The 55,779-nt window shown below is 58.1% G+C and carries 52 protein-coding genes and 4 pseudogenes (1 of these 56 only partly in view); 23 read left to right on the top strand and 33 right to left on the bottom strand.

What is annotated here, in order from left to right:
- The 10 genes from AC07W0_RS22525 to AC07W0_RS22480 all read left to right on the top strand — a co-directional run.
- On the top strand, positions 1-327 hold the 3' portion of the coding sequence (locus tag AC07W0_RS22525) for a nuclear transport factor 2 family protein (protein ID WP_169885625.1). 207 nt of this gene lie to the left of the window's left edge; only the last 327 of its 534 coding nucleotides appear in the window; its start codon lies off the left edge, out of view; its stop codon occupies positions 325-327.
- A 56-nt stretch (positions 328-383) separates the two neighbouring features.
- Positions 384-1,649, top strand: a complete 1,266-nt coding sequence (locus AC07W0_RS22520) for an aromatic ring-hydroxylating oxygenase subunit alpha (RefSeq protein WP_226926277.1) — start codon at positions 384-386, stop codon at positions 1,647-1,649.
- 27 nt (positions 1,650-1,676) lie between these two features.
- Positions 1,677-2,153, top strand: coding sequence for an aromatic-ring-hydroxylating dioxygenase subunit beta (locus AC07W0_RS22515; RefSeq protein WP_017846869.1), 477 nt, complete (start codon positions 1,677-1,679; stop codon positions 2,151-2,153).
- Positions 2,154-2,163: 10 nt separating this feature from the next.
- Positions 2,164-2,904: an SDR family NAD(P)-dependent oxidoreductase gene (locus AC07W0_RS22510; protein ID WP_102618357.1), complete on the top strand. Its 741-nt coding sequence runs from the start codon at positions 2,164-2,166 to the stop codon at positions 2,902-2,904.
- A gap of 78 nt (positions 2,905-2,982) precedes the next feature.
- Positions 2,983-3,942 carry a PDR/VanB family oxidoreductase gene (locus tag AC07W0_RS22505; protein ID WP_017846871.1) on the top strand — a complete coding sequence of 320 codons (960 nt, stop codon included), beginning with the start codon at positions 2,983-2,985 and terminating at the stop codon, positions 3,940-3,942.
- A 12-nt stretch (positions 3,943-3,954) separates the two neighbouring features.
- On the top strand, positions 3,955-4,455 hold the full coding sequence (locus AC07W0_RS22500) for a flavin reductase (protein WP_026140007.1): 501 nt from the start codon (positions 3,955-3,957) through the stop codon (positions 4,453-4,455).
- 201 nt (positions 4,456-4,656) lie between these two features.
- A complete protein-coding gene (locus tag AC07W0_RS22495; protein WP_017846873.1) occupies positions 4,657-5,910 on the top strand; it encodes an OprD family outer membrane porin in 1,254 nt (417 codons plus the stop codon).
- 152 nt (positions 5,911-6,062) lie between these two features.
- Positions 6,063-7,364, top strand: coding sequence for an MFS transporter (locus AC07W0_RS22490; RefSeq protein ID WP_102618356.1), 1,302 nt, complete (start codon positions 6,063-6,065; stop codon positions 7,362-7,364).
- Positions 7,365-7,460: 96 nt separating this feature from the next.
- Positions 7,461-8,660, top strand: coding sequence for an alpha-hydroxy acid oxidase (locus AC07W0_RS22485; RefSeq protein WP_017846875.1), 1,200 nt, complete (start codon positions 7,461-7,463; stop codon positions 8,658-8,660).
- 15 nt (positions 8,661-8,675) lie between these two features.
- Positions 8,676-9,299 carry an NIPSNAP family protein gene (locus tag AC07W0_RS22480; RefSeq protein WP_017846876.1) on the top strand — a complete coding sequence of 208 codons (624 nt, stop codon included), beginning with the start codon at positions 8,676-8,678 and terminating at the stop codon, positions 9,297-9,299.
- A gap of 368 nt (positions 9,300-9,667) precedes the next feature.
- Here the strand turns inward: AC07W0_RS22480 and AC07W0_RS22475 are convergent, their stop codons facing one another.
- Positions 9,668-11,188, bottom strand: a complete 1,521-nt coding sequence (locus AC07W0_RS22475; RefSeq protein ID WP_102618355.1) for an MFS transporter — start codon at positions 11,186-11,188, stop codon at positions 9,668-9,670.
- Between the two features lie 105 nt (positions 11,189-11,293).
- Between AC07W0_RS22475 and AC07W0_RS22470 the strand changes: the two genes are divergently transcribed.
- Entirely contained in the window at positions 11,294-12,217 is a 924-nt protein-coding gene (locus AC07W0_RS22470) for a LysR family transcriptional regulator (protein WP_102618354.1), read from the top strand.
- On the opposite strand, the pseudogene AC07W0_RS22465 reads toward AC07W0_RS22470, so the two are convergent.
- The 4 genes and pseudogenes from AC07W0_RS22465 to AC07W0_RS22450 form a co-directional block, all read right to left on the bottom strand.
- Positions 12,177-12,425: pseudogene (locus AC07W0_RS22465) on the bottom strand (winged helix-turn-helix domain-containing protein); the annotation flags it as partial. The gene AC07W0_RS22470 and the pseudogene AC07W0_RS22465 sit on opposite strands and share 41 nt — an antisense overlap.
- 69 nt (positions 12,426-12,494) lie before the next feature.
- Complete coding sequence (kdpF, locus tag AC07W0_RS22460) at positions 12,495-12,593, bottom strand: K(+)-transporting ATPase subunit F (RefSeq protein WP_076964610.1); 99 nt, start codon at positions 12,591-12,593, stop codon at positions 12,495-12,497.
- Between the two features lie 522 nt (positions 12,594-13,115).
- Positions 13,116-14,246 (bottom strand): catalase family protein, encoded by a 1,131-nt coding sequence (locus AC07W0_RS22455; RefSeq protein ID WP_371918430.1) that lies wholly within the window; start codon positions 14,244-14,246, stop codon positions 13,116-13,118.
- Positions 14,247-14,275: 29 nt separating this feature from the next.
- Positions 14,276-16,087: a di-heme-cytochrome C peroxidase gene (locus AC07W0_RS22450; RefSeq protein WP_102618352.1), complete on the bottom strand. Its 1,812-nt coding sequence runs from the start codon at positions 16,085-16,087 to the stop codon at positions 14,276-14,278.
- A gap of 247 nt (positions 16,088-16,334) precedes the next feature.
- Between AC07W0_RS22450 and bamJ the strand changes: the two genes are divergently transcribed.
- The 4 genes from bamJ (at position 16,335) to AC07W0_RS22430 (ending at position 18,653) form a co-directional block, all read left to right on the top strand.
- Positions 16,335-17,066 carry a BamJ family beta-barrel-assembly machinery protein gene (bamJ, locus tag AC07W0_RS22445; protein WP_017846882.1) on the top strand — a complete coding sequence of 244 codons (732 nt, stop codon included), beginning with the start codon at positions 16,335-16,337 and terminating at the stop codon, positions 17,064-17,066.
- Between the two features lie 315 nt (positions 17,067-17,381).
- On the top strand, positions 17,382-17,840 hold the full coding sequence (locus AC07W0_RS22440; protein ID WP_017846883.1) for a YkvA family protein: 459 nt from the start codon (positions 17,382-17,384) through the stop codon (positions 17,838-17,840).
- A gap of 106 nt (positions 17,841-17,946) precedes the next feature.
- A complete protein-coding gene (locus tag AC07W0_RS22435; protein ID WP_102618362.1) occupies positions 17,947-18,285 on the top strand; it encodes a helix-turn-helix domain-containing protein in 339 nt (112 codons plus the stop codon).
- On the top strand, positions 18,282-18,653 hold the full coding sequence (locus AC07W0_RS22430) for a hypothetical protein (protein ID WP_017846885.1): 372 nt from the start codon (positions 18,282-18,284) through the stop codon (positions 18,651-18,653). The genes AC07W0_RS22435 and AC07W0_RS22430 overlap by 4 nt, the downstream gene beginning before the upstream one ends.
- Here AC07W0_RS22430 and AC07W0_RS22425 read toward each other — a convergent pair.
- The 3 genes and pseudogenes from AC07W0_RS22425 to AC07W0_RS22415 form a co-directional block, all read right to left on the bottom strand.
- Positions 18,650-19,096 (bottom strand): annotated as a pseudogene (locus AC07W0_RS22425) (diguanylate cyclase domain-containing protein); the annotation flags it as partial. The gene AC07W0_RS22430 and the pseudogene AC07W0_RS22425 sit on opposite strands and share 4 nt — an antisense overlap.
- Before the next feature lie 256 nt (positions 19,097-19,352).
- Positions 19,353-21,128, bottom strand: coding sequence for an ATP-binding protein (locus AC07W0_RS22420; protein WP_102618351.1), 1,776 nt, complete (start codon positions 21,126-21,128; stop codon positions 19,353-19,355).
- Entirely contained in the window at positions 21,115-22,326 is a 1,212-nt protein-coding gene (locus AC07W0_RS22415) for a hypothetical protein (RefSeq protein ID WP_102618350.1), read from the bottom strand. Before AC07W0_RS22415 ends, AC07W0_RS22420 begins: the two co-directional genes overlap by 14 nt.
- Positions 22,327-23,101: 775 nt before the next feature.
- Between AC07W0_RS22415 and AC07W0_RS22410 the strand changes: the two genes are divergently transcribed.
- Together AC07W0_RS22410 and AC07W0_RS22405 are read left to right on the top strand one after the other, a co-directional pair.
- Positions 23,102-23,917 carry a Hachiman antiphage defense system protein HamA gene (locus AC07W0_RS22410; RefSeq protein ID WP_102618361.1) on the top strand — a complete coding sequence of 272 codons (816 nt, stop codon included), beginning with the start codon at positions 23,102-23,104 and terminating at the stop codon, positions 23,915-23,917.
- On the top strand, positions 23,907-27,059 hold the full coding sequence (locus AC07W0_RS22405; protein ID WP_102618349.1) for a DEAD/DEAH box helicase: 3,153 nt from the start codon (positions 23,907-23,909) through the stop codon (positions 27,057-27,059). Before AC07W0_RS22410 ends, AC07W0_RS22405 begins: the two co-directional genes overlap by 11 nt.
- Before the next feature lie 266 nt (positions 27,060-27,325).
- Here AC07W0_RS22405 and AC07W0_RS22400 read toward each other — a convergent pair whose 3' ends face one another.
- From AC07W0_RS22400 to AC07W0_RS22390, 3 genes and pseudogenes are all read right to left on the bottom strand, one after another.
- Positions 27,326-27,562, bottom strand: coding sequence for a hypothetical protein (locus AC07W0_RS22400; protein WP_102618348.1), 237 nt, complete (start codon positions 27,560-27,562; stop codon positions 27,326-27,328).
- Between the two features lie 191 nt (positions 27,563-27,753).
- Positions 27,754-29,097: pseudogene (locus AC07W0_RS22395) on the bottom strand (EAL domain-containing protein); the annotation flags it as partial.
- A gap of 124 nt (positions 29,098-29,221) precedes the next feature.
- A complete protein-coding gene (locus tag AC07W0_RS22390; protein ID WP_169886158.1) occupies positions 29,222-31,303 on the bottom strand; it encodes a carboxy terminal-processing peptidase in 2,082 nt (693 codons plus the stop codon).
- A gap of 138 nt (positions 31,304-31,441) precedes the next feature.
- Here AC07W0_RS22390 and AC07W0_RS22385 point away from each other — a divergent pair, with 138 nt between their 5' ends.
- On the top strand, positions 31,442-32,404 hold the full coding sequence (locus AC07W0_RS22385; protein ID WP_026140008.1) for a zinc-binding dehydrogenase: 963 nt from the start codon (positions 31,442-31,444) through the stop codon (positions 32,402-32,404).
- Between the two features lie 67 nt (positions 32,405-32,471).
- Here AC07W0_RS22385 and AC07W0_RS22380 read toward each other — a convergent pair whose 3' ends face one another.
- The 6 genes from AC07W0_RS22380 to AC07W0_RS22355 form a co-directional block, all read right to left on the bottom strand.
- Positions 32,472-33,125, bottom strand: coding sequence for an HAD family hydrolase (locus AC07W0_RS22380; protein WP_017846889.1), 654 nt, complete (start codon positions 33,123-33,125; stop codon positions 32,472-32,474).
- A gap of 31 nt (positions 33,126-33,156) precedes the next feature.
- Complete coding sequence (locus tag AC07W0_RS22375) at positions 33,157-34,146, bottom strand: ABC transporter ATP-binding protein (RefSeq protein ID WP_046491057.1); 990 nt, start codon at positions 34,144-34,146, stop codon at positions 33,157-33,159.
- Entirely contained in the window at positions 34,143-34,943 is an 801-nt protein-coding gene (locus AC07W0_RS22370) for an ABC transporter permease (protein ID WP_017846891.1), read from the bottom strand. The genes AC07W0_RS22375 and AC07W0_RS22370 overlap by 4 nt, the downstream gene beginning before the upstream one ends.
- The gene (locus AC07W0_RS22365; protein WP_164887057.1) at positions 34,930-35,766 is read right to left on the bottom strand and encodes an ABC transporter permease; all 837 of its coding nucleotides are present in this window, start codon (positions 35,764-35,766) and stop codon (positions 34,930-34,932) included. Before AC07W0_RS22365 ends, AC07W0_RS22370 begins: the two co-directional genes overlap by 14 nt.
- A gap of 5 nt (positions 35,767-35,771) precedes the next feature.
- Positions 35,772-36,578, bottom strand: a complete 807-nt coding sequence (locus tag AC07W0_RS22360) for an alkaline phosphatase family protein (protein ID WP_017846893.1) — start codon at positions 36,576-36,578, stop codon at positions 35,772-35,774.
- Between the two features lie 113 nt (positions 36,579-36,691).
- A complete protein-coding gene (locus AC07W0_RS22355; protein ID WP_102618347.1) occupies positions 36,692-37,759 on the bottom strand; it encodes an ABC transporter substrate-binding protein in 1,068 nt (355 codons plus the stop codon).
- A 351-nt stretch (positions 37,760-38,110) separates the two neighbouring features.
- Here AC07W0_RS22355 and AC07W0_RS22350 point away from each other — a divergent pair, with 351 nt between their 5' ends.
- A complete protein-coding gene (locus AC07W0_RS22350; protein ID WP_017846895.1) occupies positions 38,111-38,836 on the top strand; it encodes a UTRA domain-containing protein in 726 nt (241 codons plus the stop codon).
- On the opposite strand, the gene AC07W0_RS22345 is transcribed toward AC07W0_RS22350, so the two are convergent.
- From AC07W0_RS22345 to soxR, 10 genes are all read right to left on the bottom strand, one after another.
- Entirely contained in the window at positions 38,817-39,770 is a 954-nt protein-coding gene (locus tag AC07W0_RS22345) for a metal ABC transporter solute-binding protein, Zn/Mn family (RefSeq protein ID WP_102618346.1), read from the bottom strand. The genes AC07W0_RS22350 and AC07W0_RS22345 overlap by 20 nt on opposite strands.
- Complete coding sequence (locus tag AC07W0_RS22340) at positions 39,770-40,669, bottom strand: metal ABC transporter permease (RefSeq protein ID WP_017846897.1); 900 nt, start codon at positions 40,667-40,669, stop codon at positions 39,770-39,772. Before AC07W0_RS22340 ends, AC07W0_RS22345 begins: the two co-directional genes overlap by 1 nt.
- The gene (locus tag AC07W0_RS22335; protein WP_017846898.1) at positions 40,666-41,412 is read right to left on the bottom strand and encodes a metal ABC transporter ATP-binding protein; all 747 of its coding nucleotides are present in this window, start codon (positions 41,410-41,412) and stop codon (positions 40,666-40,668) included. Before AC07W0_RS22335 ends, AC07W0_RS22340 begins: the two co-directional genes overlap by 4 nt.
- Positions 41,409-42,329 (bottom strand): metal ABC transporter substrate-binding protein, encoded by a 921-nt coding sequence (locus AC07W0_RS22330; protein WP_017846899.1) that lies wholly within the window; start codon positions 42,327-42,329, stop codon positions 41,409-41,411. Before AC07W0_RS22330 ends, AC07W0_RS22335 begins: the two co-directional genes overlap by 4 nt.
- A gap of 19 nt (positions 42,330-42,348) precedes the next feature.
- Positions 42,349-42,909, bottom strand: a complete 561-nt coding sequence (locus AC07W0_RS22325; protein ID WP_102618345.1) for a DUF6162 family protein — start codon at positions 42,907-42,909, stop codon at positions 42,349-42,351.
- The gene (locus AC07W0_RS22320) at positions 42,906-43,235 is read right to left on the bottom strand and encodes a hypothetical protein (protein ID WP_046491045.1); all 330 of its coding nucleotides are present in this window, start codon (positions 43,233-43,235) and stop codon (positions 42,906-42,908) included. The genes AC07W0_RS22325 and AC07W0_RS22320 overlap by 4 nt, the downstream gene beginning before the upstream one ends.
- A complete protein-coding gene (locus AC07W0_RS22315) occupies positions 43,232-43,768 on the bottom strand; it encodes a PA2404 family protein (RefSeq protein ID WP_017846902.1) in 537 nt (178 codons plus the stop codon). The genes AC07W0_RS22320 and AC07W0_RS22315 overlap by 4 nt, the downstream gene beginning before the upstream one ends.
- Positions 43,765-44,967, bottom strand: coding sequence for a PepSY-associated TM helix domain-containing protein (locus AC07W0_RS22310; protein ID WP_102618344.1), 1,203 nt, complete (start codon positions 44,965-44,967; stop codon positions 43,765-43,767). Before AC07W0_RS22310 ends, AC07W0_RS22315 begins: the two co-directional genes overlap by 4 nt.
- 263 nt (positions 44,968-45,230) lie before the next feature.
- Positions 45,231-45,692 (bottom strand): VOC family protein, encoded by a 462-nt coding sequence (locus AC07W0_RS22305; protein WP_046384136.1) that lies wholly within the window; start codon positions 45,690-45,692, stop codon positions 45,231-45,233.
- A 226-nt stretch (positions 45,693-45,918) separates the two neighbouring features.
- Positions 45,919-46,359, bottom strand: a complete 441-nt coding sequence (gene soxR / locus AC07W0_RS22300) for a redox-sensitive transcriptional activator SoxR (protein ID WP_017846905.1) — start codon at positions 46,357-46,359, stop codon at positions 45,919-45,921.
- Between the two features lie 100 nt (positions 46,360-46,459).
- Between soxR and AC07W0_RS22295 the strand changes: the two genes are divergently transcribed.
- Positions 46,460-46,825, top strand: a complete 366-nt coding sequence (locus AC07W0_RS22295) for an antibiotic biosynthesis monooxygenase (RefSeq protein WP_017846906.1) — start codon at positions 46,460-46,462, stop codon at positions 46,823-46,825.
- Here the strand turns inward: AC07W0_RS22295 and AC07W0_RS22290 are convergent.
- The 4 genes and pseudogenes from AC07W0_RS22290 to msuE form a co-directional block, all read right to left on the bottom strand.
- Positions 46,814-47,917 carry a sigma-54 interaction domain-containing protein gene (locus AC07W0_RS22290; protein WP_046491040.1) on the bottom strand — a complete coding sequence of 368 codons (1,104 nt, stop codon included), beginning with the start codon at positions 47,915-47,917 and terminating at the stop codon, positions 46,814-46,816. The two genes, AC07W0_RS22295 and AC07W0_RS22290, sit on opposite strands and share 12 nt — an antisense overlap.
- Positions 47,918-47,927: 10 nt before the next feature.
- Positions 47,928-48,962 carry an acyl-CoA dehydrogenase family protein gene (locus AC07W0_RS22285; protein WP_102618343.1) on the bottom strand — a complete coding sequence of 345 codons (1,035 nt, stop codon included), beginning with the start codon at positions 48,960-48,962 and terminating at the stop codon, positions 47,928-47,930.
- A pseudogene (locus AC07W0_RS22280) lies at positions 48,931-49,584 on the bottom strand (LLM class flavin-dependent oxidoreductase); the annotation flags it as partial. The gene AC07W0_RS22285 and the pseudogene AC07W0_RS22280, both read right to left, overlap by 32 nt.
- 9 nt (positions 49,585-49,593) lie before the next feature.
- Positions 49,594-50,157, bottom strand: a complete 564-nt coding sequence (gene msuE / locus AC07W0_RS22275; RefSeq protein ID WP_046385331.1) for an FMN reductase — start codon at positions 50,155-50,157, stop codon at positions 49,594-49,596.
- A 398-nt stretch (positions 50,158-50,555) separates the two neighbouring features.
- On the opposite strand from msuE, the gene AC07W0_RS22270 reads away from it, so the two are divergent.
- The 3 genes from AC07W0_RS22270 (at position 50,556) to AC07W0_RS22260 (ending at position 54,075) form a co-directional block, all read left to right on the top strand.
- The gene (locus AC07W0_RS22270) at positions 50,556-50,825 is read left to right on the top strand and encodes a hypothetical protein (RefSeq protein WP_026140011.1); all 270 of its coding nucleotides are present in this window, start codon (positions 50,556-50,558) and stop codon (positions 50,823-50,825) included.
- 231 nt (positions 50,826-51,056) lie between these two features.
- Positions 51,057-52,217 carry a cysteine desulfurase family protein gene (locus tag AC07W0_RS22265; RefSeq protein WP_102618342.1) on the top strand — a complete coding sequence of 387 codons (1,161 nt, stop codon included), beginning with the start codon at positions 51,057-51,059 and terminating at the stop codon, positions 52,215-52,217.
- A 49-nt stretch (positions 52,218-52,266) separates the two neighbouring features.
- Positions 52,267-54,075: an aminopeptidase P family protein gene (locus tag AC07W0_RS22260; RefSeq protein ID WP_017846913.1), complete on the top strand. Its 1,809-nt coding sequence runs from the start codon at positions 52,267-52,269 to the stop codon at positions 54,073-54,075.
- Between the two features lie 131 nt (positions 54,076-54,206).
- Here AC07W0_RS22260 and AC07W0_RS22255 read toward each other — a convergent pair whose 3' ends face one another.
- Together AC07W0_RS22255 and rhtA are read right to left on the bottom strand one after the other, a co-directional pair.
- Positions 54,207-54,488: a hypothetical protein gene (locus AC07W0_RS22255; protein WP_017846914.1), complete on the bottom strand. Its 282-nt coding sequence runs from the start codon at positions 54,486-54,488 to the stop codon at positions 54,207-54,209.
- A gap of 167 nt (positions 54,489-54,655) precedes the next feature.
- Positions 54,656-55,543: a threonine/homoserine exporter RhtA gene (gene rhtA, locus AC07W0_RS22250; RefSeq protein ID WP_017846915.1), complete on the bottom strand. Its 888-nt coding sequence runs from the start codon at positions 55,541-55,543 to the stop codon at positions 54,656-54,658.
- Between the last annotated feature and the right edge of the window lie 236 nt (positions 55,544-55,779).

Here is a 55,779-nt window from a genome sequence, read left to right as displayed (position 1 = left end):
TATCGTGGGCGTGAGGAGATCGGCGCGATGTTCTCCACCTACATGCAGACCCCGGCGCACTTCGCCCTCAACGTGCACTTCCTCACCAGCGAACTGATCGAGGTCGGCACCGACGGCGCATCGGGCAGTTGGGTGATGTTGCAGACCTCAACCTTCGCCAGTGGCGCTTCGCACCTCAATGCCGCGCGGCTGACCGTGCGTTTCGCCGAGGAAAACGGGCAATGGCGCATGGCACATTTCCAGACCGAGAACCTGTTCAGTCGTCCGGTGGATGCCTGGAACAGCGAGGCGGCCTTGCCCGTTCCAAGCCGACCCTCGGCTGAATGAACCAAGACTTTTTAAAGTCGGCCAAACAAACCGACCAGGAGCCAACTGTGAATAACATGATCGATGTCGTGAACCTCGAATGTGATCCCGCCGAACGGGTGCAGGCGGACCGCGTACACACCTCGCTGTACACCGACGCGAAGCTGTTCGATGCCGAGATGGAAAAAATCTTCTACAGCACCTGGGTATGGGTCGCTCACGAGAGCGAAATCCCTGACTCTGGTAGCTACAAGAGTACTTATATCGGCAAGCAGCCGGTGATCGCCGTGCGTGATCGCAAGAAGCAGATCCATGTCCTGCTCAACCGCTGCCGCCACCGTGGTGCCACTGTTTGCGAGCACAAGAAGGGCAAGACCAACAGCTTCGTCTGCCCCTATCACGGTTGGGGCTACGCCCTGGACGGCTCTCTGCGCGGCATTCCGCACCCTGACAGCTACGGCGATTGCCTGGACAAGAGCGAACTGCCACTGGTCAGCCTGCGTACAGAGAGCTACGCCGGGATGGTCTTTGCCACCTTCAAGGACGACATCGAGCCGCTGGTGGACTTCCTCGGTCCAGCTAAAAAATGGATGGATCTGTTCATGAAACAGGGTGCTGGCTATGGCATCAAGGTGCCGGGCGAACACCGCTTCCGCTTCCCGGGCAACTGGAAGATCCAACTGGAAAACACCACGGACGCCTACCACTTTCCGCTGGTTCACAAGTCGTTCCTGCACTCGGTGGATCAGCAGACCATGGACATGCTCGATTTCGTTGATGGCTCAGGCTATGTCGAAGACCTCGGCAACGGCCACAGCGTGATGGTCATGATCCCTGACCTGATCGACCTGGAAGCCAACCTTGATGCACCGATTCCGACCCGCTTTGAAAGCCTGGCCCAGGAGTTGCGTGACGAAGGTATTGAGGACCTTCAGGTCCGCCGCATCGTCCGTGCGGTCGGTGGTTCGGGCTTCAACCTCAATCTGTTTCCCAACGTTGCCTGCTCTATGGCGTTCTTCCGGGTGCTGCAGCCGATCTCGGTCAACGAAACGGAGATCCATCACTCGGTGATCACCATGGATGGTGGCCCGGCAGCCGCCAACCGCTACCGCTTGCGTCTGCATGAGCACTTCCAAGGTCCGATGGGCTTCGGTACGCCGGACGATTCCGAAGCCTGGGAGCGTGTGCAGAAGGGGGCCAATGCTGGCGAAGATCTATGGATCATGCTCAACCGTGGCCTGCCAGGCGAGAAGCCGAGCGAAGACGGACGGATCAGCGACGTGTCAGCCGAAACAGGTATGCGCGCAGCGTACCAGCAGTGGAAAAAAATGATGTCGGCCTGACCGACCAGACCGACGGAGAACGCGAAAATGAATCTGCAATTGCTTCAGGAAGTCACCGCCTTTATCTGGCAGGAAGGCGACATGCTCGATCACAGCGAATACGACGCCTGGTTGGCGCTGTGGGCGCAGAAGGGCACTTACATCATCCCCATCGACCCGTGCGAGGAGGATTTCGAGAACAGCCTGAACTACGCCTATGACGACGCGCACATGCGTGAGCTGCGGGTGCAGCGGCTGATCGGTGGTGAGTCGATCTCGACGACTCCGCGACCGCGTACTGTACGCACCATTTCGCGTTTTCGCGTCCTGTTCAATGACGGCGAGTTTGTCACTGTGCGCTGTGCGCAAAACCTGCGCGAGTTCCGCAAGGACGTGCTCAAGCACTACAGCTCGGACACGGTGTACGAACTGCAACGCAGCGGCGAGAGCTTCAAGATCCAGCGCAAGCTGATCCGGCTGATCAATTCCGACGATACCCTCGCGGGTATCGGCTACATCCTTTGAGGGTCCGGCTATGAAGCAGATCGCACTGGTCACTGGTGCAGCCCAAGGATTGGGCTACGCCATTGCCGCCCGGCTGTTCGCCGCTGGCTACACAGTGGTTATCAGCGACCTTTCCCTGGAGCGCGCCCAGGCGGCTGCCGAGGCACTGGATGCCAGTGGTGAGCGGGTGTTGGCGCTCAAACTGGACGTTACCAACAAGGCCGATTTCGAGGCCGCACTGGCCGTTACTCTGGAACGCTTCGGTGCTCTACAGGTACTGGTAAACAATGCGGCAATGACCATGACCACGCCGGTCATGCAGATCAGCCCGGAAGAGTTCGACAGCGTTATGAGCCTCAACACCAGAAGCATCTTTGTCGGCTGCCAGGTATTTGGCACGCACATGGCGGCGGTCGGCTACGGGCGCATCGTCAACATGGCTTCGCTGGCTGGGCAGAACGGTGGCACCGCTACCGGCGCGCACTACGCCGCATCGAAAGGTGCCATCGTCACCCTGACCAAGATTTTCGCCAAAGAGTTGGCCGCAAGCGGTGTGACGGTCAATGCCGTTGCGCCAGGGCCGATCGACTCGCCCATGGTGCATGCAGTGGTATCGCCGGAGCGCATGGGAGGAATGCTCGCCAATATTCCGGTGGGGCGCCTGGGGAATGCGGATTTTATCGGCGACCTGATCGTGCAACTGGCACGGCCGGAAGCCTATTTCACTACCGGGGCAACCTGGGACGTGAATGGTGGTTTGTTCATGCGCTGAGTTTCAACGAAAACATAATGCGACGGCCGAACCAGCGGCCGCGTTCTTACCTTGACGTCCAATGCGGGTGAGCCCGAGATGATTGAAGAGCTCTTGACGGTGCAGGTGCGCAAGCGCCAGCTCCAGGGCGACGGTGTCGTCGTTCTTGACCTGATTCCGGTGGGTGGCGCCAAGCTGCCGGCCTTTGAAGCCGGTGCCCATGTGGATATCCACATCGCCCCCGGCCTGGTGCGCCAGTACTCGCTGTGCAGCGACCCGGCGGACAGCGCTGTATACCGCCTCGGCGTGCTCAGGGACCCCGCCTCGCGCGGCGGTTCCACGAGTGTGTACGACACGTTGCTAGAAGGGGCAGAGGTGCAGATCAGTGCGCCGCGCAACCTGTTTCCTCTGGCAAGCGAGGCGCGCCGCTCAATCCTTATCGGTGGCGGCATCGGCATCACCCCGATGATCGCCATGGCCTATGCGCTGCATGCCAAAGGCGAGGATTTTGAACTGCATTACTGTGGCCGTTCGCGCAGCCGCAGTGCTTTTCTCGACGAGTTGCAGAGCGCCGCTTTCGCCGAGCGCGTTCACACCCATTTCGACGATGAGGCACCCGCGCAGAAGCTCGACATGGACCGCGTGCTCGGCCAGGCCGAGAGCGGCGTACATGTCTATACCTGCGGCCCGTCCGGATTCATGGACTGGGTGATCGGTGAGTCGGTGAAGCATGGCTATGCCGATGACCATATCCACCGTGAATACTTCCAGATTGAAGTGGACAACAGCGGTGCCAGCTTCGAGGTGGTCGCCGCGCGCAGCGGCAAGACGGTGCAGGTCGCCGAGGGGCAGACGATCCTCGCGGCGCTGGCGGACGTCGGCATCCAGATCGAGATCTCCTGCGAGCAGGGCATCTGCGGTACTTGTCTATGTGATGTGCTTGAAGGCGAGCCGGATCATCGCGACGTGTACCTCACAGACGATGAGAAGCAGGCCAACGACCAGATCTTGATCTGCTGTTCTCGCGCCAAATCGAAAAAGCTGGTTCTGGATATCTGAGGAGGTAAAGCGATGGTCGATGTAAGCGGATTCCGCAATGCCATGTCCCGACTCGGAGGCGCCGTTTCGGTGATCACCACCGATGGCCCCGCAGGACGTTTTGGCTTCACTGCTTCGGCGGTGTGCAGTGTTACCGATTCACCACCCACTCTGCTGGTGTGTATGAACCGCGCGTCCTCTTCTAACGCGCACTTCAAGCACAACGGTGTGCTTTGCGTGAATGTACTGAGTGCAGACCTGAAGGACATTTCGGGCGTATTCGCCAATCGCGAGCTTGGCTCCGATCAGCGATTTTCCTCGACCGCCTGGACGTCCCTGGAAAGTGGTTCGCCGGTGATGGAGGAGGCTCTGGTCAACTTCGATTGCCGCATCGCTCAAGTTCATGAAGTGGGTTCGCACAGCATTTTTTACTGCGAAGTTCTGCGTATCAAAGAGGGCAGTGCTGAAGAGGGATTGGTGTACTTCAACCGGGCATATCACAAGCTCTGTGACGTATCCAAGGCGCTGTCCTGACGCTGTATTGGTCGTAACTTAAAAATCTTCCAAACCTATAAAACCCCCGACGCTTGCGTGCCGGGGAAGGGCTCTTGTTGCCTGCTTCGCGGATAACTGTGCCGTTCAGAGCACCCCGTGAATTGACTGCCAAGTTATCGATTTTTGTTGATCTGCTCACACCACAACAGCCGGCTCGCCGGATAAAAAAAGGAGCGTCACATGTTCCAAAAATCATCACTTGCATGCGTGTTTAAAAGTCTGTGCTTTATCGGTGGGGGCATTGCACCGATAGCCGCACAGGCAGACCTGGTCGACGACAGCCACCTGAAGGTGGACATGAAGAATCTCTATCTGGACCGTGACTTCACCACCAGCGACGCTGTCCAGTCCAAGGTCGGCAACTGGTCCCAGGGCTTCGACCTGCAATTTACGTCTGGCTATACCAATACGCCGATCCAGTTCGGTATGGACGTGGATGCCCAGTACGCTATTCGCCTGGATTCCCATGGCGACGACGGCTCTTTGCCTATGGACTCCAGCAGCGGCCGCGCCTCGGATAACTACGGCCGCGCGGGTGCCACATTAAAGATGAAGTACTCCAGGACCGAACTGAAGGTCGGTGATATGCGACCAGAATTGCCAGTCGCCTGGCACGACCCGAGCCGTCAGCTTGACACGATCTTCCAGGGGGCTGTGGTCGAGTCCAAGGAAATCGACGGTCTTACCCTCACCGGTGGACGTTTCTGGTCAGCGGTTACTCGCGAATCGTCCAACCACGAAAAGTTCTACAAGTACGGCTCCACCGACAACCTCGATAGCGACAAAGGCCTGGACTTCGGCGGTGCGACTTGGAACGTTACCAAGAACTTCCAGGCCAGCTACTTCTATGGCGTGATGCATGACATCTACAAACAGCACTACGTCGGCTTCGCCCACACTGTCGACTTAGGTGGTGACTTCCGTCTGCGTACCGATGCGCGTTACTTCAACAACAAGGAAGACGGTGACGCGTTGAACGGTAAGATCGATAACCGCGCATTCTCCGGCGGCTTCACTCTGACTAAGGGGGGACACAAGGCGAGCATCGTCTATCAGCGCATGTTCGGCGAAAGCATTTTCCCGACGCCCAACGGCTACATCCCGCAGTTCTACCTGCTGAACTGGGCCAACCAGCCATTCATGCGTCCACAAGAACGCTCTTGGGGGCTCGGCTACGGCTACAACTTCGCCGGGCTGGGCTTGCCGGGCCTGGCCTTCAGTAGCCGTTTCATCAAGGGCAGCGACATCGCCCAGGCCGGTCGCCCGGATGGCGCAGAGAATGAGCGCGACCTCGCCGTGAAATACGTGGTGCAGGAGGGGCTGCTAAAAGGCGTAGGCGTGGAGTGGAAGAACTATCTGGTGCAGCAGCGCGACTTCGGTCATGACTTCAGCGAGAACCGCGTCTACGTCACCTACACCTGGAACGTTTTCTAAGAGGCTGCCCGCGATCTGTTTCGAGTCGGTCAGATAGGGTGAAGCTACTTTTGTCTGGCCCTGGCTTGTGAGGTCGTGAGCAGACTCGACGTCGACCCCTTGCCCGCTTATGGCGAAAACCGTATGCGGGCAGCATGGATGTGGAGTTTTCTATGCATGCTCACTGTGAACAACCCAGGTCGCTGCGCCGCATCGTCGTCGCTTCGGTGTTCGGCAACGCCCTGGAGTGGTACGACTTCTTTCTCTACGGTACCGCCGCTGCCCTGGTGTTCGGTCCGTTGTTCTTCCCGCCCGGCACCGACCCGGTGATCGGCACTCTCGGTGCTTTTGCCGGCTTTGCCGTTGGCTTCGTCGCCAGACCGTTGGGGGGGCTGATATTCGGCCATCTTGGGGATCGCCATGGCCGCAAAAACGCCCTGGTGATCACTCTATCAATGATGGGGGGAGCGACCTTCCTGATGGGCCTGTTGCCGACGTTCGAGCAGGTCGGTTATCTGGCACCGATCTGTTTGGTGATTCTACGCATCGTTCAGGGCATCGCCTCGGGTGGTGAGTGGGGGGGAGGGGTGCTGATGCTCAGCGAGAACGCCCCAGCCAAACGAGTAGGTTTCTACGCGGCATGGAGTCAACTGGGTGTTTCGGGCGGCTTCGTACTCTCTGCCGTAGCTTTCTACCTGGTACAGATGCTGCCTGAACCGGACTTCATGAGTTGGGGTTGGCGCCTGCCGTTCCTGCTCAGCATCTTGATCTTTGGTGTCGGCATCTACATTCGCCGGCGCCTGCCGGAAAGTCGCGAGTTCCAGGCGGCGGTCGCAAAAAATGAGGTTCAGGCGCACCCGCCCGCGCTCCAGGTTCTGCGCGAGCATCCCAAGGCGGTACTGCAGGCTATGGGGCTGCGGGTGGCGGAGAATGGTGGTGCCTACATTTTCCTGTCCTTCTCCATGGCCTATGCCAAGTTCACCGGCCTGTCGACTCAGGTGGTGCTGATCGGGGTGATGCTGGCGATGACCGTGGAGGCCTTCAGCATTCTGTTTTGGGGCTGGCTGTCCGATCGTATCGGCCGGCGTGCGGTGTATGCCATCGGCTCGGTGAGCCTCGCGCTGTTCGCGTTTCCGTTCTTCTGGCTGATGGACACTCACCAGCCGCTGCTGGTGTACCTGGCCTTGTTGCTTGGCCTGCCGTTTAGCCATGCGGCGATGATAGGCACCCAGCCGGCGCTTATGGGCGAGTTGTTCCCCACCCATGTGCGCTACACCGGCCTGGCCATGGGGCATGAGATCGCCTCGATCTTTGCCGGCGGTCTGGCGCCTCTGGCTGCTACGGCGCTGTTCGCCGTTTACCGCGATGCCTGGCCGGTATCGCTGATGCTGGTGTTCTTCAGCGTGATCACGACCCTGACTCTACTCAGCATCAGCCGTAATCGCCCATATGCCATGCAGGAGGCAAGCGCCTAGTGTCCTTTTTATGGAGTTCCTGCTCCTTTGCCCGGGTCGCTCTCCCGAGTTTTTTTACCGTTGGACGATACCGTAGGTATCGCTGAGGATCGAAACATGCGTCGTTATTACCGCGGTACCGACTTGAGTCGCGTCCATAGCATTGCTGAGTTGGCAACGCTGGCCTGCCAGCGTCTGCCCCATTTCGTCTGGGAGTACCTGGCCGGCGGCGCCGAGGATGAGCTGACCTTGCAGCGCAATCGCCAGGCCTATGTCGAAGTCGGCCTGCAGCAGCGCGCGTTAGTGCCTTGCCATGTACCAGGTACCGCCCGCACGCTCTTCGGCAAGTCGGCTGCATTGCCGCTGCTGATCGGTCCCACTGGCTACAACGGCATGTTGCACCGTGATGCGGATATTCACTTGGCGCGAGCCGCGACCGCGCGAGGCGTGCCTTTCTGTCTGAGTACTGTGGCCAATGCCGCACTGGAGACGATCGTTCGCCAGGTGCCTGGCGTCGATTTGTGGTTCCAGCTCTACGCCATGCGCGATGCGAGCATTCAGGCTAGCCTCCTGGCCCGCGCTAGGGAGGCCGGTGTCAGTACCCTATTGTTGACCTGCGATGCGATGGTGCTGGGCAATCGCGAGTGGGACCGGCGCAACTTCGTGCGGCCCCGCCAGCTCAGCCTGCGCAACAAGCTGCAGGTGCTGCGCCATCCACGTTGGTTGCGTCAGGTGATGTGGCCCCATGGCTTGCCATCGATGGGGAACCTCGACCCTTACCTGCCTGAAGACGAACGCACGGCTCTGGGCTCGATGCAATTTATCGGTGAGCAGATGGATACGCTCCTCGATTGGGACGCCCTGGCTTGCGTGCGTGACCAGTGGGCCGGGCAATTGCTGCTCAAGGGCGTGTTGCACCCGGCAGATGCCGAGCGCGCCATCGCATTGGGGCTGGATGGTGTGGTGATCAGCAATCACGGTGGGCGGCAGTTGGACGGCGCGGCGAGCGGACTCGATGCCCTACGCCTGATCGCACCGTTGGCCCGTGGCCGCCTGACACTGCTGCTTGATGGCGGCATCCGCCGAGGTAGCGACATCGTCAAGGCCCTGGCTCTGGGGGCCGATGCCGTGCTGCTAGGGCGAGCCAGCCTATATGGCGTCGCGGTCGCGGGAGAGGCCGGCACGGCTCGTGCGCTCGACCTGCTCGCAGAGGAGCTGCGACGTACACTCAACCTGATGGGCTGCCCTGACATAGATGACCTCTCGGCCGAATGGCTGACCTTCAACATGCGGCCCGCCGTTGTGCGGGCCTACTGACCGATTGGAGTACCCATGCGCTTGTATGAACTGATCACCTTCACCGTGCGCGTGCGCACCCCGACCGTCGCCCTGGCACGTATCGAAGCGGCCCTGGCGCAGAGCCTGGATGGCGTAGAGTTGATGGGCTGCTGGCTCTCGGAGATTGGTCCGCAGAATCGCATCGTTCTGCTACGCGGCTTTCCCAGTGAAGCACTGCGCCAGGCCGAACGTGAGCGTTATCTGCTGGCTGACGATGCCTTCGGTATCGGCGAATTCCTGCTCGACATGCAGGCCGACGACTACTGCCTGTTTCCCTTCCTCAAGCCCCTGGCTCCCGGCGCCCACGGGCCTTTCTACGAATTGCGTGAATACGATCTGATTCCTTCCGGCCTGCAACCGACTCTCGATGGCTGGGCCAAAGCCGTGTCGGCGCGCACTGGCGCAAACTACTCATCGGTGTATGCGGCTTTTTACGCCACCTCGGGCGTCCTACCTCGCTACCTGCACATCTGGCCCTACACCAACTTGGAGCAACGCCTTGACGTGCGTACGCGCGCAGTGGCCGACGGAGTTTGGCCTCCGGAAAACTCAGGGCCGCAACTGCGAACCATGCATTCTATCGTCTACCTGCCCGCGAGCTTTTCGCCGTTGTGCTAAACCTTAATGCCGTCTGTTTAAGTTGCCTGTTGGCGCCGACGCCGAATTGACCTAGTTGCCGAGATGTCTCTGACCCAGTCTGATTCCTCAAAAACCATTGCCTGTTCTACATTGGTGTCTATTTGAGGTGGGGTCAGTCTTGCATCGGCACTTGGTTCAATTTGGCGTCGGCGCCTACAGGCATCGCCGTCAGGTTTGATCGTGACGACAGAAAAGCCCTCCCAAAAGGGAAGAAAAGTATTAATATCGCGCACAAGAACGCCGGTTTTTTAGATGTGTTTGCTCGCACGAACATCATCCATCAAATCGGCGTTCTTGTTTCTGTGTTTCCCGGGATTCCGTGAAGAACCTTTTTTTGTGCCTGCCATTCAGCTCGGCGCTCCCTGTGCGGCCTCGGCGTGGAGGGGCGCGATGGGGCGTCGACCGAGGAAAATGAGCACCGCCGCGGCCGTCAGCAAGGTGACGCCCGCCAGCAGTTGCAACAAGTTGTTGAAGCCGGCGATATAGGCCGTGCGCAACACCGCCACGGGCAGGCTCGCACTGGCGTGCTGCACATTGCCCATGACCAGGCTCTGCGCAATGACGGAAACGTCCAGCGTCGTGTGCTGCGGCAGATGATGCGCAACCAAGGCGCTCAACACCGCCAGGGTGACCGCCAGCGCCACGCCCTCACTGGCCACGCGTGTGGTATTGAAAATCCCCGCCGCCATACCCGCACGTTCTTTGGGAACCACGCTGATCGCCAGCCCGTCCATCAAGCCCCATGGCAACCCGGTGCCGATGCCGATGATCAGCATCGCGACCACTGTCTGCCACGACAGGCCGCCCTGAACCAGGCTCAGCGCATACAAGCCCGCCGCCGCGATCAGCAGGCCAATGGCGCACAGCACGCCCGCCGACAGCCAGCGCGTGAGTGTCGCCGCGAGCATCGGCACCCCCAGCATGGGCGCCGACAGTGCGAGCATCATCAAGCCTGCCTCGGACGCGCCGTGGCCTTCGACGCCGATAAAGCGCAGCGGCAGCAACACGATCAGGACGATGTAGCAGTAACAGGTGCCGATCGGCAGCAGTTGCACGCCAAGGAAGCGCGCAAAGCGAAACAGCTGCAGGTCGAGCATCGGGTGGCGGACGCGATGTTCAACGAGGATAAACACCAGCAGCAACACGGCGGCCGCCGCCAGCAGGTACCGCGTGCTCGCCGCGCCCCAACCCTGTTCCGGCGCGAGGATGACCGCTGTGGTCAAGCTCACCAGCATGGCCGAAAACGTCAGCACGCCGGCCGTGTCCAGGCGCAGTGCCCGGGGATCGCGGCTTTCTCGCAGGGTCGGCGCGGCGAGCATGAGCGAGAGGCCTGCCAGCACGGCCGTGCCGAGGAAAATCGCGCGCCAGCCCCACTGTTCGATCAGCAGCCCCGACAACAGCGGGCCAAACGCCAGCCCCGCGCCGAAGGTGGTGCCCAGCAGGCTGAAGGCGCGCGTGCGCGCATGCCCGTCAAATTCCTGGGCCAGCGCCGCACAACCGCTGGCCAGCGCGATGGCCGCCGCGACGCCTTGCAGTGCGCGCAAGGCATCCAGCCAGAGCATGCCCGGTGCCACCGTCAGCCACAGGGAGGCGCCAGTAAACAGTGCCATGCCCCATAAAAACAGGCGCTTGCGCCCATAGCGGTCGGCGAGGGTGCCGGCGGCCATCAACAAGCTGCCGAAGCTGAGCATGAACGCGTTGGTGATCCACGCCAGTTGCGTGGGGTGGGCGGCGAATGTCTGGCCGATAAATGGCGTGGCGACAGCGCCGCCGGTAAAGCTCATGGGTAACACCAACGCCGCCAGGCAAATCGCGGCCAGGATGGCATGGCGGCCCGGGGCGGGCAGGGTCTCGGTGGTGGTGTGCATGGGGGTATTCCGGCTGTTTTATGAAGACAAAGACTCTAGGCAGGATGCAATCGTCGATAAACAGCCTTACATTCCACTCATAACGGACTAAATGGATGTAATAGCGTGACGGATAATCTCAGCGGCGTGATCGCCTTCGTCAAAACGGCAGAAGCCCTCAGCTTCGTGGGGGCAGCGCGGGCACTGGGGGTTTCCGCCTCGGCGGTGGGCAAGAATGTCGCCAAACTCGAAGCCTCGCTGAATGTGCGCCTGCTGCACCGCAGCACGCGCAAAGTCGGACTGACCGCCGAAGGTCAATTGTTCTACGAGCGCTGTCGGAAAATTCTCGACGACCTGCACGACGCCCGCGCCATGCTTTCCCATGCCATACAAGCGCCCCGTGGCAAATTGCGCGTCAGCCTGCCGACCATCGGCTACCGCTTTCTCTTTCCGCATATGCTCGCGTTCAGGCAGACCTACCCGGAGATCGAGCTGGAACTGGATTTCAACGACCACCTGGTGGATGTGATCGAGGAGGGCTTCGACGTGGTGATCCGCAGCGGCGGCCTGGCCGATTCGAGCTTGATGGCCCGCAAGCTGGGGCCGTTCAGGTTTGTGCTGTGTGCATCGCCCGCGTATCTGCGCGAGCACGGACGGCCGGCAACCCTCGCCGATCTTGAGCGCCACCCATGCCTGCGTTATCGGTTTGCCACCACCGGCAAAATCATGGACTGGACGTTGTCCGCCAACCCCGCGATCACGGCGTTGCGCCTGCCCACGGCGCTGACGTTGAACAATATGGAAGCCATGCTCAGCGCCGCCGTCGATGGCCACGGCATTGCCTACGTGCCGGACTTTCTCGCCCGCGAGGCGCTCGCCCAAGGGCAGTTGGACACCGTGTTGGAGGACCATTGCGAGGACGAGGGCCAGTTCTGGGCGTTGTGGCCGTCCAGCCGCCATCTCTCGCCGAAAATCCGCGTGTTCGTGGACTTCGCCGCCGCGCGCCTGTTCACAACCCGACCAACCGGTAGCCCACCTGCAACTCGGTAATGAAGTACTGCGGCTGCGCCGGGTCGGCCTCGAGTTTTTGCCGCAAATGCGCCATGTGTACACGTAGGTAGTGGGCGCGGTCGACGTAGTCCAGGCCCCACACTTCCAGCAGCAGTTGCCGGTGAGTCAGCACCCGGCTCTGGCCGCGAATCATCGCGCAGAGCAAGCGGTACTCGATGGGCGTCAGGTGGACCGGCTGGCCCGAGCGCCCATGGCGGTCGCAACAAAAAACACCAGGGAGAGGCCAATAAACATCAGGTTGTACATGGCGAACTCCCTAGAATTTTTCTGCGCGAATAAGTGCGTAGCCCAAGTAAACGAACAGCCCCACGGCGCATAAGCCGCTGGCGATATAAATGAACGTGAGTGTGAGCACGGTGTAACTCCCCTGAATGAATAAGCCGCAATGGCGGACGCGGGGAGGTTAATCGCTGGGGTATCAAGCCCAGGCACTGATTAGCGGCGGCGGTATTAAGACGGTATAGAGACGAAATTATGCGGGGCGAACGAAAAAAAGGGATAGCCCGCCGCCCGGGTATCCCTTGAAAAACTGGGGTCCTGCTGATGTTGACGCGCTGTTTATTTGGCTTTCTTTTTCTTCTCGCTGCGCGTGGCGAGGTGCTCGAAGCAAAACGCGGCGGTGCCGAAGAGTGCAATCATTGAGAGGACGACCATGCCTAAAGTTGAACTTTCCACGATGACTTCCTACGGATGTTTGGGGGTAGGAAGTGACGGTAGAACGTTCGCGCTTAGTGACTCAATAGAGGCGACGTAATCGTTATGGTGAATTGGCAATCTATACGCATTCTTTACGAAAAGCAGAACGACACAACATCTGCTTATTGTAATGAGATCTAAATGTGGGAGGCAGCAAGCCCCCTCCCACACAGCCCCAACCTTACAAGTTGCGGCTATGCCGATAGTCGCTGACAGCTTCGTACACCGCTTTACGCAACCGGTTGATCCCGCCGATGGGGCGGTGCGCCTCCAGCCCGAACCACGGGTTGAACGACTGGTTGTCGCACGCCAGGTTCAGCGCCGGCGTGTCGAAATCCTGGGCGGGGATCGTCACCTTGGCCACGGTTTCATAGGGCGCATCGCTTTCCTTCCATTCGATGCTGGTGTCTTCGATCGGCATGAACTTCTGCGGGTTCTGCCGCTGGATCTGCAACACGAAACACGCCGGCACGCGGTCGGTGGACAGTTGCTGGTTCAGCGCACTGCGCAGGAAGTTCGGCAGGTCCTGGTTCTGTTTGGGCTGCACGTAATCCGGGCAGCTTTGCGGGTCGGGTGCGACGCGGAACTTGGCGTTGGCCGCGCCGAACTTGTAGGGCGAGACGGAAAAGTACGTGGTCTGGGTCGGGCTGGCTGGCGCGGGGGCCAGGGTCGCCAGGGCGATGAACAGGTGGCGCACCTGCCAACTGCGCGGGTCGAGCTTGGGAAAAAATGCCAGGACCTTCTTGCCGTCCGCCTGGGCCCCGATGTTCTGCGCGTATTCGGCCACGTCGCTGACAAAGAAGTTCGGGTGGCTGAACATCACGAAGTCCTGCTCGGCCCGCGCTTGCTGGTCGGCGAGCAGCTGTTTGCCCGGCACGTCGAGCAGCTTGATGGCCATGCCGCGCGCATCGCGGATGCTGTCGAATTGCGGGTAGGCGTTGCCGTTGGACAACCGCATCATGGCGTGCCAGGTCTTGCCCGGTTCGGCGAACACACCTTGGCGTAACGCCGGGTCGAGGTCGGCCAGCACACTGACTTCGGCCTTCACGCAACCGTGGGCCTTGGCGTGGGCGTCGCGCAGGTAGCGCGTGCCTTCGCGGTGTTGGTCAACGATACGCACTGCCGTCTGGATAATGCCTTGGGTCATTGCCGCTTCACCGGACGGGATCTGCTCATCCGGCGACACCGGACCGCTGTACTGCCAGGCGTACCAGGCGGTGGCGGCCAGCCAGCCGAGCAGGCCAAGGGCCAGCAGCCATGCCAGGGTTTTGCCGAGCACGGCGCCGAGGCGCAGCCACAGGCGCGCGAGCATGGAAGGTTGCTGGTTGTGCGAGTGGATAATCATGGCAGTTGTTGCTCCAGCGGGCCGCCGAGGACTTTGAGGTATTCGAGCAGCGCCCAGCGTTCCTGGGGCAGCAGGCCGCGGCCGATGACCCCGTTGCCACGCTGGCCGGCACGGAATTCATGGCCGCTGTTGTGGTTGCCGGTGATGCGCGTATCGAACAGGAAGGCATTTTTGAACGCGTCGGTCTGAAAGCCCAGGTGGCGCGGGTCGTAGTCGAAGGTGCCTTTATAGAAGGTGGTGGCGCGCTCGTCCTGGGGCGAGAGCAACTGGTAGATCGTCGGCACCGAGCCGTTGTGCAAGAACGGCGGGGTGGCCCACACGCCGGCCAGTGGCCGCGCTTTGTAGGCGCGCAATTCGCGCACGCCGATGGGCAGGCCGTAACCGTCCAGGCGTGGGCGCTCGGCCGGGGTAACGCCAGCGGCGCGGTAGGCGTGGTCTTCAACGAAGGCGGTGACGTAGGCCAGTCCCTTGGCTACGGAGATTTTTTTCAGGTCCAGCGGTTCGGTGGGCGTGGGGTGCAACTCGACATTCAGTTTGGCCAGCTCCGCCGGGTCCCATTTCAAGGCGCTGAGGTCATAGCGCTGGTCGGCAATGTTGTTGGCGGCGCCAGGGTCGGTGCCGATGGCGTCCACCGGGAGCATCTTCAGTTGCTGTACCGGGCGGCCATTTTGCTGGGTGACGGCCGGCACATGGCAGCCGGCGCAGTTTTCGACGAACAGTGCGCGGCCCTGGGCGGCGAGGGGCTTGTCGATGGCGCCGAACAGGTCTTCCGGCCAGGTCGGCGGCTTGAGGCGCTGCAGGGTTTCTTCGATCAGGTTCAGGTCGCGCACCCGCACGCTCGACGGGTAGCGCGCGTCGCCCTGAAGCGGTTGGCCGGCGTTGTCGAAGAAGCCCAGGGTGGCTCCCACGCCGAGGGCTTCGCCGATATTGCGCGCCATCGGTTGTTGCGCTGAACCGTTCCACTGCACCCAGTCGAACGTCCAGATATCCCACAGCTGCGGGTAGTCCACCGGCGCGTTGGCGACGCGGTAATTGTCCGGCGAAATCGCGTCGCCGAAGCTGGCGTTGGCGATGCGGCCGAAGGCATCGGTGCGCCCCGGGCCTTCTTCGGTGGGGTAGAGGCCGCGATGGGTGTCGTTCCAGGCGACTTTGAGGAACTGGTTCAGCGACTGTTTGAAGTCCTGGCGCAGCAGTTGTTCATTGTGAGTGTCGTAATCGTGGCCGAGCACCTTGCGGGCGAAGCGCTCGAATTTCCAGGGGTTGTAATACGTCGCGGCGAGGCTGGCCACCAGGGCCTGGCCGAAACTGCCGCCGCGCAAGGTCGGCACGCTGGACGGCAGCACGTGCTGGGCCGAACCGCCGTCGATGCGCAGGGCCTGGCCGTTGAAATGCAGTTCGCCGGTGTGGCAGGCGGCGCAGGTGATGTCCAGGTATTCGGTATTGTTGCCGGCATTCTTGTGCCGAGCGAAGCCGACCGGCAGGTTGCCGGGGTTTTGTGTGCTGGGCACTTGCTTGGGGTCGACCAGGAAGCCGAAGCGTGCCAGGTACTCCGGGGCGGCGAAGCGCTGTTCGGAAAACGGCAGTTCCAGCGCGGTGAACCAGTCGTAATGCAGGCCTTTTACCTGGGTGCCCTGGGGCGTGAAGTAATAGGTCTGGCGGTCGGCGGCACTCCATTGGTCCTGGTAGCGTACCTGTTCCACGGGCACGTAGTCCGGCAGCCTGGGGTTGACGGTGTAATAGAGCACCACCGCCAGGATCAGGCCCAGCAGGGCGAGAATCAGCAATAAAACACGGGAAAAAATGCGCAAGATAACTATCCTTGTCGAGTGATTGCGTTGTTATGCCACTACGCCACAGGTGCGGCAAGTGGCCATGGTCCTGCCGACAGGCAGTCCCGCTATCCGTCGCGGGCGCCCATCATGAATGAAAATGCGTTTAAACACGTGAACTTATCAGAAGTTTCCTGCTCAGATGCCGGTAGCCATTGGTCGTGGCCGCCTGATAAGCTCGCGACTTTATTCGATTGCCCTTTTGGCGCATGAACAAGGAAATAGCATGAAACAGCATCGGTTGGCGGCGGCGGTGGCCCTGGTTAGCCTGGTACTTGCGGGTTGTGATTCGCAGACCAGCGTAGAGCTGAAAACCCCGGCGCAGAAAGCTTCCTACGGTATCGGCCTGAACATGGGCAAAAGCCTTGCCCAAGAAGGCATGGATGACCTGGATTCCAAAGCGGTAGCCCAGGGCATTGAAGATGCCGTCGGCAAGAAAGAGCAGAAGCTGAAAGACGACGAACTGGTTGAAGCGTTTGCCGCACTGCAAAAGCGTGCTGAAGAACGCATGGCCAAAATGAGCGAAGAGTCGGCAGCCGCCGGCAAGAAATTCCTCGAAGACAACGCCAAGAAAGACGGTGTAGTCACCACGGCTTCCGGCCTGCAGTACAAGATCACCAAGAAAGCCGACGGCCCTCAGCCTAAGCCGACCGACGTAGTGACTGTTCACTACACCGGCAAGCTCACCAATGGCACCACCTTTGACAGCTCCGTGGATCGCGGCAGCCCGATTGACCTGCCGGTCAGCGGCGTGATTCCGGGTTGGGTCGAAGGCCTGCAACTGATGCACGTCGGCGAGAAGGTCGAGTTGTACATCCCGTCCGACCTGGCTTACGGTGCCCAGAGCCCGAGCCCGGCGATTCCGGCCAACTCCGTGCTGGTATTCGACCTGGAACTGCTGGGCATCAAGGACCCGGCCAAGGCTGAAGCTCCTGACGCACCAGCCGCCAAGAAGTAATCGGCGCCTGAACACCCAACGCCCCGTCTCGACGGGGCGTTGTTGTTTCTGCCGCACGCTTGCACACTCAAGCCTGTGCAAACCCAAACGAACGTCCGCAAGGTGCGGCAGTCTGATCAAGACTCGAGTGCAGGTAGCCGGACGCAAGCGCCAAGTCAATGAATTCTTGGGTTTTTTTGATGTGCGCAAAAAACGCCCGATCTGACTGAAGGCCTTGTAAACCGTGGCTCTCAGCGGTGAAAACCGGCTCTGTTCACAAGGTTATCCACAATTTGTGTGGATAACCTTCTCTGTCCCATGGAACTGGAGTGCCGAATGAAACCACCCTTCAATTTCGCCCGTTTTCTGCCCATGGCCGCGCGCTTGCTGGGGCGTGGGCGCTTGCCGACGCTGTTGTTCGCCGTGGCGGCCAAGGGCGCAAGCCAGGGCAACCGCCTCGGTAAGCTCAAGGATGACCTCAAGTTGCTCCAGGCCCTGTGCCTGGCCTACTGGCGGGGCGAGTACCGCGCGATCAGCCCGAAGGCGCTGGTGTCGGTCGTCGCAGGACTGATGTATTTCCTCAGTCCGATCGATGCGATACCGGACTTTATTCCCATGTTCGGCATGCTCGACGACATCGCCGTGCTGGCCTGGGTCATGAAGAGCCTGAGCGCCGAACTGAGCGCCTTTCGCGCCTGGCGTGAGGCGCAGCGTCCGGAAAAGCTCGCCGTGGTTGAGCGCCTGCCTGCGACGCCCGCGCTGCTGGCCCAGGAAAACCGGCAAAAAACCCCATGATACGGCGATCCCCCTGCGACCTTTGTGGCTGTTAGGATTACACTCCTTAGGAAAGCGCTTAAGGAAAGTGCTTACTTAGTAAGTGTTGTTATCCTACGGGGCTGTCATGGATATTCAGATAATTTCACGGGATGTCGAACCCGAATATGCGGTGTTGCCATGGGATCAGTACCAGGCGCTGCTAAAAGCCGCCGGTCAGCAGCAACCCGCATCAGCACCTTCTTCTACTGCCCACGCCGCGCCAGCCCAGGACCTGCACCCGCTTGCAGACCTGCGCGGCTTGCGCGAAGCCAAGGGCCTGGCTATTGAAGCCCTGGCCCGTACCGTGGGGATCAGCCCCTCGTACCTCGGATTGATCGAAAGTGGTGAACGCCAGCCGGATGCCGCGATCCGCCGCAGTCTGGCCTGGGAATTGGGCGTGGCAGGTTGGAGGGATGAATCTTGAGCCTACGTATCAGCCGTCAACACTGGGATGGGTTACTCCACGAACTGGACCAGGCGCGCCGCCAGCGCCACTTGCTGACTTACCGTGCGCTGCTGGAGCGCCTGCAATTTCCCACGCCGGCGATGCAGACCCTCACCGCCGCCCTGGAACATCTGGCGGCGCTGGACGCCAAGGCCGAGCAGCCATTGCGCAGTTCCCTGGTGATCAGCCAGGGTGCCAGCCGCCTGCCGCGTACCGGTTTTTTTGAATGCGTGGAGCGCCTGGGGCGTTTTTGCGGGCCTTCCGATGGCGTGGCCGCCGCGTCCTGGCACGCTTCGGAGGTGGTGCGCGTGTTCGAATACGAGTACCCGGAATCCGCCGAGGCTTAAACCGGCAGGGGCAACATATCCAGGCTGTCGATCACGTGGATGCTGTAACCGGCGATGTCCTTGGCATGGTGTTTGGCCTGGGACGCCAGCTCCGCCAACTGGCTGGCATCGAGTTGTCCACAGGCCTGTGGATACAAATGCACCACGCCGATGGACAGCGACAACAGAGCATATTCCTGGCGCACACCCTGGCGGTTCAAGGCCACAAAGCAGCCGGCGTCCAGATGTTCGGCGCGATAGAAGCGTCGGCATTGGGTGTGGAAATCGTCCAGCAGTTGATTGAGCCGTTTGCGCCAATCCTGCGGCCCGAGCACCAGCAAAAAGTCATCGCCGCCGATATGCCCGACAAAGTCGCGGCTGGGGTCGACCCGGTCATTCAGGCATTGCGCCAGGCACAGCAGCACTTCATCGCCACGCCCGTAGCCATAGATGTCGTTGAATGGGACCGTTTTGTGAAAGTAAACTGAGAACTTTGGGTTGACCAGATGCTGGTGAAGTAAATGGAGCAATAGAGGCGAGGAAATTTATAAGCTGTACATTGGTCAGCGGCGAGGCGGTATGAAAGAAGATTGTGAGCGATATTTAGTAATAAAGTATGATTCAGCAGGTAGGTCATTTAAACAAGGTGTTTACCAAGGATAGAGAAAGCTGATTGGTGTCAGGCATTTGAAGTGCCTAACACCCAGCTTGTAATTATTGCTATTCTTTCCTCCAGCGTTTGATTACATCTTCAAAGCTTATTTCTCTCCATGACTCTCTCCATTCCTTGTGAACTTTTACACTTTTGGAATGAGGTTCTGGAGATGGTAATGGCATCTTGATTACGGCTGGTAGTAATATCGCGTCTCCTACAGCTATACATTCACCGGGAGATAGATTTGGAAGTATGTCCGTAATAGAGTTTGCATTATCCGGAAAAAGACGTTTGACGTAGTTTTGGTCTGCGTCGTTTGTAAGTCTAAGTGATAGGAAGTTATTGCATTGTGCGAAAATAGTTTCTGAAACCTCAGAAGGTCGCTGACTAACAATCATCAAACTTAATCCGTATTTCCGTCCTTCCTTAGCAATTCTTTCTAGAGATTTTTTGGAGGATCTATATGCTACATCATTATTTCTAGGGACGTAGTTATGAGCTTCTTCACAAACAATCATAACCGGAATGTCGTTTAGGGACTTTTTAGCATGTTGTAATTTTGAATAGTGAAAGCAAAAGTCAAAGATAAGTCTAGAGACTAAGCTTACAGTGATGCTGAGTACTTCAAACGGAATGCCGCTAAGGTCAATTATTGTTACGTTAGATTTGTTAATGTAACCAATGAATTGCTTCATTAGGTCTTGAAAGTCTTCAGTGTTGTAGGGCGAGCCGTCTGCTTTCTCGGCGTTCAAGAGAAATTTTAATCTCTTGTCGGATAGTTTTGTTTCTAGTCTTGAAACAAATCGATTAAACTCTCCATGAAATGGGCCGTTCCCAGCTTTCGTAGCATTTGCTGTAGATTGCGGGACAAATAAACATTTCTTATTGAAATAGTGATTGGTTCTATCGCTTACTAAGGTTCCATCTAAAAATTTGGGGCAATCTTCTCCATCAAGTCTGCCAATAATTTCTCGGTTGAGATTTTCTATGTATTGGTAAACTTCTCTTATCGAAAAATACGCAGGTGTGTCATAGGTTATACCTTCAATTTTCGGATTGTGCCTTTCCTTATTGAGGGTTACGGCATTTTTGAATTGGCTTACCTGATTGTGCGAGTTGGATTCGTTGCTCTCAATGAACATGCTCTCCAACTCTTCCGAATTCATCAACCAGTAGGGAAGTTGGAGTGAATCAATGTCAAGTCGATTTAAAGAGAACTTTTCATCTTTGTGTAGATCGAATGCTGCGGTGTATTCGTCATGAATATCAAATATCACCAAGTGAGAGTTGTTTTGAGTTGAGATGCTTTGATTTTTCGAATCTGAGATTCCTACTGCGTCTTGCAGTATTCTCGCAACAGTACAGGACTTTCCTGATCCCGTTGAGCCTACGATTGCTATATGTTTGCTGAAGAAGCGGTTGCCGTTTATTTTAAGCGTTATATCTTTATTTAATGAAAGCTGTCCTAGTGGGAAGTCATGTTCATTATCTGCGGCAAAAAGCTTTTCAATGGTGTCATGGTCTGCAATATAGACTGGTTCTGTAGGGACTGGTAATAATAGACTGCCTCTGTCAAATGCTCCATCTAGGTCTATTGTTCCAATTGCCTGACATTCTACTTGGAACTGCCAATGCGTGGAACCCTCGCCATGCTGGGTATCAATCCCCTTAACGTTTCTAATAGTGGCAATTGTAAAGTCGTTATTGCCTTGGGATATTTTTAGTAATCTTCCGATTTGTAATTCTTTTTTGTGTTCTTCAAAAGTTTTTAAATCAGTGATTGTGATTGTTATTGTGCTTGGTGAGCATGAAAGAACTTGGCCGATTTTATTCAAAGACATTGCTAATCCCCATGACATATTTTATTTCTGTTAAGGAACGTGTTGAAAGAAGCTCTATGTTTATGTCTCTTGTGTCTAGTTCGTCTGGTATAGATGCCGCGAATATGAAAATGTCGTCTGCTTTTTTATTATTTATCGTTGGGATAGCGTCTGCCCAACAGATTATTCTAATGTCGAATTCTCTTTGGGCTTCTGATCCTCTGGGTTTTTTGACTATAGGCTCTTTAAAGAATCGACTTTCGTCAAATTGAATTCCGGCAATTACTCCGTCGTTACAGATCACACCTTTAAGCTCTAGTCTTAGCTGGATCTGCCGTGCTTGCTCCTTTTGCGTCATTAAACATAGCATTGGTGTGCAAGTGTGAGATTGCTTGAAGTGATATTTTTCTTGGAAGTCTTGAATGAAAATAACAAAATTTTCTTCAAAGCTGTCAATTTGTTCTGGGTCGATAATTAGGTATCGTAGCCTGACATTTTTATCAAGATTGGACTTTAGCTGGCTTCTTCTTTCTTTGAGTATTTCTTTTCTTGATTTTAACGAGAGAGTCCATCTTGATATTGCTGTTCTTTTTATGGCTCGAAGGAGTTGAATGGTCTCTTTTTTTGTGGTTGTGCGTTGATCTGAGTTGTGTTTTATGCTCAGATCAGCAATATACTGTATAGCATTAGGATAGGCCAAAATATCTATGTCTTCGCTCGGTATGCCATTAGTACCTAGAAGCGAGTAGATTTCTTTGGTCATATTGTCCAGTGAATCTCCAATTTCAATGGAGAACTGGTTTAGAAATTTTTCTACATTTATAAAGCCGTTAAGTGCTGTTGTGTATTTTTGAAGTGTTAGGTTTTTTGTTTTTAGGGTCGCTTCAATATCCGACTTTGTTATTGTTATTTCTGGGTGTTCTGTGTCCATGGGAAAATGACAAAATAATTTGTATTTTATTGTTTGGTCATTGTTTAAGTGGAAGTGATGCATCATCTGTAGAAGTGGTTTATATAAAATGCTTAATGCAAATTTTTCTTGTGTTTCATGATATTTACATTGTATTGCCTCCAAACCTGTTGCTGTTTGGATCTCAATATCCTCAACTATGCCTTCTATATGGATTACTGCATCGTCAGGTGCTTTAAGTATTTCAACAAGTGTTTTATTGAACTGATACAGAAAGCCTTGAATTGTATAATCTGCGGCCCTTGACATTCGACAGCCCCTCCCTAGCTATTTTCGACAGATTTTGACTTTACCTGAGTTTTTCTGAGGTGTCGATTTGCCATCTATCTGTAATAGCATAATTCAAAGTCAGCGTTAGTGGGGATGGTAAGTTTCTGAACAGGTATGCTTGGCTGATACTTTTAAAGACTGTATATCCGAACAGTTTATTCCTTATCCATACGCCTGAAACAAGGCTCCGTTATGTGCCTGTTAGCACCAGTTCGTTGTCATCTACCTATTTTCAGGAGAGAGCTCACCGTCCGTGTATGAGGCGGGAGGAAAGTCAATTGTGATCCTGACCTGTGTTGAATTGTCCGGGATGGCTCCTTGCTCGCTGTCTTGGGAAGACGAAGGCCGAGGCACGTCAATAAAATTCAAACAGTGAAATCCCTTTAGGTCGTTTTACGGCCCTGTGAAAAATTGTACAAAACGCTCCCGTACAGTCTATTGAAGGGGTTCATCTCACTCTATGGCTGAGTTGGCTGACCTAAGAGGAGTACGAAAAACCCGTGCGAAGAAATTTGGGGATATGGGCGACTTCCACAGCGAAAAAAAATGAACGGCCTCCGCTGAAAGCTGTAAATCCAGTGGCCAATCGACATCAGCTAAGAATTCATATAGGGTGAAATTAAGAAAAAACTAAGCTAGTAAAGGAGTACAGCATGATTGAAAAAGCACTTGAGTTATCAGAGTCGTTGCATTTTAAGCTGGTGATAAAAAAAGAGCATCTAGACCCACGACAAGCTTATAGGGTCAAGTGAAAATGGCGTTCCTATTAAGTTATCTTGATTGGTTAAAAGATACTGGTGTCGCACTGTCAACGAAAGATGGAGCCCCTGTTAAAGTATTTGAGCTATTGCATTCTGACGATAACTCAATACTTTCCGAGTGGGCCAAGCATTTTAGAAATCAATATTGCAGTGATTCAGAGATCGATTTCCTACGAGAATCTACGGGGAAAAGTAGAACAGAGTATTTAGATGATTTAAAGTTCCCAACTGAAAAGGATGGTTTCGGTCCCGGAACTAGATCCGGTGACTTTGCAGAAATATTAGTGTCAGATTATCTAGAATACGTCTCAAACTACTGGGTTCCTCGAACAAGGTACGATAGGAAAACAATAAGGAATGAATCTACTAAAGGCTCCGATATTCTAGCATTCAAAATACTATCCTCAATAGACTCCCCTAATGACTGCCTAGCTATGTATGAAGTCAAAGCGAAACTTTCTGGAAGGAAAGCAAATGCGAGACTTCAAGAAGCAATCAACCACTCGGGCAAAGACAATCTTAGGAAGGCAGAGTCACTGAATGCCATAAGACAGCGACTCTTTGATGTTAAAAACATTCAAGATGCACAAAAAATTGGCCGTTTCCAAAATCCAGCCGATAGGCCGTATAAAGATCTTTATGGAGCAGTAGCTCTTTATGAAAGCAAAATATATGATCCATTAGAAGCTTCTGTTTCAGATACGTCTGTGCATCCCAACAAAAGCTCACTCTCGCTGATTATTATAAAAAGCAAAGATTTTATGAGTTTGGTAAATAGCCTCTACAAGCGAGCAGCCGATGAAGCCTGAAAGAGCATCGCGTGTCTTACTGGGTGTAACTCGTTCAAAAGCCAAAATGTACGAATACAACATCCCTGATGAACACCACATTCAAACAACTAGTGATCCTTCTCAGCTACTGATACTCTCAATCGCGACACTTGGAGAGATATGCTCAGCGATAAATTCGATAGGCACGTCTAAAGAGCGATTAGCAGAGCTAAAAAGTGACCTGCAATTCTCCGCCCAATTTTTTGATTCATACCTTCAATCAAAACTTGACGAAGATCTAGATCCTTACTTAATGCTGCTAGCGTCTTCATCTTATTATCTATGCGATCTGCCGGGTAGCTCTTCCGTCTTAATTAGAAAGCTACCCCTATCGTGCCCTTATCTAGATGCATCGAATTTGGAGGATTTGCTGCATTGGCTTTTGAAAGGAAATTTCACTACCCCTTTCACAGACGCTAGAGAAAAATACAGAATCAATATTCTGGGTTTGTCCAGTGCAATTTTGGCATATTATAATTCGGGAGAAGGATTTTCCAGTGTTGAAAGTGAGCTATGTAAACTTAGAGCCAAAGCTTATGACATAGGTTCAGATCGAGAGTTGCTATTTGCAGATATAATCTGTGCAATAACTAGTTTTCGAATCAGAAACTCATCTTGGACATTGTTGCCTCTATATTCAGGGTTGGCAAAAGATAGCTGGATGGAGTACCTAAAAAAAGATAGCTCAATAAAAGAGTTATGGCCTTCTCAACGAATACTAGGTGAGCAAGGGGTTCTCAGGAGTACATCCGCAATAATTCAAATGCCGACAAGTGCAGGAAAAACAAAATCGATCGAAATAATTATCCGTAGTGCCTTTCTGTCTGCTAGAGCAAGCTTGGCGGTTGTTGTCGCTCCTTTCAAAGCTCTTTGTCAAGAAATAAGAAGCGAGTTGGTAAAGAATTTCGAAGGGGAGTTGATAAGCATTGATGGTGTTTCTGATGTACCACAAATGGACTTCACTGATTTTAATTTGGACGGGTTTCTTGATCTTGATTTTACATCCATAGAAACAGATAGCATATTGGTCCTTACTCCTGAAAAGCTAATGTATGTTTTACGCCAATCTCCAGATTTGGCAGAGCGTATCGGAGTCGTAATTTACGATGAGGGCCACCAATTTGACAGTGGTCCTAGAGGAGTAACTTATGAGCTTTTACTTGCGTCATTAAAGTCTTTAATTCCCAAAGAAACCCAGACAATTCTTATTTCTGCAGTAATTAATAATTCACAAAAAATTGGTGATTGGCTCAATGGTGAAGATGGAATAAATATTGATGGGTCAAACATACTATCAACATATAGAACTGTTGCATTCGCAAGCTGGAAAGACTCTCTGGGTAGACTGGAGTTTGTAGAGCAAGAAAATACGGACGAAAAAACATTCTTCGTACCTAGAGTCATAGAAAAGTATAAGCTGTTACCCAAAGCAAGAGAGCGAAATGAAAAGTTTTTTCCTGATAAAACCGATGGGAAGAGTATTGCAACATTTTTAGGTTTGAAGCTGGTTCCCAATGGTAGTGTTGCGATATTTTGCGGAGTGAAAGCGTCTGTATCAACGCTTTCTAAATTGGCCGTAGAAGTGTATTCAAGAGATATGCCGATTCCTAGCCCGCGATCTTACTCGGATGAGGCAGAGGTTGAGAAGTTGTCAAATCTGCATCTGATTCATCTAGGGAAAACAAGTGATGTGACGAAGTGCTCTCACCTAGGGGTTTATTGTCATAGCAGTAATACGCCTCAAGGTTTGAGGGTTGCGATAGAATATGCAATGCAAAAAAGTTTGATAAAATTTATTATATGCACGTCCACTCTTGCACAGGGTGTCAATCTCCCAATAAGGTATCTGCTAGTCACAAGTATCTACCAAGCAGGAAAAATGATTAAAGTGAGAGACTTTCACAATCTGATTGGTAGAGCTGGTCGATCTGGAATGTATACTGAAGGCAGTATCATTTTTGCAGATCCCGATGTTTTTGATATGAAATCGTCTAGTGACGGTAGATGGAAGTGGGCAGCATTTAAAAAGATTCTCAACTTTGAAAATTCAGAGCCGTGCACAAGTAGTATATTGAATATACTAGCCCCCATTGCAAGCGATGACGGGAAAAGCTACTTAAATATAGACGCTGTAGCATATTTGGAGTACTACCTCAAGTCTCCCAAGGAGCTATTAAAGCACTTAATTGAATTTGCTAAAAACAACAGCAAGTTAAAGTTTACGGTCGAAGGCGTACTTGATCAAGCTGAGAAAAAAGCCAATATTATCGCTTCAATAGAAGGGTATTTACTTGCTCACTGGGATGATACAAAGCAAGTGTTTGGGGAAGACGGTGCGGTGCATTTGGCTCAGCAGACATTGGCATACAGTTTAAGTAGCGAGGAAGACAGAAAAACTATAATTTCAATTTTTGATCTAATTGCAAAAAATATTGAAATTTACTGCCCCCTTGAAATAGAAAGGCGTGCATTTGGCAGAACACTCTTCGGGCTGACACAAGCACAAACTATAAAGGAGTGGGCAGTTTCAAATATCAAAGTTTTAGAGGAGTGCACCGACGAAGCTCAAGCACTGGATATTTTATGGCCATTTATTTACTCTCAGTCAAAAAGCAAAGATCTTAACAAAATCGATTCACCCGATAATTTAAGGTCATTCGTTTCCGAATGGATAAAAGGTAGTCCGTATCATGCTCTTAGCTCGTACCTAACTTTGTCGGGAGCAAAATACATCTGGGGAACTAAAAGACGTGTAATCACAAATGAACACACTATTTCTGCATGTGAATCTGGAATCGCTTACGATGGCACACTGATTTTAGGTTCTATAATAGAGCTGTTGAAGCTTATAAAGCCAGAAATTGATCAGCAATTACTTGATAATTTATCTTTGTTACAGAAAAAGCTTAGATACGGTCTCTCATCCTCTGATGAGATTTCGTTTTATGAGTTGGGGGTTTCTGACCGTCACATTTCTCAAGCTTTAGCCAAGGTACTTCCTCAATCAAACGAATCACTTAAAGTCCGAATAAAAAACTCGGGAGAAGCTTTGACAAAATGCGTAATCGAATTCCCTTCTTATTATAGCGATTTCTTAGGCAGACTTCTTTTCGAAAACTGATCACATTTCAATCTGGAGATGAACCTTTCTTTCCCTCGCTTGGTGGCGAGCTTGGTCTATCCATCGCTTCAGATTTTTCATTTCTTCGGCACAAGATCATGGGTCTGCTGAATCCGCCCCGCGACGAGGCGGATCATCTGGTTAGCCGTGTCCGACTCGTCACGCATTTTTTGTAAAAAACACGTCCGTTCATCTCGTTTACGGCCTTGTGAAAATTTGTACAAACCGATCCAGAACAGCTTGCTAAGTGGGCGATTCAATCCTTTCTACTTCGATTTCAGGCGGTCAATCTTCTGCTGTTCTTCCAGTTTCTTTCTTTGAAGCCAAAGGCCCAAAAATGAACTGTCTTGTGTGGTCAAAATTACAATCAGTGACGTAATGTTTGCACCAGCAAAGGCAATGATGATTCCCCACTCATCATTTCTCGGCATACCTTTGCTGAACATCAGCCATGCCACCGTTGCCAGCGAAGCTATGTTGAACAGTATGGCTAGTGCTTTCATTTTTTTTTCCATAAAAAAGCCCCGTCGATTGGGGCTGTGGATCATGGCAAATTGCCGCTGGTTTGTCAGGTTCGATTTTCCTAATCGATCACCGCTTCATCATCTAAATGTGCCCTTAATTCAGCTTCATTTCCTGAAAAACCTAGATAAAACATAGGCGTATCGTTCTGTGTATTTTTTCTCAAAACGCTTCCCTTCATCTCATTGAACGGCTTGAAGCTGTCGATATCCACGTAGCAAATCACCGACTCGCGTTGCTGCTGCAACAGTCGCGTCAGGCACTGCTGGATCGGCACGTTGCCCGGTAGCAGGGTCAACGGGTTGGCGTAGCGCGCCTGCTGGATCTTCAGCTCGGTGATCAGCTTGAGCACATCGATCACCCGGCCCAGGCCGAGGTAGTCGCCGTTCAGCGTGATGATGAAGTCTTCCTCGATGCGTTGGCGGGCGCGGCTGGTCAGCAGCCGGCTGACCTGTTGCAGGGACTGGCTCAACTCCACCGCGAGAAAATCATCGCTCATCAGGCGGCTGATCGGCTTGCGCGCGAACAGGTCGGTGGCGAACGGTTTGAGCAGGGCGTCGGACAACGAATGGCGATGCACAATCCCGACCGGCCGGTCGCGCCCATCCAGTACCGCCAGGGAGTTGAGGTTGGCCTGGCGGCGGAAGGACTCCAGCACCTGGGCGGTGGCGGTGTCCTGATTCACTGCCGGCTGCTCGTTGAGCAGGGCGCTGAGGTCACTGCCTTCTTCGCTGAGGGCAATGTTGGCGTTATCGGGTTTGGGTAGCATCAGGCGCGCTTCCTGCGGCGGGTGTTCTTGGGGACGACAGAGCAAATAACCCTGGATCAGGTCGACCCCCATCTCGGTCAGCACCGCCAGCTCTTCCGGCAGCTCGATGCCTTCGGCAATCACCTGGGCGCGCGACGCCCGGGCGATCTGCAGGATAGAGCCGACAAATTCGCGCTTGAGCGCGTCCTGGTGGATGCCGTCGATAAAGTGCCGATCGATCTTCACGTAATCCGGACGCAGTTCCGACCACAGGCGCAGGCTGGAATAGCCTGCGCCCAAGTCATCGAGCGCGATGGCGAAACCCATGTCGCGGTAGTGATGCAGGGCGGTTTGCAGCAGGTCGAAATCGTCGGTGGGCGACTGCTCGGTGAGTTCGATCACCACTTGGCTGGGGGGGATGCCGAAGTCCCGCAGCAGTTGCAGGGTGCGGCCCGGTTGGTGCGCGGTTTCCATCAGGGATTCCGGCGAGATATTGAGAAACAGCTTGCCCGGCAACTTCTGCTCGCTGAAGCGTCGGCATGCGCTTTCGCGGCAGGCTATTTCCAGTTCGCTGAGGCGCCCGGCATGGCCGGCCACGGCAAACAGGGCGACCGGGGAGTGCAGCGGGCTGTTGGACGGGCCACGGCTGAGGGCTTCGTAGCCGAGGATACGCCGCTCGGACAGGCAGATGATCGGTTGGAACAGGCTGTGTAAACTGCCTTGAGCCAGGATAGAGCCCAATGCATTCAGCTGTTCGGTCATGGTCATGGCGATCTCGATCTCGATCGAAAAAAAAGGACCGCAGGCGGTGAGCCGACGGTCCTTTATTTCACGACAGAATGATGTCTATATGATGACACTCTGCAGCGTGATCACATTAAATAGCCATCATTTATTGCTTGGCCACCTGTTTGGTCACTTTCAGGTAGTCCAGCAGAATCCGGCCTGTCTCGGCCAGGTAGGCGTCGTCTTCCGGCTTGGTTTTATCCGCCTCGGTCGGCAGCGCGTCTTCATCTTCTTTCTTCAGTTCCTTGAGTGGGGCTTCGCCCTTGGCCTTGCGGCGGACGTTCTCCAGCACCAGTTGCTGATTCTCGATGTCGGCGTGCTGCTTGCGACGATCCACTTCATTGAGGCTGACGGATTTTTCTTCCATCAGCTTCTTGGCCAGGGCCAGCTTGTCGCGGATGAACATGAACTCGGCATCCTTGGCGGAGCGGGTGTCGTGGTCAGCCTTCAACTGCGCCAGGAATGGCTTGAACGGGTCCGACGCGGGCTTGATCGCAGGACGGATGGTGTCCCACGGCATGGCCTCGGGCAGGGCGCTCTCGCCGATTTCCTTGGTGTCGATGATCGACGGGAAGTCGATGTCCGGCAGCACGCCCTGATGCTGGGTGCTCTGCCCGGAAACCCGGTAGAACTTGGCCAGGGTCAGTTTCAGCTCGCCATGGTTCAGCGGCTGGATGGTCTGCACGGTGCCTTTGCCGAAGGTCTGGCCGCCGATGATCAAGGCGCGGTGATAGTCCTGCATGGCGCCGGCGAAAATCTCCGAGGCCGAGGCCGACAGGCGGTTGACCAGCAATGCCATCGGGCCTTTGTAGAAGGCGCCCGGGTTCTCGTCTTCGAGCACGTCGACACGGCCGTCAGCGTTGCGCACCAACACGGTCGGACCCTTGTCGATAAACAGGCTGGTCAGCTCGGTGGCTTCCTGCAGGGAGCCGCCGCCGTTGTTGCGCAGGTCGATGACCACGCCGTCGACTTTTTCTTTCTGCAGCTCGGTCAGGATCTTCTTAACGTCGCGCGTGGTGCTCTTGTAGTCCGGATCGCCGGCCCGGAAGGCCTTGAAGTCGAGGTAGAAGGCCGGGATTTCAATCACGCCCAGCTTGTAGTCCTTGCCATCCTGCTTGAGGTTGAGGACTTTCTTCTGCACGGCCTGGTCTTCGAGTTTCACCGCTTCACGGGTGATGGACACGATCTTGCTGGTCTGGTCGTTCGGCGCATTGGTGTGCGGAATCACTTCCAGGCGCACCACGCTGCCTTTCGGCCCACGGATCAGCTTGACCACTTCGTCCAGGCGCCAGCCGACCACATCGACCATCTCTTTGTCGGCCTGGGCCACGCCGATGATCTTGTCGGCAGGGGCGACCTGCTTGGTCTTGTCTGCCGGACCGGCCGGTACCAGACGCACGATTTTCACCTGGTCATTGTCGCTTTGCAGGACGGCACCGATGCCTTCCAGCGACAGACTCATGTTGATATCGAAATTTTCCGCGTTATCCGGCGACAGATAATTGGTGTGCGGATCGTAGGACATCGCGAAGGTGTTGATGTAGGCCTGGAAGATATCTTCGGCACGGGTCTGGTCCAGACGTGCCAGCTGATTCTTGTAGCGCTTGGTCAACAGCTCTTGAATGGCCTTCGGCTCTTTGCCGGCGATCTTCAGGCGCAGCACTTCGTCCTTGACGCGTTTGCGCCACAGGTCATCCAGGGCGGCGGTGCTGGTCAGCCAAGGGGCGTCCTTGCGATCCACCAGAAGGCTTTCCTTCTCGGTGAAGTCGAACTTGTCGATGCCTTTGTCCAATTCACCCAGGGCGAAGTCCAGACGCGCTTTGACGCGGTCCAGGTAACGCTTGTAGATGGTGAACCCGGGCTGCAGGTCGCCACTCTTGAGGAAGTCGTCGAACTGGGTCTTCCACTTGTCGAACTCAGCGATGTCGCTGGCCAGGAAGTAGCTGCGCGACGGGTCCAGCAGCTTGAGGTAGCTGTCATAGATGATCACCGAGCGAGCGTCGTCCAGCGGCGGCTTGCTGTAGTGATGACGCTTGAGCAACTCGACGACGTTAAGGCTGGCAATCACCTCATCGCGATCAGGCTGAAGATTGTCCCAGCTGTTGGCTGCGAACGTATTGGTCGACATCGACGACAAGCCGAGACCAATGAAAAGAGCTAGGGCGGTGCTGGGGAACAAATGCTTCATGCTGATTCGACGCGGGGGCAATTGATAACGCATATTAGGCCGTCTTTGAAGTCGCCGGTTCCATTTGGGCCGGTCGCATAATGCAAAAAGCCCGGCGATACAGCTACGGGCTCAGTCCAGACTCACTATGGAGGCACTGTGAAAGCATTGCAAGGCGTTGAAGGTCATGTGGAGTGGTTGGAAGAGCCGAGTCCTACATGCGATGTAGGTCAGGTTCGCATTCGGGTGGCGGCTGCGGGCCTCAATCGTGCCGATTTATTGCAGCGTGCGGGGCTGTATCCGCCGCCGCCGGGCGTCAGCAAGGTGTTGGGCCTGGAGTGTTCCGGGGTGATCAGCGAGGTCGGCGCGGGTTCGTCCTGGCAGGTCGGCGACCGCGTCTGCGCGCTGCTGGCCGGCGGCGGCATGGCCGAGGAAGTGGTGGTGGACGCCCGTCACGTGCTGCCGGTGCCGGAAGGCCTGTCGTTGATCGAAGCGGCGGCATTGCCCGAGGTGTACAGCACCGCGTGGTTGAACCTGTTCCAGCTGGCGGGCGTCAAGCCCGGCGAGAAGGTGTTGCTGCATGCCGGCGCCAGTGGCGTGGGTTCGGCGGCGATCCAGCTGTGCAAGGCGTTCGGCAGCCCGTGCTGGGTTAGTGTCGGCTCGGCGGATCGGTTGGCCTACTGTGAAGCCCTCGGCGCCCAGGGCGGCGTGGTCCGCACGGACGGTATTGAAGGGCTGCGGGATTTCGGGCCGTTCGACGTCATCCTCGACCCGGTCGGCGCCAGCTACGCGGCGCTGGACCTCAAGTTGCTGGCCCTGGACGGTCGTTGGGTGCTGATCGGCCTGATGGGCGGGCGCGAGGCGCAACTGGACCTGGCGCAGGTGCTGGGCAAGCGAGTGCAACTGCTGGGCTCGACCCTGCGCAGCCGTGACGATCAGTTCAAGGCCGACCTGTTCAGTGACCTGAGCCAGCATGTCTGGCCGTTGTTTGCCGAAGGCCGCTTGAGCCCGCAACTGGCCAAGACCTTCCCGATCAACGATGCCGAGGCGGCGTTTGCGGAGCTGGCGACCAACCAGATTTCCGGCAAGTTGGTGTTGGTGATCGACGACAGCCTGACCTGATCCCGAATTGGAATGTGGTCAATGTGGGAGGGGGCAAGCCCCCTCCCACATTTGGATCTTGGTCGAATCAGGCCCAGCGGTGGACCGGCCAGCCGGCTTTTTCGGCGTGCTCGCGCAATACCGGGTCGGGGTTCACCACCTGGGGGTTATCCACCTTCAGCAGCAGCGGCAGATCATTGCGCGAATCCGAATAGAAGTACGCGCCTTCCAGGGTTTCCCCTTCCTGCTCCAGCCATTCGAGCAAACGGGTGATCTTGCCTTCGCGGTAGGTCAGGACGCCGACAGTACGGCCGCTGTACACGCCGTGGCTGACATCCAGCTCGATCCCCAACACTTCGTCGATGCCGATACGCGCCGCAATCGGCGTGACCAGGTGGGTGCCCGACGCGGAAATCACCAGCACCCGGTCGCCGTTCGCGCGGTGGCGGGCGATGGTGCGGGTGGCGTCGCTGTAGATCAGCGGTTCGATCACGTCCTCGACCCAGGGCTCCACCAGGTGCTCGATCTCCTCCGGCGTGCGGCCGATCATCGGCTCCAGGCTGAAGTCCATGAACTCTTCCATGGCCAGCTTGCCCTGGCTGTAGGCGTCCATCAGTTCGTTGTTCTTGCGCATGAACGACTCGGGGTCGACCCAGGCCAGGCGGCCCATCTGCTCGCTCCACAGGGTGGCGCAGTCGCCGTGGATCAGGGTGTCGTCCAAATCAAAAATTACCAATGCCATCCGTCACACTCTCTTAAAAAATCACTGCTGCTCAGGCTACTTCACACAGTGCGCTCGGGTCGATGGAAAGTGCCAGGCGCTGGCCGTCGGGGTGCAGATCGTCCGCCGAGCGGTTGAGCACGTCCACCACCAATTCCACGCCGCGCGCTTCGATACGGTAGCGAATCACGTTGCCCAGCAGGCTGTGGCTGCGCACCAGGGCGTCGAGTTCGCCGCTGCGGCTCAGTTCGATGGCTTCCGGGCGAATCGCGATGCGCCCGCTGATCGGCCGTTGCAGCAGTTGGCTGGCCTTCTCCGCGTCGAGCAGGTTGTAGTTGCCGATGAACCCGGCGGCAAACACATCCACCGGCGCGGTGTAGAGGGTTTCGGCATCGCCGCTTTGCACGATCTTGCCCTGGTTCATCAGGAAGATCCGGTCGGACATGGTCAGCGCTTCTTCCTGGTCATGGGTCACGAAAATCGTGGTCAGGCCCAACTCGCGCTGGATCTGGCGGATCTGCTCGCGCAGGTGCTTGCGGATGCGTGCATCCAGCGCCGACAGCGGTTCATCCAGCAGCAACAGGCGCGGGCGGGTCACCAGGGAGCGGGCGAGGGCCACGCGCTGGCACTGGCCGCCGGACATCTGGTGCGGGTAGCGACCGGCCAGCTCCTTGAGCTCCACCAGTTGCAGCACGTCCTGCACGCGTTTGTGGCTGTCGTCGGCGTTGACCTTTTGCATGCGCAGGCCGAAGGCGACGTTTTGTTCCACGGTCATGTTGGGGAACAGCGCATAGCTCTGGAACACCATGCCGATCTGCCGTTTCTGCGGGCTCAAAGGCACGATGTCGTGGCCGTCGAGGAGGATCTGGCCACTGTCGACCGAGGTCAGGCCGGCGATGCAGCGCAGCAAGGTGGACTTGCCGCAGCCGGACGGGCCGAGCAGGGTGACGAATTCGCCCTTGGCGATCTCGCAGTTGATGTCACTGAACACCGGGGTGCCGGCGTAGCCTTTTTGCAGGTGTTGGACGCTGACGAAGCTCATTGGCTTTTGTCCTTGTTCAAGATGTTGGCGGCCCAGGTCAGCACCAGCACAAAGAAGAAATAGGAAATGACCACGGCACTGGTGAAGTGGCCGCTGCTGTTGCGCATGTTGTTCAGGTACACCTGCAGGGTTTCGTAGCGCGTGCCGACGAGGATATTGGCGAACACGAACTCACCGAACAGGAACGAAAACGACAGCAGCAACGCCACCATCAGGCCCTTGCGCAGGTTGGGCAGCACCACCAGGATCGCTGCCTGCCAGGTGCTGGCGCCGAGCAGTTGCGCGGCGTCCATCAGGTCGCGCAGGTTGATGGCTTGCAGGTTGTTGGTGATCGCGCGGTACATGAACGGCAGCGCCACGGTGAAATAGCAGCCGATCAGAATCCACGGCGTCCCCACCATCGCCAGCGGCCCGGAGCCATAGAGTTGCAGCAGGCCCACCGACGACACCACCGGCGGCACCGCGAACGGCAGCAGGATCAGGATGTTCATCAACGCGTCGAGCCTGGGGAAGTGGTAATGCACCACGAACAGCAGCGGCAGGATCAGCACCACCGACAAAATCAACGCGCCCACGCACACCAGCAGGGACTGGCCGAAAGCCATCAGAAAGCGCGGGTCGCTCCACAGTTGCACGTACCACTTCACGGTAAAACCGGCCGGCAAGATCGTCGCCGACCAACTGCTGGCAATGGAGTAGACAAAGGTGCCGATCAGCGGCAGCACCAGGATCGCGAACAACAGGTACACCACCACCCGGTGGTAGAGGGAGGCCGGGCCGGCTTCAGCGCGAGACATGGTAGCTCCTCTTGAGCAGCAGTTGATGGACCACGGTGACCACGGTCATCAGCGCCACCAGCACCACGGCCAGGGCGCTGGCCATGTTCGGGTCCAGGGAGATGTCGCCGGACACCATCGCCGCGATCCGGATCGGCAATACGTTGAAATTGCCGGTGGTCAGCGCGTAGACCGTGGCGTAGGCGCCGAGGGCGTTGGCCAGCAGGATCACGAAGGTGCCGAGCAGCGCGGGGGTCAGCACCGGCAGGCCGATGTGGCGCCAGAACTGCCAGCCGTTGGCCCCCAGCAGGGCGGCGGACTCGCGCCAGTCTTCGCGCAACGCATCGAAGGCGGGGTAGAGCAGCAGCACGCCCAGCGGGATCTGGAAGTAGGTGTAGAGAATGATCAGGCCGGTCTTGGAGTACAGGTTGAAGTCCTGAATGATCCCGGCCTGCTTGAGCATGATGGTGATGCTGCCGTTGAAACCGAGCAGGATGATGAAGGCAAAGGCCAGGGGCACGCCGGCGAAGTTGCTGGTCATGTTGGCGAAGGCGGTGACGAAGTTGCGCAGCGGCGAGTCCACGCGGCGCAACGAGTAGCTGCCGAGCACCGAAATGATGATGCCGAACACGCTGGAGTAGAAGCTGATCTCCAGGCTGTACTGGATCGCCTGCAGGTAGAACTTCGAACTGAAGATTTTGCTGAAGTTGGCCAGGCCCCAGCCGAACTCTTCCGATTGCAGGCTGTTGATCATCACCCACGCCAGCGGGGCAATTTCAAACACGATGAAGAACAGCGCGAAGGGCATCAGGCACAGGATTGCCAGCCATTTGCTGCGGGTCATGGCACTCACTTCAACAGCTCCCGGCAGACAGGTTTGTCGTGGGGCACGCCCAGCAACGCGCAGACGGTGCCGCACAGCTCGGTTTGCCTGGGCGTGGCGTCGGGATCGAAGGTGAAGGCCGAGCCGAGCACGAACAGCGGCACTTCGCGTTCTTCCGGCAGCAGGCCGTTGTGGGAGCGGTCGTTGTTCATGCCGTGGTCGGCGGTCACCAGCACCTGATAGCCGGCGTCGAGCCAGCCTTGCAGGTAGTCGGCCAGGAGGATGTCGGCCGAGCGTGCGCTGTTGCGGTATTGCGCGCTGTCGAGGCCGTGCTTGTGGCCGGCGTCGTCGATGTTCATCGGGTGGACGACCAGCAGGTTCGGCGCGTGTCTGCAGCGCAGGCTTTCGGCGTCGGCGAACAGGTGCGAATCCGGGTAGTGGTCCTGCCAGTAGAAGTGCCCGTGCTGGATCGCCAGGGTCTTGTCGTCGGTATGCCGGTCACGGGCGGCGATAAAGGGCGTGCGGTTATACAACTCGCTGACCCAATGATAGGCCGCCGCGGCGGTGGTGAGACCGGCGTCGCGGGCATAATGGAACAGGCTGCGCTGGTTGGACAGGCGCGACACATGGTTGTGGGTGATGCCGCTGTCGATCGGCGGCACGCCGGTGAAGATGCATTCGTAGAGCGGCCGGGAGAGCGACGGCAATTCACATTCGAGTTTGTAGAGGGCTGCGCGTCCTGCGCCGACGTAGGCTTGCAGATGCCCCATGGCATGACGGGCAACCTCGAAGTTCAGGCCGTCGAGCACCACAAGGATGACGTTGTGCTTCATAGGGGGAGACGCTCCGCAACAGATGGGTTTGGATCGGGTTTGCGGTTGGAATCGGAACAAATGTGGGAGCAGGCAAGCCTGCTCCCACACTGACCGCATCTACAGCTCAGGCATTACTGCATATTGATGATGACTTCTTCCTGCCACTTCTGCGGCAGTGCCTTGGAGCTCTTCTCCCAGGCGTCGGCATCCTTGATCGGGGTGACGTGCTTGTATTGCTCGTTCGGCAGCAGCTTGTCCTGCACTTCCTTCGGCAACGTCAGGTGTTCGGCGCGAATCGGCCGCGCATTGCCCTTGGCCAGGTTGATCTGGCCGGCGTCGCTGAAGATGTATTCGCGGGCCAGTTTGGCGGCGTTCGGGTGCTTGGCGTATTTATTGATGATGGTGGTGTAGCCGGAAATCACCGAACCGTCCGATGGGATCAGCACCACGTAGTCATCCGGGTTGGCCATCTTGGCTCTGTAGCTCAAGCCGTTGAAATCCCAGACCACGCCGACTTCCACTTCGCCTTTTTCCATGGTGGCGATGGTCGGGTTGGCGAGGGACAGGCGACCTTGCTTGGCGATGTCGGCGAACATCAGCAGGGCCGGCTGCAGGTTTTTCTCGTCGCCCTTGTTGGCGATGGCGGCGGCCAGCACACCGTTGGCGGCTTGGGCGGCGGTGCTCACGTCACCGATGGAGACCTTGTATTTGCCGCTCTTCAAGTCAGCCCAGCTGGTTGGTACGTCCGAACCGTGCAGCAGCTTTTTGTTGACGATAAAGGCGATGGTGCCGGTATAGGCCAGCGCCCAGTTGCCGTCTTTATCTTTCGCCCAATCCGGGACCTGAGCCCAGGTGCTTGGTTTGTAAGGCTGGACCACGCCCTGTTTCACCGCGATCGGGCCGAAGGCCGCGCCGACGTCGCCGATATCGGCACTGGCGTTGTCTTTCTCGGCGGCGAACTTGGCGATTTCCTGGGCCGAGCTCATGTCGGTGTCGATGTGCTTGAGGCCGTAGGTCTTGGCCAGGTCATCCCAGGTGCCTTTCCAGTTGGCCCAGTCATCGGGCATGCCGACGCTGTTGACGGCGCCTTCCGCTTTCGCGGCGGCTTCGAGCGTTTTTAGATCGGTATCAGCGGCCATGGCGGCGGTGCTCATGGCAATGGTCGAGCCTAACAGTGATGCCAGGAAAAGCTGTTTCATCCGAAGCTCCTTTGGGCGTTTTCAACGCGGCGTTTTATATGAACGTTAGCGGTGGTGTTGGTCTAGGTCAGCAATACCTGAGCCAATCTAGGCGGGATGGATGACAGTTTCATGTCTATGTCGTTTTTGAAGCACCGATGTCGCTCGGCGCAGGTTTAGCGTAGACCATGCCCAAGCGCCCGCAGGCCTTGGACTTGGCCGACGGATTGCAAGGTTTATCACGAGGCTCGACCGGGGTTGTCATCTGTCGGTCATCTGCAATGCCTAGGCTGGCATGCAGTAATACAGGCCCATTTAATGAGCGGTTTATGCACCTGAACGGTGCTGGTCTAGTCCAGATAGGTAACGTTGATGCGTGATGAGGCAATCAAGGCGGTGACATCCATCGGCCTGGCGCTGCAAGAGCAGATCGACCATGGCCTTTTGCCGCCCGCCAGCAAACTGCCCGCCGAGCGCAAGCTCAGCGAGTTGTTTGGTACCACCCGGATTACGGTGCGGGAAGCCTTGTTACAACTGGAGGCCCAAGGCCAGATCTATCGCGAGGAGCGCCGTGGCTGGTTTGTCTCGCCGCCGCGCCTGGCCTACAACCTGATGCAGCGCAGCCACTTTCACGCAATGGTCAACGACCAGGGCCGCGTGGCGTCGACCGAGGTGATCAGCGCGCGGCTGCAACCGGCATCGGCGGCGGTGTGTGCGTGGTTGCAATTGCCGGCGCTGTCCAGCGTGATCCAGATCTGCCGCCGGCGCAGGATCGATGAGCGCCTGGTGTTGTATGTGGAGCACTACCTGAACCCGCAGTATTTCCCCGGGATTCTGGCCTGCGACCTGAACCAGTCGATGACCGAGCTGTACGCGCGCAAGTACGATTTGCACTACGGGCGGGTACGCTTCGAGATTGTGCCGACCTCACTGCCGGTGGAAGCCGCCGCCGCGTTGCGCGTGTCGGTGGGCAGCCCGGGCTTGCGTATCGCCCGGGTCAACTATGACCAGCATCAGCGTTTGATCGACTGCGACCTGGAGTTCTGGCGGCATGATGCCATCCACGTGGGCGTGGATGTCATGGGCTCAGCGTCTTGATCAGTTGATCCACATTGCTTTCCAACGCCGTCACCGGGTCGGCGCCGTCGACGTTCAAGACCAGCAGTTGCGCGCCCCCGGCCGTCACCGCGGTTTGCACCGCCGCGCTTGGCGGGCGATGGTGCAGCACCACGGCCACCTCGTTGTCCTTCAGGCGGGTGCTCAGTTGCTGTAAGGCCTCGGGCGTCCAGTCGGCATCTGGGCGTGCGTCGGTGTCGAACACTTCCAGGTTCAAGCTGCCGAGCAGATACGCAAAGTGATCGCTCAGGCTGACCACGCTAAGGTTATCCGCCTGGGCCAGCCGTGCTTCGCTGTCGGCGGTGAGCTTGAGCAGGCGCAGCTTGAGGGCGGCCAGGTTGGCGTCGATTTGCGCCTTCGCGCCCGGTGCCAGGCGGCTCAGGTCGGCGGCCATCACATCGGCCATGCGCCCCATATTGTTGCTCGATTGCCACGGCTGGCTGTTCAAGCCATCGCTGACGCCCGGTTGTACGGCGATCCCCGGCAGGCCACCGTCCACCGGGCGCGCGGCGTCCACTTCGACGATGCGGATATTGCTGCGTCGCGCCACCGGGTACAGCGGGTCATCGGCCCACAGCGAACGCAAGCCGATGACGGCATCGGCATCCATCGCCAACGTGTTCAAGGCCGGCGCGCCACGGCCGGTGAAGTAGGACACCTGCCGCGAACCGGGCAGGTTGGCCGGTGCGGCGCGTTCGAGCTGTACGTCGCTGCCTTTAAGCAGCAGCTCCGCCAGGCCATAGGTAATGGGCAACGAGGCGAGGACCTTCACAGGCTTTTTCGCTTTGGTCAGCGCGGCGTGGCCCAGGCCTTGGTTGACTTTGAAACTCTTCGGATCAAAACCGTCGACGGCCAGCGCCGACGCGCTGATCAGGCAAGCGATGGCCAAGGCCATTGGGCGAAAGGCAGGGTGCATTATCCAAGATTCCCTTTGAGGCTGGGCACGGTGCCGCGCGCGATGGCGGCGAGGGCGAAGGCGATACCGGCGACCAGGATGATCGCGGCGCCGGAGGGGATGGGCAGGTCGAAGATGATCGGCAGCAGGATGCCGCACAACGTGCTGACGGTGGCAATCGCCACGGAGACCCAGAAGAAGCCTTTGAGCGACTGGCTCAGCAAGCGTGCCGCCGCCGCCGGAATCACCAGCAGCGCGCCCACCAGGATCGCCCCGATGACCTTGACCGCCGCCACGGTGATCAACGTCACCAGGATCACGAACAGGTAATCCAGGGTCTTCACCGCTACCCCGCGTACCGCCGCCAACTGCGGGTTGAAGCTGGCGAGCATGATGCGGTTGTACAGCGGCAGGGCGAGGGCCATCACCAGCGAACCGACAATCGCCAGCACCAGCAGATCGTTGCCATTGACCGTCAACACCGAGCCGAACAGCACGTTTTCCAGGATGTGAACGTTGATCTTGCCCGCCAGTATCAACAGCAGGCTTGCGCCCAACGCCAGGGACACCGAGAGGAACACGCCGATCAAGGTATCCGGCGCCAGGCCGGTGCGGTTGCGCAGGTAATTGAGCAGGATGCCGAACAGCAGGCAGTAGCCGAACAGCGCGCCATAGGGCCCGGTGTAGGGTTCGCCGAGCAGAATGCCCACGGCCACGCCGGTCAGCGCGGCATGGCCGACCGCTTCGGAGAAAAACGCAAAGCGCTTGACCACCACCAGCGTCCCCAGGCCGCCCAGCACCGGGCCGATCAGCAGGCCGGCGAGCAGGGCGTTGACCACAAAACCATAGGCCAGCGCCTCCGGCAGGTAACCGGAAGAGGCCCAGCCCTGGACCATCAGGCGAAACGCTTCATAACTCATGGCGCCAGGCTCCGAGGATGGGTGGAGAACAGGGTCAGCAGGCGATCCGGGGTCAGTGCCGCTTTGGGCGTGGCGTCGAACAGCACGCGGCGGTTCAGGCCGGTGACGCGGTCGGCGAGGCGGCCCACGGCGTCCAGGTCGTGCTCGATCCACAGCACGGTGATCCCGGCGCGGCGCCAGTCATTGAGCAGACGTTCGAACACCTGGATACCGGCTTCATCGAGGGCCGACATCGGCTCATCCAACACCAGCAATTGCGGGGCCGGGATCAGCCCCTGGGCGAGCAGCACGCGCTGACGTTCACCCCCCGACAACGCGCCCATGCGCCGTTTGCGTTTGTCCTGCAGGCCGACCCGTTCCAGGGCCTCGCCGATGGCGCCGGCGTAATGCCTGGACAGCCCGAGAAATGCCGGGCGCCGCTGACACATCGCCGCCATGAAGTCATCCACGGTCATCGGCAGGCCGCGGTCGAACTCCAGCGCCTGGGGCACATAACCAATGGTGCCGGGCGTGTCCGGCCACGTCAGGCGCAGTTGCCCCTGGTGCGGCGTTTGCCCCAGCAGCGTCTTGATCAGCGAGCTTTTCCCACCGCCGTTCGGGCCCACCAGTGCATGGATGCTGCCCGGCTGCACCTGGAAGCTCACGCCATCGAGGATCACGGTGCGGCCCAGGGTCAGCGACACCTTGTCGAAGTCGATCGTCGGGCCGACGCTGACCATGCTCAAGCGTTGCGCCGCCGTCATGCCCCCGACTCCTGAATCGCCCGCACCACGGTGTTGAGGTTGCCGGTCATTTCCACTTCGTACTTTTCAGCGCTGTATTCGCCGTAGGAGATATGCGACAGCGGGTACAGCCGGACCCCGGATTCACGCTGGATGGTCTCGACGTAGGTGGACGGGAAATCCATCTCCGAGAAGATCACTTTCACATCCAGGGCGCGCAATTCATCGATGGTTTTCTTCAACTGGCTCGGGCTGGGTTCGATGCCGTGGGCCGGCTCGACCACGGCGGTGACTTCCAGGCCGAACTCGCGCAGCAGGTAGTCGTAGGCTGCGTGGACCGTGGCCACGCGCAAGTCCGGGTTGGGCGCGCGGGTCAGCTTGGCCAGGGCCTCGGCGCGCATCTGCCGCAGGCGCTTGCCGTAGGCGCGGGCGTTCTGGGTGTAGGTTTTGGCGTTGTCCGGGTCGAGCTTGCCCAGTTCGCGGGCGATGTTGTTGACCTGGGCAATCGAGGCACTGATCGACAGGAAGGTGTGCGGGTTGACCACCTTGCCGGCGCCGCGCGCGGCGTTGCCGGTGGCGGCCAGCAGCGGCACGTTGGCGTTGGCTTCGATCACCGGGATGTCTGGCCGCTCGCTGGTGGCGATCATGCGGTCGGCGAAATCGTCGTGGCCGACCCCGTTGAGCACGATCACATCCAGGGTGCCGATGCGCTTGATGTCGTCGGCGCGCGGCTCGTAGGCATGTGGGTTGAAACCGGCCGGAATCAGCGGCACCACCTCGGCCTTGTCGCCGACGATGTTGGCGACGTAGCTGTAATAAGGATGCAGGGTGATGCCGATCCGCAGGCGCTTGGCTGCCTCGGCGTTGGCCAACGGGGCGAGCAGCAGGCTGATCAGGCTGACCAGCAGCAGGCGTACAAGGGGCGATGAAATAGACATGGGCACTCGGTCTTCTCGGTCAGTGACGGTGCTGGCGGGTCACGCCGGCGTCGAATTGCGCGACCACTTGCTGCCAGCCGGCCGCGATCAGCGCCTGGTCGGTGAGGTCGAAGGGGGCGGCCAGGTCTGGGCGGCGGTTGAGCCAGATGTCCGGCTCGGCGCCCGTTACCCGCATCAGTAGCGAGCCGCTGGTGGCCGGCGCCTGGCTCACGCCGAGGTAGGCCGACGGCGCCAGCAACTGCCAGCGATGATCGCCACGGCTGACCGAGCTGGCGTCCTGGGCAAAGGGCGCAAAGCCTTCTTCGGCCAGTTGCGCGGGCGTCGGCAGGGCGCTGTGTGCCTGCTGCAGCCAGTGGATTTCATCCAGGGTCACGCGCAGGTCGGCGTAGATGCCTTGCTCGGCGGCGCTGAGGTCGCGGCGCGCGTCCAACTGGTGGCTGGGCACGGCAACCACGGCCTGGGTTTCACCGTGCAGGGCCACCACCGTACCGGCCACCGCCAGAATGATCAGGCACAGCAGCAGGACATAGAGGGTTTCGTGCCCGGCCCCGGCTGGGCGTACCACCTGTGTCGTACTCATTGGGACGGGATATCCGCTTGGTCGATTTCAACGACGTGACCGGGGCCTGCATCGAACAGCACGTAGAACTCGGCTGAGGGCTTCTTGAAGGTCAGGGTCGAGTCCGCGCCGAGCTTGCCGGGCACGAGGATGGTTTCGTCGTAGCCGATCACATCCAGGGTCACGCCGGGGGCGCCGCTGCCGTCGGAAAAACCGCCGGTGCATTGGATCTGTTCGCCGGGGATTTCCTTGCATTCGCACATCGGGTTGTGGGCCACGGCTGTGGGACAGAAACCGACGCACAGCAACAACGTGGCGCAGGCGCGGCTCAGGCGTATCAATGTCATGGTTTGACTCCTTGCTTGTTCAGCCAGGCAATGGTGGCAGGCGAGGCCTGGCTCAGCGCAATGGAACCCTGGTGCATCGTGCCGTCCCAGCCTTCCATGGTGACCCACAGTTCGGCGTCGGCCGGCGTGCGCTCGGGCACCGGGAGCAGCGCGCCCATGCGGTACGGCGTGCCGAAGAAGATCACCCCGGCGGCGCGCAGGCTGCGCGGTTTGCCGATACGCAGGTAGGTTGCCTTGACCTGCTCGGCGCAGTTGGCGCACAGGGCGGCATTGAAAAATTTCATCGGGCCGGCCGGGTCCGGGCGCGGGCCTTCGTTGCGGAACTCGGCGAGGGTCAGGCTCCAGGGCCCGACCTGCACCTCGCCGGCCACGCGCTCGCCGATGCCGCTGTCACCGCGAAACAGCGCGGCGTCGGCAAAGTACTTGGGCATGAAGCCCAGGGGCACCAGCAACAGCAGGACGTTAAGGTGGAACCGCCATTTCAGCCACACGGCGCGTAGTGGCGAAGGCGTTGCGGCAGCGACCTTGCTCATTGGTTGCCCTCCGCCATTTCAGCCTGCAGGGCCGCGACCGCTGCCGCCTGGCGCGGCGCCTTGTGGCTGCGCTTGAGGGCATGGAGGGTGGCCAGGGCGGTGCGTTTGGTCCAGATCAGCAGGCCGCTCAACACCATCATGCTCAACACCAGGCCGAAGAATGCCCAGATCAGCTTGATCCACAGCCCGCCAAAGTCGCCGGTGTGCAGCGGGCGCATGGACTCGGTGACGAACTCCAGCGTCGAGCGGTTGGACAGCAGGTGCGAAACCGCCACTTCGCCGGTGTAGGGGTTGATCTGCGCGGTCTGGAACATCAACGGGTACCAGCCCCGCCCGCCGATCTGCAGATGGCTGTAGGCATTGAGTGGCAGGAACACGAAGCTGGTCTCCAGCCCCGGAATCCGTTGGCTGGCGATTTCGATCGCGTCGTCCAGGGCAATCATCGGCGCCGGCACGCCGGGGGCGGACGTCGGTACGCTCTCCCGGGCGATCACCGGCACGATGGGTTCGCTGGAGATGGAAATCTGGTTATCCCCCAGGATCGCCTGAATCAGGAACCAGGTGCCGGTGATGGAAATGACCGCGATAAACCAGATCGACCAGATACCGCTCAGGCGGTGGAAGTCGCCCCAGAAGATTCGCGCGCCATGGCGGATGCGCAGGGTCGGGCGCAAAAAGCCCTTCCAGAAGCGCTTGTACACCACCAGCCCGGTGATCAACGACGCCAGCAACGGCAGGCCGAGCGCGGAGACCAGGTACCAGCCCCAACTGAACCCATTGGTGAATGGCACCAGCCACCAGCCGTGCAGGGCGCGGGTGAATTGTTTGAAGTCGAACGCCGGGCTGATGCCCTGGATCGCCCCGGTGTAAGGGTTGACATAGACCTCCACCGAGCGCCCGTCGGGGTAACTGAGGGTGACACTCAGGGCGAAGTGCGACTCGTCCGGGCGGATGATGGATTGCACGATCACCAGGGGCTCGGCGCGTTTGATGGCGTTGATCACCTGGTCATAGCTCAGCGGTTCGGCGGCGTCCGACGGCTTGCTGGCGCGGATTTCCGGGTTGGCCAGCCAGACAATTTCCTGGCTGACCACGGCCAGGGTGCCGGTGACGCAGACGATCAGTACAAAAAACCAGATGGGTAATGCCAGCCAGCTGTGTACGAGAAACCAGAGTTTTGAGCGCGACTTCTTCGACATGTGAATGGGAGTCTTGATCGGAGGGGGGCAATGAGGGCCCGGAAAAGACCGGTCGTAGCTTTTGCTGACGCGACAGGCTGTATCTAAGTTAAGACGGATGAGAATGAGAAATCCCTAACCCAGATATGAAAGCAAATGTTTCAGGTTCACATTCGGGGCGCTGAGGCCGCGGTGCTGGGCAGCCCCCGTCTCAAGCCGACCCTCGATCAAACAGTGGCAGCGGGCCTGCCCGAGCGCCATCGCGAGCAAGCCCGTTCCCAGGCTCAGCCTTGCTTGAACAGCGCTTCGGCGCGCTGGCGGATTTGTGCTTCGTTCAGATCCTCCTTGCGGGAGGCCAGGAACCACACATGACCGAACGGATCTCTCAGCGTGGCGGAGCGGTCGCCGTAGAACTGGTCCTTGGGTTCGGAAATGGACAGGCCGCCGGCTGCGACCGCTTGTCGATACTGCGCGTCGACATCGTCCACATATAAATGCAGGCCGACACTGGTGTGGCCATCGCGCGGGCTGCCGAAGGCCATTTCACCGCAGGGCGAGGCGAGCATGATCGCCGAGTCTCCGATACGCAGTTCAGCGTGGCCGACCTTGCCGTCGGGCATGTCCAGGCGCATGACTTGCGTGGCGTTGAAGGCTTTTTTGTAGAACTCGATGGCTTCGGCGGCTTTTTCGACGCCCAGGTAGGGCGTGATGCTGTGATAGCCCTCGGGAATAGGTTTTACGCTCATATCATTCTCCCTGAATTGTGTTTATGAAGGGCCGGCCCTTTCACTATAGGCCACGCCAGCCGTGGCTTGCGGGCAACCGACGAGGTGTTGCCCAGGCAACAGTGAACAGGCAGATCGTTGCGCCATAAGTGCTGCGGCGGGCGCCAGCCGCAGCGACACCACGGGTTTCAGGGCGGGGCGCTGTCCCAGGGGTTTAAGGTGAACATTTCCCACAGGGAGCGGTTTTTCAGCTGGGCTCCAACAACTGAGCCCCCGGCCCACGCTCACCGAGCAGGTCGCCCTGATTGCGCAGCGGGCAGGCTTCCAGCGACAGGCATCCACAGCCAATACAGCCATTGAGCTTGTCGCGCAGGAGCATCAACTTGTTGATGCGCTCGTCCAGATCTGCCCGCCACGATGCCGACAAACGCTGCCAATCTTTAGCCGTCGGCGTGCGTCCATCCGGCAGGGCCTGCAACGCTTCACCAATCGTCGCCAGCGGAATCCCCAGGCGCTGGGCGATCTTGATCACCACCACCCGGCGCAGTACATCGCGCGGGTAGCGCCGCTGGTTGCCGGCATTGCGATTGCTTTTGATCAGCCCCTTGGTTTCGTAGAAATGCAGGGCCGTGACCGCCACGCCGCTGCGGGCCGACAGTTGGCCAACAGTAAGCTCCTTGGTAACCATGAAAAACTCCGGATTAACCCTTGACCTTGACTTAACTAGAGGTTTTACCCTGCGTGGTATCGAATCACAAGATTCTGCCTACAGAGAAAGGGGAGTGTTCATGCAGGTATCAGAGAAGAATCGCAGTTTCACTCAATTGATCGAGTTTCAGGTCGAGCCCCAGCAACAGCTCGCCCTGGTCGCGGCATTGTCCATCCAGAGCGAGCGCCTGGCCCAAGGGCACGGCGGCTTTCTCAATGCGAGTGTGCAGGTCAGCGATGACGGGCGGCGGGTACTCAATTACCTGCAATGGCGCTCACGCGAGGACGGCGAGGCGGCCTTCCAGTGCGTTGAGCACGGCGAGGAAGATTTCTGGACACTGATACGCGCCCACCAGGCCACGGCCGTGACCTTCGGTTCGTTCCAGGTGCTGCACAGTTTCGAGCGCAGCCATGACAATGCGTTGCACTGCCGTTTAAATGGATAGGTGCAGCATGCGCTCACCCTGAACGTTTCCCCCCGGGCGGCGCTTGTTCACCGCCAGTTCGCCAATCTTGATCAGGCGCGTGCGTGTGACGTTGCGGCTCAGGCCCAGCAGGTTGGCGGTGTGGACCTGGTTGTAGTGGCTGAAGCGGTAGGCGGCACGCAGCAACGCGTCCTCGACTTTTTCATGCAGGGCACCGGCCTGTTCCTCGAACAGCTTTTGAAAGGCCCGTTCAAGCAAGGCTTCGGCACTGTTGTCGGTGCCGTGCGGGCTGTCGTCCTGACGCTCGATGCGCAGGTTCGACAGGCGTAAATCGTCGCGTTCGATCACGCCATTGCGGCAGATCAGCAAGGTGTGGTGAATCACGTTTTCCAGCTCGCGGATATTGCCTGGCCAGCTGTAGTTTTTCAGCTTGTGTTCGGCCTCGCGGCTGATGGTGACCGGGCCGTAGCCCAGGCGCTGGCTGTAGGCTTCGATGAAGTGTCGGGTCAGCGGCAGGATATCGCCGGGACGCTCGCGCAACGGGCTGAGTTCCAGGCTGACCACGTCGAGACGGTAGTAGAGGTCTTCACGGAAGTGCCCGGCGTTGATGGCTTTTTCCAGCTGCACGTTGGTCGCCGCAAGCACGCGCACATCGATGGGAATGCTCTTGCGCGAGCCCAGGCGCACCACCTCCCGCTCTTGCAGTACGCGCAATAACTTGACCTGGATCGCCATCGGCAAATCACCGATCTCATCGAGGAACAAGGTGCCGCCGTCGGCCTCTTCGAACCAGCCGGCCTTGGCGCTGAGGGCGCCGGTGAAGGCGCCTTTTTCATGGCCGAACAGTTCGGCTTCCACCAGCGATTCGGAAAACGCCCCGCAGTTCACCGCCACGAAGGGCCGGTTGCGTCGTGCGCTGAGGTTATGAATGTGGCGCGCCACCAGCTCTTTACCGGTCCCGGTTTCGCCGATGATCAACACGCTGGCTTCGCTGGGCGCCACTTGCTGGATATGGTCGAGCAGTGCCTGGGATTTCGGGTCTTCGAAGACCTGGGCCGTGGCGCGGATCGAGGTGGCGAGGGCGGGCGAGGGCGGTAAGGTTAAAAGCTGCATGGGCACCTCTTTATGAATAGAACGTAGGAGTCGGCAGGGACTGGTTCAACGCCCAGTCCCCCAGTTCGTGGAGTTTGTAGTCCACCGGGTCGTGCAGGCTTTGCGTGCGCAGGTTGCGCCAGTGCCGGTCCAGGCGCAGTGACGCATGGGTGGCGCGCGCGCCGGTGACTTCAAACAGGCGGCTGCACAACTCCAGGCCCTGACGGCTGGCGGCGACCTTGGCGGTGGCGATGGCGATGGCCAGTTGGCCGCGTTCGTTTTCGCTGAGGTTCGGCCCCTGGGCCCAGGCTTGATCGAGCAGCGCGGCGGCGCGTTCCACCAACAGGCGCACACCTTGCAGGGCCACCCAGAATTCGCCGTAGTGGTGCAGCACGTAAGGGTCTTGGCGCAAATCCTCGGCGGTGGATTTATGCCACGCACGGGTTTCGGTGAGGGTGTAGTTGCGCGCTTCATCAAAGGCACCTTCGGCTATGCCGAGGAACATGTGCGTGAAGGTCAACTGCGCGATCAGTGGGCGCAGGCAGGCGAACGGTGTGCTCAGAGGGCCCGGGTCGAGCAGCAATTCCGACTCCTCGACGCGCACCCATTCGAAACTGGCGCTGCCGCTGTCGGTCTGGCGCTGGCCGATATTGTTCCAGTCGTTGTGCAAGGTGATGCCGCTGCGCCTGCTGGGGATGGCGGCGATCAGCAACTTGCCGCCGGCACTCTCATCCACCGCCGAGGCGATCAGCATTTCCGAGTCGCTGGCGCCGGAGCAGAAGCTCTTCTTGCCGGAGAACTCACGCCAACTGCCGAAATCCTTGACCTGCGTGCGCGTGTCCAGCGGGTTGAGGGCGTTGCCCCAGAACCAGTTTTTGCGTGCGGTCTGTTCGAACCACGGCTGCCATTGGTCCGGCCGCGAAAACAGGCGCACCGTAGCGAGCATCAGGTGGTGAAAACCGAAGACATGAGCGATGGAGCTGTCGACCTTGGCGAATTCACGCACGATGGCCAGGGTGTCGCTCCAGCGCGCACCGCCCGTGGCGCGCGGCCCGTTCACGTACATCCGCGAGCTTTTCGGCGACGGCGGCGGGTGGTTCGCCCCAGGTCAGGTACACGTCCACCTGTTCGGCGGCGAGGTCGTGGGCGGCGTCGGAGGAACCGCCGAAGTACAGCGGTGGATAAGGCTTCTGCACCGGTGGGTAAAGTGCCTTGGCATTCTGCACACGCAGGTGTTTGCCTTCGAAGTCCACCGATTCGCCCTGCAATACGCGGCGCCAGATCTTGAGGAATTCGTCGGAGACTTCATAGCGTTCGCGGTGGTCGAGGAAGCTGCCGTCGCCGCGGTTTTCGTCGGGGTCGCCGCCGGTCACGACGTTGATCAGCAGGCGGCCGTTGGACAGGCGATCCAGGGTCGCCGCCATGCGCGCCGACACTGTGGGCGAGATGATGTCAGGGCGAATTGCCACCAGGTAGCGCAAGCGTTCCGTCAGCGGCACCAGCGCCGAGGCGATTACCCAGGAGTCTTCGCACGAACGCCCGGTAGGAATCAACACGCCGTAGTAGCCAAGGCTGTCAGCGGCCTGGGCGACTTGCTTCAGATAATTGAGGGTGACCGGACGGGCACCTTGGGTGGTGCCCAGGTAATGACCGTCGCCATGAGTGGGCAGAAACCAGAAAACATCCATGACGAATCCTTAAGCGATTTTCAACAGTGAGGGGGCGTGCGCGGCGAACAAAGGGGCTGCGCGTTCTGCCGCAAGGCGAATACGGCTTTTCAAGGCTTCGTTGGTGATTTGGTAATCGGTGAAATCGGCTTCGGTGGCATATACGCCGATCGGCAAGGTCAGGGCCTGGAAGAAGCTGAACAGCGGGCGCAACTGGTGATCGAGTACCAGCGCGTGCCGTTCGCTGCCGCCGGTGGCGGCCAGCAGCACAGGGGTGTCGATCAGCGAGTTAAGGCCAACCAGGTCGAACAGATGCTTGAGCAGGCCTGGATAAGAACCGCGATAGACCGGTGCGGCGACGATCAGCAAGTCGGCCTGTTCGATGGCCAACAGTTGGGATTCGACCTCGGCCGGCAACTCATCGCGCGACAGTGCGCCGCCCAGTGGCCGGGCGATATCACCGAGTTCGATCAGGGTCGTCTGGATCGGCAACAACGTTGCCAGTTCGGCCAGCACGGCCTGGGTCAACACCAGGGTACGGGACGGGCGCCAGGTTCCGCCGGAGAGGGCAACGACATTCAGGGGACGGGTCATCAACAGTTCCTTTTTCAACAGTGGCATAGCAGGGGAAGTGAGCCGGTCTGAGCAAGCGCTGTACCAACGGCTGCAGGCCTTGATCCGCCTGGGCTGCGGGCTCACTGCTGAAAAACGTTGCTGTTGTCTGCCTGGTGTTTTGTTGAATGGCTGTTGCCTGCGCAACAGTTGCCTGGCGAACAGTGTCGAATTCGCGTGGAGCCATTTATAGAAGGTTATGCTTATTCCGTAAATGAACGTATTTACATATTTATAGATCCTAAAAGAATATAAGGGTGGCGCTCATGAGGGTGTGGCGACGGGTGATAGCGACTATCACGGATGGTGATTTTTCACTGTCCAGGGGCGGGAGTAGCCTGTGTTCATTGACTTGAGACCTTCTTCGCAGAGCCGTCGCCATGAACCGATTTTTTGCTGTTTCCTTATTACTCGTCACTTCTGTCGTTGCCGGTTGTGCGACCCATCCTTCGCCTGAATTACGCCCTTACACGGCGCAAGAAACCCGGGAACTGGCGCTGGAGGCGTTGAGCCGTCGCGGCTTGTCGTTTGACGAATATCAACGCCAGCGGGCTGCCCTGACCGGTCAGGCACAACAACCTTTCAGTTTTGCTCACCAGGGCGAAATGAACGCCGAACGTAATGTGACCCTGCATGGCCGCTCCAGTTGAGCCGGTGCTCAGTGGCAAAAAGCCCGAGGTTTCTCAAGAAGCCTCGGGCTTTTTGTTTGCCATGGCGCTATGTCAGCCTGTTAAGCTGAATTTCAGGAGCGTTCCTACGCACATTTACGTCAAGTGGTCCTTTTTTAATGGCATTCGATCGGGTAAACCTGACGACCTCTGTTCCGGTCGATGCCCCTGAGACGTTGCTCTCGGGAACCTGCTCTGCGAGTCCCTAAGGTTATGAATAAACGTCCGTTGTATTTCGACTACGCCGCCACCACCCCGGTGGACGAGCGGGTCATCCAGGTGATGGTCGAGTGTCTGGGCTTGCATGCCAATTTCGGTAACCCTGCGTCCAGTTCCCACGCCTTCGGCCAAGCGGCCCGGCAAACGGTTGAACAGGCGCGTCGCCAGGTGGCCGAGCTGGTCGGTGCCGAGCCGGAGCAGATCGTCTGGACGTCCGGCGCGACGGAGTCCAACAACCTCGCGATCAAGGGGGTGACTCAAGCGCGGGGCTTGGCGGGTGGGCATATCATCACCAGCCAGATAGAGCACAAGGCTACGCTGGACACCGCGCGGCAGATGCAGGAGGCCGGAGTGGCCGTGACCTACCTGGCGCCGGACGCCGATGGGTTGATCAGTGCCGAGGCGGTGAGTGAAGCACTGCGTGAGGACACCTTCCTGGTATCGCTGATGTTGGTGAACAACGAGTTGGGCACCCTCAACGACATCCCCGCCATTGGCGCGCGGGTGCGTGAACACGGCGCGTTGTTGCATGTGGACGCGGCACAGGGCGCGGGCAAGGTGGCGATCGACCTGGCGCAATGGCCGGTGGATTTGATGTCGTTTTCCGCGCACAAGGTGTATGGCCCCAAGGGGATCGGCGCGCTGTATGTCGGGCCGCGGGCGCAGCGGAAGGTGTTGGCGCAGATTCACGGCGGTGGCCACGAGGGCGGCTTGCGCTCCGGTACACTGGCAACCCACCAGATTGCGGGCATGGGCGCGGCGTTCGCCTTGGCGGCGCAGGCGTTCAGTGAAGAGCAGGCGGAGATCGTGGCCTTGCGCCAGCGCCTGCTCGATCAACTGGCGTCGGTCGTCGGTGTGCGTCTCAATGGCAGCGCCACCCAGCGCATTCCCCACACCCTCAGCCTCACCTTCGGTGAAGGCGAGTTCAACGCCGCGGCCTTGAGTGCGGGCATTGCTTTTTCCGCCACCTCGGCCTGCAATTCGGCGAGCAATGCGCCCTCCCATGTGCTGCTGGCGCTGGGGCATGATGCCCGCAGCGCCGGTCGAACCATTCGCTTGAGCCTGGGGCGGTTCACCACCGAGCAGGATATCGACCAGGCCGTGCAGTTGATCAAGGCCACCCTTGCCAGTGCGCCGGCGTTCTGGGCGGTCTGATTCTTCATTCGTAATCCATAACAATTATTCGTGGTTAGCAGGAGACACAATGAGTACGCAGCCTTTGACCCATGGAACGGTTCCCCAGCGCCTGGCGCATACCCGTGAATTGATGCGCCGCGAAGGCATTCATGCCTTGCTGGTGCCGTCCGCTGACCCGCACCTGTCCGAATACCTGCCGGGCTACTGGCAGGGGCGTCAATGGTTGTCGGGCTTCCACGGCTCGGTGGGGACGCTGATCGTCACCGCGGATTTCGCCGGTGTCTGGGCCGACAGCCGCTACTGGGAACAAGCGACCAAGGAACTCAAGGGCAGCGGTATCGAGTTGGTGAAGCTGCAGCCGGGTCAACCTGGCCCGCTGGAGTGGCTGGCCGAACAGACGCCGCAGGGCGCCGTGGTGGCGGTCGACGGTGCGGTAATGGCCGTGGCGTCGGCGCGTACCTTGGGCGGCAAACTGGCGGAGCGCGGTGCTCGCCTGCGTACCGACATCGACCTGCTGAATGAAGTCTGGAGCGACCGCCCGGCGTTGCCGAATCAGCCGATCTATCAGCACCTGCCACCGCAGGCCACCGTCAGCCGTGGCGAAAAACTCGCTGCACTGCGCGCCAGCTTGAAAGAAAAGGGCGCCGACTGGCACTTCATCGCCACCCTGGATGACATCGCCTGGTTGTTTAACCTGCGCGGTGCCGATGTATCGTTCAACCCGGTGTTTGTGTCCTTCGCCCTGATCAATGCGCAACAGGCCACGCTGTTTGTGGCGCTGAGCAAAGTCGATGCCGCGCTGCGGGCGGTGCTTGAGCAGGATGGCGTGACCTTGCGCGATTACAGCGAAGTCGCCGATGCCCTGCGCGCGGTGCCATCGGGCGCGAGTGTGCAGGTTGATCCGGCACGCGTGACCGCCGGTTTGCTGGAACACCTGGATGCCAGCGTCAAGCTGGTGGAAGGGCTGAACCCGACGACGCTTGCCAAATCCCGCAAGAGCCTGGCCGACGCGGAACATATCCGCCTGGCCATGGAGCAGGATGGCGCGGCCTTGTGCGAATTCTTCGCCTGGCTGGAGAGTGCGCTGGGCCGTGAACGCATCACTGAACTGACCATCGACGAACACCTGACGGCCGCACGTACCCGCCGTCCCGGTTATGTGTCGCTGAGTTTCAACACCATCGCTGCGTTCAATGCCAATGGCGCGATGCCGCATTACCACGCCACCGAAGAAGAGCATGCGCTGATCGAAGGCGATGGCCTGCTGCTGATCGACTCGGGTGGCCAGTACTTGGGCGGTACTACCGATATCACGCGGATGGTGCCTATCGGAGCGCCGAGTGATGAACAGAAGCGTGATTGCACCCGCGTGCTCAAGGGGGTGATCGCCCTGTCCCGTGCTCATTTTCCCAAGGGCATTATGTCGCCACTGCTCGATGCCATCGCACGCGCGCCGATCTGGGCCGAAGGTGTGGACTACGGCCATGGCACGGGGCACGGTGTAGGTTATTTCCTCAATGTGCATGAAGGTCCGCAGGTCATCGCCTACCAGGCCGCTACTGCGCCGCAAACCGCGATGCAGCCGGGCATGATCACCTCCATTGAACCGGGTACTTACCGTCCGGGACGTTGGGGCGTGCGTATCGAGAATCTGGTGTTGAATCGCGAAGCGGGCAAGACCGAGTTCGGTGAGTTCCTCGAGTTCGAAACCCTGACCTTGTGCCCGATCGACACCCGTTGTCTGGAGCCGTCGTTGCTGACGGCGGAGGAGCGCCAGTGGCTCAATGCGTACCATGCCGAGGTGTGTCAGCGTTTGAGCCCATTGCTCAGTGGCGCTGCGCTGGAGTGGTTGCAGGTACGCACCGCGGCTATTTGATCGGTCGCTGCTCGGCAAGTGCCGCTTGCGATTTACGCGCAGGCGGCCGGTCGCAGCGTCGCGAAGGGCTGCGCGGGGTCGAGGCGTTCGGTGGGCGCTGCGGAGCAGTCGGAAGTGGACTGCTCGGGCCGCTATTTACAGATGACGATCATGCTCCGGCTGGTGTAACCAGCAGGGTTGAGGCCGAAGGGGTAGTCCCCAGGCTCCTCGGAGTTGTCACCGGACTTGGCGATAACCCGGTAGCCCTTGGCGCCGCATGAGTTGACTGCACTGGTGTAGCACTGGTCCCAAGAGGAGGACAGCCCTGAACAGTTGATATGCAGCCCTTTTTTGCCCCGTTTCACTTCTGTCTTGGTGGTCGCGGCACAGCCAGCAATGGCCACGACCATTAACAGTATCAAAATTCGCTTCATTCCCATCCTTAATAGCCGCTTCAAAAAAATTGCCTGAAGCTGGCTTTACTCGCTCTCGATTGTAGCGTTCGCGCTGTCCTTGTCGAAACTCTCCATGAATGACATTTGTTTGCGGCCTAAACATGGCCCAAATGAGCGACAAATACCAGAGTTACCGTCAAAGATGATTAATCGGCTGGTACTAGAGGTTTGGCCTCGTTTCGCATGGTCAGCGTGGCGCCAACGGAGGCCAGGATAATGCAGGAGATGGCCAGCCACTGTGCGAGCGACAAATGCTCCTGCAGGAAGAACAGGCCCGAGAGCGCGCCGAATGCGGGCTCGATGCTCATCAAGGTGCCGAAAGTACGGGCGGGCAGGCGAGTCAGCGCGACCATCTCCAGGGTGTAGGGGAGCGCCGTGGACAGGATGGCGACGCCGATGGCAACTGGAATCAGCGCAGGCGTCAGCAATGCCGTACCCGCATGAACGATGCCGATCGGTGCGACGAACAAGGCGGCGATCATGACGCCGAGGGCAGCGGTTTGCACGCCGTTATCATTCCCTGCCTTTTGGCCGAACAGAATGTAGAGCGCCCAGCAAACACCTGCGCCTAGTGCATAAGCCGCACCGACCAGGTCAATCCCGGTGCTGGTTTCTCCCGTGGGGATCAACAGCAGAAGACCGACAACCGCGAGGGCGATCCACAGAAAGTCCACCGCGCGGCGCGATGCATAGAGGGCGACGGCGAGCGGCCCGGTGAACTCCAGGGCTACCGCGATACCAAGGGGGACTGTGCGTAGCGACATATAGAAGAGGAAGTTCATGCCGCCTAACGCCATTCCGTAAACAATCACGGTGCGCAGGGATTTGGCCGTCAGCGTGGCCCGCCATGGGCGCAATATCAGCAACATGATGATGCTGGCGAAAATCAGGCGCAGCGTGGTGGTGCCTTGAGCGCCGACGATAGGGAACATGGTCTTGGCCAGCGAAGCGCCGGACTGGATGGAAGCCATGGCGATCAACAGCAGGCCGACAGGAAACAGTGCCGAGGCCAGGCTGCGAGGGGAGGTGGTCATTGGGGTGTTCGTCCGAGGTCATATTTGAGTAGCAAAGAGCCCTATGATGCTTAAGTGTGTGTCGCTGAGCAATATATTGCTCAATTATCAGTTTTCTACCTTCTATATAGCGTGGATTTGGAGGTTTTCCGCTGTTTGATAGAAAAACCAAATTAAAGGTTGACGGCAAATCCTGGACGTCTATAATTCGCCCCACTTCCGGCGCAGTCGAAACGGAAAACTCCTTGGTAAACAAA

It is taken from the genome of Pseudomonas sp. GW704-F2 (assembly GCF_059423025.1).
This window is presented reverse-complemented; position numbering and strand designations above follow the sequence as displayed.

What these genes read in the sequence shown, in the direction of transcription:
- AC07W0_RS22520 (WP_226926277.1), top strand. Translation starts at nt 384, where the DNA reads ATGATCGATGTCGTGAACCTCGAATGTGATCCCGCCGAACGGGTGCAG.
- AC07W0_RS22515 (WP_017846869.1), top strand. Translation starts at nt 1,677, where the DNA reads ATGAATCTGCAATTGCTTCAGGAAGTCACCGCCTTTATCTGGCAGGAA.
- AC07W0_RS22510 (WP_102618357.1), top strand. Translation starts at nt 2,164, where the DNA reads ATGAAGCAGATCGCACTGGTCACTGGTGCAGCCCAAGGATTGGGCTAC.
- AC07W0_RS22505 (WP_017846871.1), top strand. Translation starts at nt 2,983, where the DNA reads ATGATTGAAGAGCTCTTGACGGTGCAGGTGCGCAAGCGCCAGCTCCAG.
- AC07W0_RS22500 (WP_026140007.1), top strand. Translation starts at nt 3,955, where the DNA reads ATGGTCGATGTAAGCGGATTCCGCAATGCCATGTCCCGACTCGGAGGC.
- AC07W0_RS22495 (WP_017846873.1), top strand. Translation starts at nt 4,657, where the DNA reads ATGTTCCAAAAATCATCACTTGCATGCGTGTTTAAAAGTCTGTGCTTT.
- AC07W0_RS22490 (WP_102618356.1), top strand. Translation starts at nt 6,063, where the DNA reads ATGCATGCTCACTGTGAACAACCCAGGTCGCTGCGCCGCATCGTCGTC.
- AC07W0_RS22485 (WP_017846875.1), top strand. Translation starts at nt 7,461, where the DNA reads ATGCGTCGTTATTACCGCGGTACCGACTTGAGTCGCGTCCATAGCATT.
- AC07W0_RS22480 (WP_017846876.1), top strand. Translation starts at nt 8,676, where the DNA reads ATGCGCTTGTATGAACTGATCACCTTCACCGTGCGCGTGCGCACCCCG.
- AC07W0_RS22475 (WP_102618355.1), bottom strand. Translation starts at nt 11,188, where the DNA reads ATGCACACCACCACCGAGACCCTGCCCGCCCCGGGCCGCCATGCCATC.
- AC07W0_RS22455 (WP_371918430.1), bottom strand. Translation starts at nt 14,246, where the DNA reads ATGCTCGCGCGCCTGTGGCTGCGCCTCGGCGCCGTGCTCGGCAAAACC.
- bamJ (WP_017846882.1), top strand. Translation starts at nt 16,335, where the DNA reads ATGAAACAGCATCGGTTGGCGGCGGCGGTGGCCCTGGTTAGCCTGGTA.
- AC07W0_RS22440 (WP_017846883.1), top strand. Translation starts at nt 17,382, where the DNA reads ATGAAACCACCCTTCAATTTCGCCCGTTTTCTGCCCATGGCCGCGCGC.
- AC07W0_RS22435 (WP_102618362.1), top strand. Translation starts at nt 17,947, where the DNA reads ATGGATATTCAGATAATTTCACGGGATGTCGAACCCGAATATGCGGTG.
- AC07W0_RS22420 (WP_102618351.1), bottom strand. Translation starts at nt 21,128, where the DNA reads ATGTCTTTGAATAAAATCGGCCAAGTTCTTTCATGCTCACCAAGCACA.
- AC07W0_RS22415 (WP_102618350.1), bottom strand. Translation starts at nt 22,326, where the DNA reads ATGTCAAGGGCCGCAGATTATACAATTCAAGGCTTTCTGTATCAGTTC.
- AC07W0_RS22410 (WP_102618361.1), top strand. Translation starts at nt 23,102, where the DNA reads ATGGCGTTCCTATTAAGTTATCTTGATTGGTTAAAAGATACTGGTGTC.
- AC07W0_RS22405 (WP_102618349.1), top strand. Translation starts at nt 23,907, where the DNA reads ATGAAGCCTGAAAGAGCATCGCGTGTCTTACTGGGTGTAACTCGTTCA.
- AC07W0_RS22400 (WP_102618348.1), bottom strand. Translation starts at nt 27,562, where the DNA reads ATGAAAGCACTAGCCATACTGTTCAACATAGCTTCGCTGGCAACGGTG.
- AC07W0_RS22390 (WP_169886158.1), bottom strand. Translation starts at nt 31,303, where the DNA reads ATGAAGCATTTGTTCCCCAGCACCGCCCTAGCTCTTTTCATTGGTCTC.
- AC07W0_RS22380 (WP_017846889.1), bottom strand. Translation starts at nt 33,125, where the DNA reads ATGGCATTGGTAATTTTTGATTTGGACGACACCCTGATCCACGGCGAC.
- AC07W0_RS22375 (WP_046491057.1), bottom strand. Translation starts at nt 34,146, where the DNA reads ATGAGCTTCGTCAGCGTCCAACACCTGCAAAAAGGCTACGCCGGCACC.
- AC07W0_RS22370 (WP_017846891.1), bottom strand. Translation starts at nt 34,943, where the DNA reads ATGTCTCGCGCTGAAGCCGGCCCGGCCTCCCTCTACCACCGGGTGGTG.
- AC07W0_RS22365 (WP_164887057.1), bottom strand. Translation starts at nt 35,766, where the DNA reads ATGACCCGCAGCAAATGGCTGGCAATCCTGTGCCTGATGCCCTTCGCG.
- AC07W0_RS22360 (WP_017846893.1), bottom strand. Translation starts at nt 36,578, where the DNA reads ATGAAGCACAACGTCATCCTTGTGGTGCTCGACGGCCTGAACTTCGAG.
- AC07W0_RS22355 (WP_102618347.1), bottom strand. Translation starts at nt 37,759, where the DNA reads ATGAAACAGCTTTTCCTGGCATCACTGTTAGGCTCGACCATTGCCATG.
- AC07W0_RS22350 (WP_017846895.1), top strand. Translation starts at nt 38,111, where the DNA reads ATGCGTGATGAGGCAATCAAGGCGGTGACATCCATCGGCCTGGCGCTG.
- AC07W0_RS22345 (WP_102618346.1), bottom strand. Translation starts at nt 39,770, where the DNA reads ATGCACCCTGCCTTTCGCCCAATGGCCTTGGCCATCGCTTGCCTGATC.
- AC07W0_RS22340 (WP_017846897.1), bottom strand. Translation starts at nt 40,669, where the DNA reads ATGAGTTATGAAGCGTTTCGCCTGATGGTCCAGGGCTGGGCCTCTTCC.
- AC07W0_RS22335 (WP_017846898.1), bottom strand. Translation starts at nt 41,412, where the DNA reads ATGACGGCGGCGCAACGCTTGAGCATGGTCAGCGTCGGCCCGACGATC.
- AC07W0_RS22330 (WP_017846899.1), bottom strand. Translation starts at nt 42,329, where the DNA reads ATGTCTATTTCATCGCCCCTTGTACGCCTGCTGCTGGTCAGCCTGATC.
- AC07W0_RS22325 (WP_102618345.1), bottom strand. Translation starts at nt 42,909, where the DNA reads ATGAGTACGACACAGGTGGTACGCCCAGCCGGGGCCGGGCACGAAACC.
- AC07W0_RS22320 (WP_046491045.1), bottom strand. Translation starts at nt 43,235, where the DNA reads ATGACATTGATACGCCTGAGCCGCGCCTGCGCCACGTTGTTGCTGTGC.
- AC07W0_RS22315 (WP_017846902.1), bottom strand. Translation starts at nt 43,768, where the DNA reads ATGAGCAAGGTCGCTGCCGCAACGCCTTCGCCACTACGCGCCGTGTGG.
- AC07W0_RS22310 (WP_102618344.1), bottom strand. Translation starts at nt 44,967, where the DNA reads ATGTCGAAGAAGTCGCGCTCAAAACTCTGGTTTCTCGTACACAGCTGG.
- AC07W0_RS22305 (WP_046384136.1), bottom strand. Translation starts at nt 45,692, where the DNA reads ATGAGCGTAAAACCTATTCCCGAGGGCTATCACAGCATCACGCCCTAC.
- soxR (WP_017846905.1), bottom strand. Translation starts at nt 46,359, where the DNA reads ATGGTTACCAAGGAGCTTACTGTTGGCCAACTGTCGGCCCGCAGCGGC.
- AC07W0_RS22295 (WP_017846906.1), top strand. Translation starts at nt 46,460, where the DNA reads ATGCAGGTATCAGAGAAGAATCGCAGTTTCACTCAATTGATCGAGTTT.
- AC07W0_RS22290 (WP_046491040.1), bottom strand. Translation starts at nt 47,917, where the DNA reads ATGCAGCTTTTAACCTTACCGCCCTCGCCCGCCCTCGCCACCTCGATC.
- AC07W0_RS22285 (WP_102618343.1), bottom strand. Translation starts at nt 48,962, where the DNA reads ATGTACGTGAACGGGCCGCGCGCCACGGGCGGTGCGCGCTGGAGCGAC.
- msuE (WP_046385331.1), bottom strand. Translation starts at nt 50,157, where the DNA reads ATGACCCGTCCCCTGAATGTCGTTGCCCTCTCCGGCGGAACCTGGCGC.
- AC07W0_RS22270 (WP_026140011.1), top strand. Translation starts at nt 50,556, where the DNA reads ATGAACCGATTTTTTGCTGTTTCCTTATTACTCGTCACTTCTGTCGTT.
- AC07W0_RS22265 (WP_102618342.1), top strand. Translation starts at nt 51,057, where the DNA reads ATGAATAAACGTCCGTTGTATTTCGACTACGCCGCCACCACCCCGGTG.
- AC07W0_RS22260 (WP_017846913.1), top strand. Translation starts at nt 52,267, where the DNA reads ATGAGTACGCAGCCTTTGACCCATGGAACGGTTCCCCAGCGCCTGGCG.
- AC07W0_RS22255 (WP_017846914.1), bottom strand. Translation starts at nt 54,488, where the DNA reads ATGAAGCGAATTTTGATACTGTTAATGGTCGTGGCCATTGCTGGCTGT.
- rhtA (WP_017846915.1), bottom strand. Translation starts at nt 55,543, where the DNA reads ATGACCACCTCCCCTCGCAGCCTGGCCTCGGCACTGTTTCCTGTCGGC.